Source organism: Enterobacter sp. BIDMC93, from assembly GCF_001037805.1.
Lineage (GTDB): Bacteria > Pseudomonadota > Gammaproteobacteria > Enterobacterales > Enterobacteriaceae > Enterobacter > Enterobacter hormaechei_C.
On record NZ_KQ089962.1, the window covers coordinates 4,387,827 to 4,445,187 of the forward strand.

The following is a 57,361-nucleotide window of genomic DNA, read 5'->3' on the forward strand; positions in this document are numbered from 1 at the left end:
ACAGACAAAATAAAAGGGCAATAAAATATTGCCCTATGCAATCAAGTAATTACGACTGCAATAACCACATCACGAAGGGTAATAATGCTTACAAATTGTTGAGTTCGAGGACATCTCGCATATCAAAAAGACCATTACGCTTATCTTTCATCCACAATGCCGAACGTACCGCCCCGTTTGCAAATGTCATGCGGCTGGATGCTTTATGAGTGATTTCGATCCTTTCGCCAATATCGGCGAACATAGCGGTATGTTCACCGACGATATCACCCGCGCGAACGGTGGCAAACCCAATGGTGCCAGGCACGCGCTCGCCAGTGTGGCCTTCGCGAGAATAGACCGCGATGTCTTTCAAATCTTTATCCATTGCACACGCAATCGCTTCGCCCATTGCCAGCGCCGTGCCTGACGGAGCATCGACTTTGTGGCGATGGTGCGCTTCGACGATTTCAATGTCGGTGTAGTCGCCCATCACCTTCGCCGCCTTCTCCAGCAGTTTCAGCATGACGTTTACCCCCACGCTAAAGTTTGCCGCAAAGACAATCGCAATCTCAGTGGACGCATCCTGAATGGCTTGCTTACCGGCCTCGTCAAAACCGGTGGTGCCAATCACCATCCCTTTACCGTGCTGACGGCAAAACGCCAGGTGAGCCAACGTGCCTTCAGGGCGGGTAAAATCGATAAACACGTCAAAGTCTTCTTTCACCGCCTCAAGGCTGCTCTGCACGGTAACGCCCGTCTGACCTGCGCCTGCCAGCTCGCCTGCATCGGCTCCCAAAAGCGATGAACCTTCACGCTCCAGCGCCGCGCCAAGCGCCACGCCATCCATCTGTAGTGCCGCCTGAATCAGCTGACGGCCCATACGTCCACCCGCGCCCGCAATGGCGACGCGGATCTGTGCATCATGCATAGTTATTCTCTTACGTTAAAATGATGTAAATCGTTTTCAGATTAACCAGCCTTTGCACAGGCTGCCACAGAAAACGCCGATAATTAGAATTTAATGATAAACAGGGTGAGATATCAGTGAAAGACATGATCGTCAGCGAAAACCACATGATTCCCGCACCACCAGCGCAGGCGGCAGAATGATTCGTTTGGCGGGTTCGTCGTTGCCCTGTATGCGGCTGTAAAGTAACTCCCCTGCCTTACGACCAATCTCTTTCGCCGCCACCGATACGGTGGTCAATGCGGGCTGCACCAGAGCCGCTTCGGTAATATCATCGAAACCGACCAGCGCAAAATCACGTCCCGGCTCACGGCCCATCTTGCGTAAGCTTTGCATCACCCCCAGCGCCACAACATCCTGATAGCAAATTGCCGCACTGATGTGTGGATGCTCGAGAAGTAAAGCCTCTGCCACGCGCGCGCCGTCGCTTTGGCTGGCGTGTGAGGTTCTGATCCAGGCAGGATTCGGCGTCACGCCGTATTCCAGCAGCTTGCTGGTAAAGCCCCCGATACGCTGCGCCCGAGAGCCCGAATTCTGACTCCCTCCAATGAACGCAATGTGCCGATGGCCCATTCTGAGCAGATGCTCCGTCGCCATCTGCGTGCCTAAGAAGTTATCCGTTCCGACAAAATCAAAATCCGGATCGTTCAGCGGGCGCACAACCATGATAGCCGGAATATTGCGCCGCTTCAGACCCTCAAAAAAGGCCTGGGGCGTTTCCCGAGCCGCACACAGCACCATACCGCCGACGTTATTACGCATCAGTGAATCAACAAATTTTTGCTGTCGCTCTGCAGATTCCTCGCTATTCGCCAGAAAAAGCATCAGCTCGTGGCGCTCCATTTCATGACTTAGCCCTGCCGTCATCTCGCTATAAAAAGGGTTGGTGATATCGTGCAAGAGCAGCCCGACCTGGTTACTGCTGCGGTTACGTAAATTGGCTGCCGTCTGGTTATAGACATAGCCGGATTCATCCAGCGCCTTAAGCACACGTTCGCGCGTGCTTTGCGAAATGCGGCCTTTGTTGCAGAGCACCATTGAGACCGTCGCCGTTGACACGCCGGCGCGTTTCGCGACATCGGCCAGTGTAATTCCCGTCATGTTGTCTCCTTCATCATCACTACAGGTTAATCGAATAACCTGTTTTTTGCATTTTTCCCTGTGAGACTCTTCACATTACCGCTGTTGTTCTGGATTCGATTCGCATTTATGGCGGGTTAATCGCGTTAACCACTCTTCTCAAATACGGTTAATCGAATAACCTTAAATAACGATTACGGAGGATACAATGACAACCTACGACAAATTCCCCACGGTGGCGATACAGGGTTTTGATGACAGCGCCTGGCAAGGCTGGGAAGCAATAACCCGCGTTCTTGAGTCAAAAACCCAACAGCGCAGCCGCACGGTGCTGGTGATTGACTGCTATCCGGGCGTGCGCATGACCGAGCTTGAAGAGAACGTGCTGCCGCGTCTACGCCCGACGCTGGCGATCAATGCTGAACAGGCGCGACGGGATGAGTGTGCCATTCATGAGATGCTGGCGCGCAACCTCACAGACGATCGCGTCTTTGGCGTTCTCTCCTGCCACCAGCTTGGAGAGTTTTTCGATCCCGCGCGTCTGGAGGCGTTGCAGGTTCAGGTGAACCAGTGTTCCGGGGGGCTGATTGTGATCTACGGACCCGGTGCGACGCTTGTCCATCCGGGTGATGTGCTGGTGTATGCCGATCTGCCGCGCTGGGAGATCCAGCAGCGTATGCGCCGGGGTGAGACTGGGAACTGGGGCGCAGATAATCAGCAGGAAGATATGCTTCGTCGCTACAAGCGCGCCTTTTTTGTCGAATGGCGCGTCTTCGATCGCCACAAAACACCGCTGCTCAGGCGCACCGATTTTTTACTGGATACAACCCAGACGAACCAGCCCGCGATGGTCAGCGGCGAGGCCCTGCGAGCCGGGCTGAAGCAAACTACCACCCAGCCTTTCCGCGTGGCGCCCTTTTTCGATCCTGGCGTCTGGGGCGGCCAGTGGATGAAACAGCAATTCGATCTCGATCCCTCTGCACCCAATTACGCGTGGTGTTTTGACTGCGTGCCCGAGGAGAACAGCCTGTTACTGCGTTTTGGCGCAGTGCGGATCGAGATCCCCTCTCAGGATCTGGTTTTGCTTGAGCCCCGTGCTCTGCTGGGCGAGAAAGTTCACGCACGTTTCGGCGCGGAATTCCCGATCCGTTTTGACTTCCTCGACACCATGGGTGGCCAGAATCTGAGCTTCCAGGTCCACCCCATTACCGAGTACATCCAGCAGCAGTTTGGGATGCACTATACCCAGGATGAGAGTTATTACATTCTGGAAGCGGAGCCGGGTGCCGTCGTCTATCTGGGGACCAAAACCGGCACAGACCCTGAGGCCATGATGGACGATCTCAGGCGCGCGGGTCGCGGTGAAAAACCGTTTGATGACGACCGCTTCGTTAATCAGATCCCGGCAAAAAAGCACGATCATTTCCTGATCCCGGCTGGGACGGTGCACTGCTCCGGCGCGGGAACCATGGTGCTGGAGATCAGCGCTACGCCGTATATTTTCACCTTCAAACTGTGGGACTGGGGCCGCCTGGGCCTGGACGGGCTGCCGCGCCCGGTACACCTGGAGCACGGTGAAAAGGTGATCGACTGGCAGCGCGACGCACAGTGGGTTCATCAGCATCTGGTGAATCAGTTCGAACCTGTCGCGGAAGGAAACGGCTGGCGTGAAGAGCGTACTGGCCTGCACGAGCGTGAATTTATCGAAACCCGCCGCCACTGGTTTAGCGAACCCGTTTTGCACCACACCGGCGGCGGCGTGAACGTGCTGAATCTGGTAGAGGGCGACGAAGCAATTGTCGACAGCCCAACCGGTGCATTTGAGCCGTTTACCGTCCATTACGCCGAAACCTTCATCATTCCGGCAAGCGTAGGTGACTATCGCATTTCACCTTCAGCCCGTGCTTCCGGACACCCCCTCGCGACTATCAAAGCCTGGGTAAGGAGCTAACGATGATTCATTTTATTGTCGCCACTCATGGGCCGTTAGCCGCCGCGCTGCTGGAGAGCGGCCGGATGGTATACGGCGAGCTCCCCGGCGTACACGCCATTTGTCTGACCGAACAGGCGGGAATAGAGGGCTTCCGGCAGGATTTCATCTCCACACTGGAAGCGGCAAGCGTCAACGCTGACGGCGTGCTGGTGCTGTGCGACATGCAAAGCGGCACGCCGTGGAACGTGGCCTGTGAGGCCGCGTTTAACCCACATACGCAGCCGCCGGTCGCCGTGGTGGCTGGAGTCAACTTCCCGATGCTGCTGCAAACCGATGAGGTGATGATGGCTCGCGATGTTCATCAGGCTGCCGGGCAGCTTATCGAACTTACTCTGCCGACGCTGGTACAGGCGAAACCGGCAGATACTGCACAGACAGACGATTTTTAAGGAGCCGCATATGAGTATTTCTTTTGTACGCATTGACGATCGCGTGATCCACGGGCAGCTCATTACACGCTGGGCCAGGGAGCTGCCCTGCGACGGCATCGTTGCCATTGACGATGCCGTTGCGGCCGATCCGCTGTTATCGTCGGTCATGAAAGGAGCCGTATCAGATACTAAAGTGTGGCTGTTCGATACGGCAACCGCGATCGAAAAACTGCCAAAAGTGATTGCCAGCGAAAAGCGCTATTTCGTGATTGGCAAATCTCCACTCACGCTACAGCGCATTGAGCAGGCGGGCATTAGCCTGAAAAACAGCAACGGAAAAATTAACGTGGGCCCGATGAGCGCCCGGGCTAACACGATCACCATCGGCCCGAATCAATCGGTAACCCAGGATGAAGCGGCGGCGTTCGAGTGGCTGACCGGGCAGGGACACGCGATTGAATTCCGCCTGGTTCCTGATGCCAGTTTTTATACCTGGCAGGATGCCAGACAAAAGCTGAAATAAGGAGCAGATCATGATTATCGAAGCGGCTTTAATTGGCCTGCTGTGTTATCTGGGCGCACTCAGTAGTCCGTGGCTTTTAGGGCTGACGGGCGGCTGGTATCTCATCTCCCGACCGCTCATTTCCGGGATGCTGGTTGGCCTGATCCTGGGCGATATCAAAACCGGGATTATGATTGGCGTAGCGGTGCAGGCGGTGTATATCGCAATGGTGACACCCGGCGGCTCGATGCCAGCAGATTTAAACTTTGTGGCTTATCCGGCCATTGCACTGGGAATACTTTCCGGCAAAGGACCTGAGGTTGCCGTCGCGCTGGCGGCGACTATTGGGATCGCCGGAACCATTCTCTTCAATGCGATGATGGTGCTGAACTCCTTCTGGAACCATCGTGCGGATGTGGCGCTGGAGAACGGCGACGAGCGCGGGATCTACCTCAACAGCGCCATCTGGCCGCAGGCGATGAATTTTGTGCTGCGCTTTGTGCCTACCTTTATCGCCGTCTTTTTTGGCGCACAGTACATTAGCGGGTTTATGGACAGCCTGCCGCACATCGTCCTCTCCACCATGAATGTGCTGGGCGGCATCTTGCCCGCCGTCGGTATTGCCATCCTGCTTAAGCAGATCATCAAAAGCTATACCATGCTCATCTACTTTCTGGTGGGCTTCGTTTGCATCGTTTTCCTGAAACTCAATATGGTCGCGCTGGTGATCGTGGGCGCCCTGCTGGCACTGATTCATTACAACTATAAACCCGAGGCACCGCAGGCCGTGGCTTCAGCACCTGTCCCTGACGACGAGGATGAATTCTGATGGAAGAACGTAAACTCACCCGCAAGGATCTGCGCCGCTGCTGGCGAGCGTGGATGATGCACAACCTCTCCTCAATGAGCTTTGAACGCCTTGAATCCTTCGGCTTTTGCCTGAGCATGCTGCCGGTCGCAAAAAAGCTCTATCCCGACCCGGTACAACGTACCGAGATGCTGCGCCGTCACGCGTCGTTCTACAACACGGAGCCACAGATTGGCGCGATCGTTAACGGTATGGCGCTGGGGCTGGAGGAGAAAAAAGCCAACGGCGAGCCGATTGACGGTGAAACCATAAATACCCTGAAGGTAGGCCTGATGGGGCCAATTGCCGGGATCGGCGATTCGATGATCCCCGGCATGCTGATCCCGATCCTGCTTAGCATTGGGATGGCGCTGGCGGCAGGCGGAAATATCCTCGGTCCACTGTTTTATACCGTTGCCTGGCTGGCCATCATTATCCCTGGCTCCTGGTTCCTGTTTCTCAAAGGCTACCAGATGGGATCAGGCTCCGTGGAGATGCTGGTCAGCAGCAAATCTACCCGGCTACGGGAAGCGCTCTCGCTACTGGGCGTATTTGTCATGGGCGGCGTGGCGGCCAGCTACGTGAAGCTCGGCACCGGGCTGGAGTTCATCACCCGGGACGGGGTAAACATTCACGTTCAGCAGATGCTGGACGGTATTTTCCCGCAGCTGCTTCCGCTGGCGGTGGTGCTGGGGACCTGGTATCTGATGGCAAAACGCGGCGTGTCGCCGGTAAAAGCCATGATATTGCTGCTTATACTGGCAGCGCTTGGCGTGGCGTCCGGTTTGTTTGCAGGATAAGAAAACCGGGGCAATGCCCCGGCTTCTTTATGGATGGAAGTTATTCCACAGTTCTGCGACTTTATCCGGACGCGAAATAAACTGGAACCGTGCGGGGTCATCAATAAACTGCTGATAAACAGGCGCATCAGTAATGCCAAATTCCGGATAACTTCTCGGCGTAATCATCTGCAAGCGCCCTGGTCTGTAGTGACTGTTATGCTGCCAGACAATATGATTACCCTGAACTAAGGGATACCAGGCCAGACCTTTTCGCGCACGAACGGCCTCATACTCAAAGCCATATTCCCGATCGCACCACGCACCAAACGTCAGCGGCTCATTGGGCGAGGCCGAAATCGTCGCATGGCCCCATCCGGGAGGGACCAGTACCTTTTCACCCGGCCCCGCGAGTACCGCAAAACAACGTCCCGGATCGTCGTCCACATACTCCTGCATGTAGATAATCGCTTTACCCTGCCAGATTTCGTACAGCTCAGGGGGCGACCATCCGCTGTGCTGGCTAATACGGTGAACATGTCCCTGGCTGCGGACCGGCTCATCGCCAAGCGTGCCTGCCGCGTAGGTGACCACACCAAAAAGCAGCATGCGTTTTTCGAGCTCCGGCCTGTCCGCCAGACGCGCCACGTCCATCGCGATGGCATATACCTGTTCAGGCCCTTCGCAGTCCGGATTGCGCAGCGACGGGCGGATCTGATCCAGCGTTCTGATCTCCGGCATCGGCCCGGTAACATCCTCTCCGTAGCAAAAACCGAGCGGCTGACGGGTGATGGTCATATCAAGGCCATAGTTAGCCATGGCGCACCTCGTAACCTTCCCCGGAGGCAAAGATCCGCAGGGTGAAGCCCTCTGCCAGCGCCGCATAGTCGTGTCCCGCAATGCTCGGCCAGACGGCAAGGGAGGATAGCGTCTCGTTGCCAGTGTTAATCAAACGATGCGCTGTAAAAGGAGGAATAATATGCACGGAGCCAGCCGTCACCTGCTCAAGCCGCGCGTCGCCCGCCTCCGTTTGCAGCAGCAACAAGCCACATCCGCGCAGGCCAAAATAGACCTCGCCCTGTTCGCGGCGCTGATGAAAATGACCGCGAGTCATAAAGAACTCATCGCCCACGTTACCCGCACGCAGGTGAGTTACCCCAACGAAGAGTGCCCCTTCCCCTACGGGCGAGCCCAGTACGTCTACGTCATACACACTTTTTTGAGGATTGCCGCACTTCCACGCCTCGCCGTCTGCGAAGATCCCAGGAAGATCCGCAAGACGAGTCGTTTTGCGGATAAGCGGCCCGCCGGCTAGCGCGCCGGTAGCCCACGTCAACTGAGGTGGCAAAAAGATGTCTGAATTCATATCGCTCTCCGGCCCGAGGAGAACAGCAATATCATGATGGCAGATTAAACGATTAACCTAGTGATAAAAGCGTCAATATTGATGGTGAATCACAGTTAACCAGAAACAAAAATGCCGGAGGCTTTCGCCACCGGCATTTTGAAGATTGAGAGGACATTATTCCACTTCGCGGGCGTCGATTCGCAGCTCTTTCGGCACTTCGAAGACAATGTTCTCTTCACGGCCTTCCAGCGGCACCGCTTCGCCACCGCCCAGCTCTTGCAGGCGGGCAATGACGTTTTGCACCAGGATATCCGGCGCTGAAGCGCCTGCGGTAACACCGACGCAGGCCGCGTTTTTCACCCACGCTTCCTGAATGTCCGTTGCGTCGTCGATCAGGAACGCCGCTTTCCCCATACGCTGCGCCAGTTCGGCCAGTCGGTTGGAGTTAGAGGAGTTTTTCGAGCCGACCACCAGCACCACATCCGCCTGTTCAGCCAGGGCGCGTACGGCTTCCTGACGGTTGGTGGTTGCATAGCAGATATCATCTTTGCGCGGCCCGACGATTTTCGGGAAGCGCTGGCGCAGGGCGTCAATCACGTCTGAGGTGTCGTCTACGGAAAGCGTCGTCTGGGTCATAAACGACAGACGGGCTTCGTTTTTCACGTCCAGCGTAAAGACATCTTCCGGTGACTCAACCAGATACATGCCCCCTTCCGGGTTGCTGTACTGGCCCATGGTGCCTTCAACTTCCGGGTGACCGGCGTGACCAATCAGAATTGACTCTTCACCACGACGGCTGGCGCGCGCCACTTCCATATGCACTTTTGTCACTAACGGACAGGTGGCATCGAATACGGTCAGATCGCGGCTTTTCGCCTCGTTGCGTACCGCCTGAGAGACGCCGTGCGCGGAGAAGATGAGGATTGCGCCGTCCGGCACTTCGCTGATCTGCTCGATAAAAATCGCACCGCGCTCGCGCAGGCTGTCGACCACGTAACGGTTGTGCACCACTTCGTGACGCACGTAAATCGGCGCGCCGTAAATCTCCAGCGCGTTTTCAACAATGCTGATAGCGCGGTCTACACCGGCGCAGAAGCCGCGCGGGTTAGCCAACAGGATCTGCATTTTACTCCTCCAGTGCCGGATCGATCTCCAGCACTTCGACATCAAAATGAACGGTACGCCCGGCAAGCGGATGGTTGAAATCGACGGTGATAGAATCGCCGTTGATTTCTCGGATCACGCCAGGCATTTCGCTGCCGTCCATAGCGGTAAAGAGCATAATCGCCCCGATTTCTGGTTCACCCGCATCCATAAACTCACGACGCGAGAAATACTGGATCAGGTCCGGGCTTGGCACGCCAAATGCCGCATCCGGCTCCAGCGAAAACGCTTTTTTCTCGCCCTCTTTCAGACCCAGAAGCTGCTGCTCAAGGCCTTCAGACAGGGAGGTGTCACCCAGACGAAACAGCGCCGGTTTGCCATTGTTGCGGGTGGATTCGGCCGTGGAGCCGTCATCCAGCTTCAGCGTGAAATGAACGAGAACCGCGCTGTTGCTCTGTACGGATTTAGACATGCAAATTGCTCGCTTGTTTTGGGTCACCTGTTGCCCGGTGGCGCTACGCTTACCGGGCCTACGGGGGCCACAAATTCTGTAGGCCGGGATCGCTACGCGTCACCCGGCTGGTTTTGTTACGCCTGCTCTTTCGCGGCCGGTTTAGGCAAGAAGCCTTCCAGCACGATTAACGCTGCACCAACGCATATTGCGCTATCGGCGAGGTTAAAGGTCGCGAAGTGCCAGTCGCCAACGTAGAAGTCGATCATATCGACCACAAAGCCGTGCCACAGGCGGTCAAACAGGTTACCCAGCGCGCCGCCAATGATCAGCGCGTAGGCGATGTTATTCAGCTTTTGCGTGGCCTTCGAGCGGTACATCAGCACCGCCAGCACGACGCAGATACCGATAGCGATACCCGCGAAGAACCAGCGCTGCCAGCCACCGCTGTCGGCAAGGAAACTAAACGCCGCACCATAGTTGCGGGCATAGTGCAGGTTAAGCGACGGAAACAGCGGGACCGTATCCCCCAGAGCGAAATTCTGGAGGATCAGGAACTTGCTGCCCAAATCAATAATCAGCACCACCACCACCAGCCACAGCCAGCGCAGTCCTGTTGAACAGAGAGTTTTACTCATCAGGCAAACTTACGTTTTTCGCCGTCACCGGCGACGTTGCTTACACAGCGTCCGCAGATGTCTGCGTGTTCCGCCACCTGACCGACATCAGTGGTGTAATGCCAGCAACGCGGGCATTTTTCACCGTCGGCTTTGCTCAGTGCGACCTTCAGTCCTTTGAGCAGTTCACTCTGCTGAGCATCAGCAGTAGCTTCGGCATAATCCGCAACTTTCGCACCGGAGGTCAACAGGACAAATCGTAATTCATCGCCCAGCGCGGTCAGCTTCGCGGCCAGCTCAGGCTCTGCGTACAGGGTCACCGTCGCTTCCAGAGAGCCACCGACTTTCTTGTCAGCGCGCGCCTGCTCGATAACCTTGTTCACTTCGCCACGCACTTTCAGCAGCTCGTCCCAGTAGGCATCGTTCATTGCTTCAGTGCTGGAGAGGTCGAACAGACCTTCGTACCACTCGCCGGTGAAGACATACTTCTCGCGTTCGCCCGGCAGGTAACCCCAGATTTCATCCGCGGTGAAGGACATGATCGGCGCCATCCAGCGTACCAGCGCCTCTGCGATGTGGAACAGCGCAGTCTGGCAGCTACGACGCGCCACGCTGTCCGCTTTCGCGGTGTACTGGCGGTCTTTGATGATGTCGAGGTAGAACGAGCCCATCTCGATGGAGCAGAAGCGCATCAGGCGCTGCACCACTTCGTGGAAGTCGTAAGACTCATAGGCTTTAAGAATATCTTCCTGCGCCGCTTTCGCGCAGCCTACCGCCCAGCGATCGAGCACAACCATCTCTTCCGGCTTCACCATGTCTTTCACCGGATCGAACCCGTTCAGGTTCGCCAGCAGGAAGCGCGCGGTGTTACGAATACGACGATAGCTGTCAGCAGCACGTTTCAGGATCTCATCAGAGACCGCCATTTCGCCGGTGTAGTCGGTAGAGGCCACCCACAGACGCAGAATGTCCGCGCCCAGTTTGTTCATCACGTCCTGCGGAGAAACGGTGTTACCGATAGATTTGGACATCTTACGGCCCTGACCATCCACGGTGAAGCCGTGGGTCAATACCTGGCGGTAAGGTGCTTTACCCTTCATGGCGGTGGAGATCATCAGCGATGACATGAACCAGCCGCGGTGTTGGTCAGACCCTTCCAGATACATATCGGCAGCGTGACCAGCAAACTCCGGACGCACGTCAACCACGGAGGAGTGGGTAGACCCGGAGTCGAACCACACGTCCAGGGTATCCGGCACTTTTTCGTAGTTGTCTGCATCAGCGCCCAGGATGTCGCGGGCGTCGAGATCCCACCACGCCTGAATGCCGTCAACTTCGACGCGCTTCGCCACTTCTTCCATCAGTTCCAGCGTGTTCGGGTGCAGCTCCTGCGTCTCTTTATGTACGAACAGAGACATCGGCACGCCCCAGGTGCGCTGACGGGAGATACACCAGTCAGGACGGTTAGCCACCATGGATTCGATTCGCGCCTGGCCCCAGTCAGGGATCCACTGCACGCCTTTGATCTCTTTCAGAGACTGCGCGCGCAGGCCTTTCTGGTCCATGCTGATAAACCACTGCGGGGTTGCACGGAAGATGATCGGGGTCTTGTGACGCCAGCAGCACGGATAGCTGTGCTGCATTTTCTCAACGTGCAGCAGCGCGCCGCTGGTGCGCAGCATGTCAACGATGATGTCGTTAGCTTTAAAGACGTTGATGCCGTCCAGCGCCGGGTACGTGCCTGGCAGGTAAGAGCCGTCCGGACCAACCGGGTTAGCGATTTCCAGACCATATTTCAGGCTGATGTTGTAGTCGTCAGGACCGTGGCCACCGGCGGTATGCACCGCACCGGTACCCGCGTCCAGCGTGACGTGGTCGCCCAGGATCGCCGGAACGTCGAAGTCCAGGAACGGGTGTTTGAAGCGCATCAGTTCCAGCGCGTCACCTTTTACGGTGCCCAGCACGGTGTAATCGGTGATGTTCGCGCGTTTCAGCACGCTTTCGACCAGGTCTTTCGCCAGGATAACCGCACGGCCATCAATCTGCACCAGCGCATACTCAAACTCGCCAGAGAGGGAGATCGCGCGGTTAGCAGGCAGCGTCCACGGGGTGGTGGTCCAGATCACCAGAGAGATCGGGCCGCTTACACCAGGCAGACCAAATTTAGCTTTGATCGCATCCTGATCGACCGCTTCGAAGGCCACGTCGATAGAAGGCGAGGTTTTGTCGTAATACTCCACTTCCGCTTCTGCCAGCGCAGAGCGGCAGTCGACGCACCAGTGCACCGGCTTCGCGCCTTTGTGCAGGTGACCGTTGCCGATGATTTTACCCAGCGCACGGATGATGTTGGCTTCGGTTTTGAAGTCCATGGTCAGGTACGGATGCGACCAGTCACCCAGCACGCCCAGACGGATGAAGTCAGCGCGCTGACCGTCAACCTGGGTGGCAGCGTATTCGCGGCATTTCGCGCGGAATTCTGCGGCGGTGAACTTCTCACCCGGCTTACCGTACTCTTGCTCAACTTTCAGCTCGATTGGCAGACCATGGCAGTCCCAGCCCGGAACGTAAGGCGAGTCATATCCCGCGAGTCCTTTGGACTTCACGATAATGTCTTTCAGAATCTTGTTTACAGAGTGACCAATATGAATGCTGCCATTCGCATATGGAGGGCCATCATGCAGAATGAAGGTTTTTTTGCCTTTTTTGGCTGCACGAATGATGCCGTACAGGTCATCATCGGTCCAACGCGCCAGCATTCCCGGTTCACGCTTGGCGAGATCGCCGCGCATCGGGAACCCTGTTTCCGGCAAATTCAGGGTTGATTTATAGTCACTCATCAGATTCTCGGTTCCGTATTTATCACGTAGGCAGTTAAGCCGGTTCTAAAGCCCAAAAAACTCGCGGGCCGTTAATTCATCTCGCGCGATTTGCGCTTTAAGTTCATCCAGCGAAGCGAATCGCTGTTCATTGCGTATTTTTTTACGCAGTATCACATCTATATGGCGACCATACAGGTCCATTACAACGTCCAGCAGGTGTACTTCTAACTGTTGACGCACACCGGCAACCGTTGGACGTGTGCCAATGTTGGCGACGCCGTAGAAAGGCTTCTCGCCCAGTCCTGCCACTTCCACCGCATAGACCCCTTTAACCGGGGAGACCTGACGACGCAGCGGTATATTCGCCGTCGGGAAACCTATCGTGCGGCCCAGCGCATCGCCATGGACCACGCGACCTGAAATTGTGAACGGGTGACCCAGCAGCGTTTCTGCCGTGTCCAGTTCATCGTTCGCCAGCGCCTGACGTACCGCCGTGCTGCTGACGCGCACGCCGCCCTCACAGAAGGTCATCGTGCTGGTGACGTCAAACCCGTACTCCAGGCCAGCCTTCTGTAATAACAAGAAATCGCCCTGACGACCAGCGCCAAAGCGGAAATCATCGCCCACGGCGAGAAACTGCACGCCAAGCTGCCTGACCAACAGGTCGCTGACAAAATTTTGTGCGGTCAGCGCGGCAAAACGACGGTCGAACCGTACGCACAGGACGTAGTCCACCCCTGACTCCGCCAGGTAGCGTAACTTCTCACGCAGACGCGTCAGCCGCGCGGGGGATTTCTCGCCTGCAAACAGCTCCAGCGGCTGAGGCTCGAAAATCATCACCACGACGGGCAGGCCTCGCGCCTCGCCTTCTTTACGCAATCCCTGCAACAGCGCCTGATGCCCACGATGCACGCCGTCGAAATTACCAATGGTCAGCACGCACCCGTGCGGGGCTTGACTGAGATTATGTATGCCGCGTATCAGCTTCATGACTGGCTCAAAACAGTGAAAATCGCCAAAGTATACCTTGTACAGCGGTTAAGGTTAACCGGCGATTGTTCACGCTAAACAGAAAGCCGTATGATTTCATCACGCTGACCTTTCACAGCAAAAAAATCTGTCCGCGAACTGCGATTTTTACGCCGAAAAGCTGTATTCACGAACGACAAGCTGGTAGAATCCTGCGCCATCACTACGTAACGTAGCGTCGCCACATTAACGGCGCTTATTTGCACAAATCCATTGACAAAAGAAGGTATAGAGGGCATATTCCTCGGCCTTTGAATTGTCCACATAGATCATATTTGGGAGTTGGACCTTGGCTAATATCAAATCAGCTAAGAAACGTGCCGTTCAGTCTGAAAAGGCTCGTAAGCACAATGCAAGCCGTCGCTCTATGATGCGTACTTTCATCAAGAAAGTATACGCAGCTATCGAAGCTGGCGACAAAGCTGCAGCGCAGAACGCATTTAACGAAATGCAACCAATCGTGGATCGTCAGGCTGCTAAAGGTCTGATCCACAAAAACAAAGCAGCGCGTCATAAAGCAAACCTGACCGCGCAGATCAACAAACTGGCTTAATCGCCACTTGTTGTTGCTTGTTTGAAAGAACCCGCTTAACGCGGGTTTTTTTATGTCTTCAGATTGCCGGCGGCGTAAAAAGCGCCGAATAGTCGCGATTGCAGATTCGCTGCACCGCCGGGTGCTGAATCATCCTTTCGGCGAATATGGCGTGATACTCTTCCATCACGTTATCCACCCTGCCGATCTCGGTTATTTTGTCGTCTGAATAGAGATCGTGCGCGTACAGCGTCGGAGCAACGAAGATAGCGTTATGCGCTTCGCCAAAGGCTTTCATCAGCGCCGCATCGTCGAACTCACCGAGAATTTCTACGTTCAGCCCCTGCGAGTTAAACCAGTTCAGCAGCTTCCGTCCGAGCATGGACCTCCGACCCGGCACCAGCAAGCGGCGCTCTTCCAGGCAGGCAGGAAACGGTTTTTCCGGTGGCGGATTGATGCACCAGAAACTGACGCCGCATTCGCCAATTTTCACCGAGAACAAGCCTTCCTGCTGCGTGGAATCGATAGGGCAATCCGAAATAATCATATCCAGCTTATGCTGGCTCAGCTGTTCCAGCAGCATCTCGTGAGTGGATTCAAAGCAGCGCAGGTGGATTTGCTCGTCTTCTACCACCGCCGCATCCAGTACGCCGCTCACCAGCCGTTTCGACAGCGCATCCGCCACACCCACGTCAAAAAGCAGGTTCGACTCTTTGCGGTAGTTGACGATGTCCAGCATCTCCTGACTCAGGGTGAACATTTTATCCGCATAGCGGAACACCAGCTCGCCCAACTCACTGGGCTCAATCCCACGGCCCTTGCGCTTGAACAACTTGCCCTGTAACCGCTCTTCCAGGGCTTTGATTTGCCCGGTAATGGTTTGTGGCGTCAGGTAAAGCGCTTCTGCCGCCCCCACGACCGAGCCCTGTTTATAAACGTGCCAGAAGTAATAAAGATGGTTGTAATTCAAATGAGACATCGCGTGTTCTCTCCCTGAGTGTGTATCGGGAGAAGGAGCCCCCTCCTCCCGGTTTTCCGTTATGCCTGGACAGCCTGTCCGGACAATTTCACCTTCAACAAGGTATAACCAATGACTGCGGCCAGTAATGACCCGATGAGAATGCCGAGTTTTGCCCAGACGATAAGCTCAGGCGCGTTTGCGCCAAACGCCAGCGTCGAGATAAAGATCGACATGGTGAATCCAATACCGCACAGCACGCCGACGGCCATAATCTGGCTAAAGGTGGTCCCGTTTGGCAATGACGCCAGCTTCAGCTTCAGCGCCAGCCAGCAGAACAGGCTGATACCCAGCGGCTTACCGATAAACAGACCGGCGATGATACCCAGCGGCAGCACGGAGGTGAGTCCGTCCAGGGTAACCCCGGCCAGGGAAACTCCCGCGTTGGCAAACGCAAACAGCGGCAGGATCATAAAGCCCACCCACGGATGAAGCACATGCTCCAGCTGTCTGGCTGGCGATTTGCCGTCCTGCTCCTTCAGCGGAATAAAGAAGCCAACGATGACGCCCGCCAGCGTGGCATGCACGCCAGACTTCAGCACCGCCGTCCACAGCACCATGCCCACCAGAATATAAATACCCGTACGTCGGACGTTGAAGACGTTCAGCAAGGCCAGCACCACAATAGCCACGGCCGCCACGCTCAGCGACAGAACCGACAGATCGCTGGTGTAGAACAGCGCGATAATCACGATAGCGCCCAGATCATCGATAATCGCCAGCGCCATCAGGAAAATTTTCAGTGCTACCGGGACGCGGCTACCGAGCAAGGCTAAGACCCCGAGCGCAAACGCGATATCCGTTGCGGCCGGGATCGCCCAGCCGTCACGCGCAACCGGATCCTGCCACGCAAACGCGAGAAAGAGCAACGCCGGAGCGATCATCCCGCCAATCGCCGCGATCACCGGAAACGCCGCGCGCTGACGGCTGGCAAGCGAACCGATCACCAGCTCACGTTTAACCTCCAGACCCACCAGCAGGAAGAACACCGCCATCAGCGCATCGTTGATCCACAGCAGCATGTTCTTGTTAATTTCCAGCGCCCCGACTTTCAGCTCGACGGGCGTTTCCAGAAATGCGTGATAGAGATCGCGCGTCATGCCCATATTGGCGAGCAGCATGGCGGCCGCAGCAGCAATAATCAGGATGACGCCGCCGGATACCTCACTGCTAAAGAAACGGTGTAGTAATTTCACGTTTAAACTCTCTTTTACAACAATACCTCGGTAAAACCATAATATCAGCGCAAACAGATCGGTAAAAACAGATTAATATTGGGTATATATTCAGTTTAACCGAGGAATAACGCTATAAACAAAAAGCCCGGAATCGCTTCCGGGCTTTAAAGGATAGTAACCAGCTGGCGGGTTAGCGGGTTAAATCGTCGAAGAATTTTTTGACGCCATCGAAGAAGCTTTTGGAGCGCGGGCTGTTTTTCTCACCCGTCGGGCCGCCAAAGCTTTCCTGAAGCTCTTTCAGCAGCTGTTTCTGCTTATCGTTCAGGCCGACCGGCGTTTCCACGACCACGCGGCATAACAGGTCACCCTGCGCGCCACCGCGAACGGATTTAACGCCTTTGCCGCGCATGCGGAACAGCTTCCCGGTCTGGGTTTCGCCAGGGATTTTCAGGTTAACGCGACCGTCCAGCGTCGGCACTTCGATTTCGCCACCCAGCGCCGCCATCGCAAAGTTGATCGGCACTTCACAGTACAGGTTGTTACCTTCACGCTCGAAGATGGCGTGCTGCTTCACCTGAACCTGAACGTACAGATCGCCTGCCGGTGCGCCGTGCTCGCCGGCTTCACCCTCACCTGCCAGACGGATGCGGTCGCCCGTATCCACGCCTGCCGGGATCTTAACGGACAGCGTTTTGGTTTTCTCCACGCGACCGTGACCGTGGCATTTGGTGCACGGATCTTTAATCAGCGTACCGCGACCATGACAGTGCGGACAGGCCTGCTGCACCGCGAAGAAGCCCTGGCGCATCTGCACCTGACCGGAACCGTGACAGGTTGGGCAGGTCTGTGGCTGAGTCCCCGCTTTCGCGCCGCTGCCGTGGCAAACGTCACACTCTTCCAGCGTCGGAATACGGATCTCTTTGGTGACGCCGCGAACCGCTTCTTCAAGCGTCAGCTCCATGTTGTAGCGCAGGTCTGCGCCGCGCGCCGCGCGCTGACGACCACGTCCGCCGCCGAAGATATCGCCAAATACATCACCAAAGATATCGCTGAAATCAGCGCCGCCGCCGAAGCCGCCGCCACCAAATCCACCGCCGCCCATGCCGCCCTGTTCAAAGGCCGCGTGACCGTACTGATCATAGGCCGCACGTTTTTGTGCATCGGTCAGGACTTCGTAGGCTTCTTTAATCTCTTTAAATTTGGCTTCAGCCTCTTTGTCACCCTGATTACGGTCAGGGTGGAATTTCATGGCCAGGCGCTTATACGCCTTTTTGATTTCACGCTCTTCCGCAGTTTTCGGAACGCCTAAAATCTCGTAATAGTCTTGCTTTGCCATTGGTTTTTTTAAGCCCCTTAACATGCGAGCACGGGCGTGGAGAATTCTCCTACGCCCGTGCCGATTACTTACCCTGCATCAGGGCGATTATTTTTTGTCTTTCACTTCTTCGAACTCAGCGTCGACAACATCGTCGTCTTTCGCGTTGTTCTGGGAAGCATCAGCGCCCGCCTGCTGCTGTGCGTGCTGCTGCTGAGCGATTTCCATCAGCTTCTGAGAAACCTGTGCCAGCTCCTGCATCTTCGCTTCGATGTCCGCTTTGTCTTCGCCTTTCAGAGACGTTTCCAGCGCGCTCAGTGCAGTTTCGATCGCAGTTTTGTCTTCCGCTGGCAGTTTATCGCCCGCTTCTTCAACCTGCTTACGGGTGCTGTGCAGCAGATGGTCACCCTGGTTACGGGTCTGAACCAGCTCTTCGAACTTACGGTCGGATTCCGCGTTAGCTTCGGCATCACGAACCATTTTTTCGATTTCCGCTTCGTTCAGGCCAGAAGATGCCTTGATGGTAATCTTCTGTTCTTTACCGCTATTTTTGTCTTTCGCAGACACATGCAGGATACCGTCAGCATCGATGTCGAAGGTGACTTCGATCTGTGGCATGCCGCGTGGTGCCGGGTTAATACCGTCCAGGTTGAACTGACCCAGAGATTTGTTATCCGCCGCGCGCTTACGCTCACCCTGAATCACATGAATGGTTACCGCAGACTGGTTGTCTTCAGCGGTAGAGAACACCTGGCTGTGTTTCGTCGGGATAGTGGTGTTTTTGTTGATGAGCGGAGTCATCACGCCACCCATGGTTTCGATACCCAGAGACAGCGGGGTAACGTCCAGCAGCAGTACGTCTTTTACTTCACCCGTCAGAACACCACCCTGAACCGCAGCACCGATAGCAACCGCTTCGTCCGGGTTCACGTCTTTACGTGGCTCTTTACCAAAGAACTCAGCCACTTTCTTCTGAACCATTGGCATACGAGTCTGACCACCTACCAGGATAACGTCCTGAATGTCAGACACGGACAGGCCAGCGTCCTGCAATGCAACTTTCAGTGGCTCGATAGAACGGTTCACCAGGTCTTCTACCAGGCTTTCCAGTTTCGCACGGGTCACTTTGATGTTCATGTGTTTTGGACCGGTCGCGTCTGCGGTGATGTACGGCAGGTTCACGTCGGTCTGCTGAGCGGAAGACAGCTCGATCTTCGCTTTCTCAGCGGCTTCTTTCAGTCGCTGCATGGCCAGCGGGTCGTTACGCAGGTCAATGCCCTGATCTTTCTTGAACTCGTCAACGAGGTAGTTGATCAGACGGGTATCGAAGTCTTCACCACCCAGGTGGGTATCACCATTGGTTGCCAGAACTTCGAAGGTTTTTTCGCCGTCAACGTCGTCGATTTCGATAATAGAGATATCGAAGGTACCACCACCCAGGTCGTAAACCGCGATAGTACGGTTGCCAACTTCTTTATCCAGACCGTAAGCCAGTGCTGCTGCGGTTGGTTCGTTGATGATACGTTTTACTTCCAGACCTGCGATACGGCCAGCATCTTTGGTTGCCTGACGCTGAGCATCGTTGAAGTAAGCAGGTACGGTGATAACAGCTTCAGTTACCGGCTCACCCAGGTAATCTTCCGCGGTTTTCTTCATTTTCTTCAGCACTTCAGCAGAGATCTGCGGAGGTGCCGTTTTGGTGCCTTTCACATCAAGCCATGCATCGCCGTTATCGGCTGCGATGATTTTGTAAGGCATGATGGAAACGTCACGCTGAACTTCTTCGTCCTGGAAGCGGCGGCCAATCAGGCGTTTGATCGCAAACAGGGTGTTTTGCGGGTTTGTCACTGCCTGACGTTTAGCCGGCTGACCAACCAGAGTTTCACCATCCTGGGTATAAGCAATGATAGAAGGCGTGGTGCGATCGCCCTCGGCGTTCTCCAGCACACGTGCAGTAGTGCCATCCATAATCGCTACACAAGAGTTGGTAGTACCCAGGTCGATACCAATAATTTTACCCATCTAAACGTCTCCACTAAAAATTCAGTCAACATGTGGTTGTGTACCTGTAATAAGGGCAGAACGTGCTTTTTCAACTGCCCAGATTTGATTTTTTTCAGGTCCACACACTGCGGTTGCTTACAAGATGGGGTCACAACAGCATCCATCAAGGGGGAAGGATAAAAAATTTTTTAATTTCACCCCGGTGAGATCATAGACGGCGTCGATGCCGCCCATTATGATGCCGCGCCCCGTCAGGTAGAACTGGCGCGGGTTTAACCATTTCACCATATTAATGATGATTTTTTTGAGGACTTATGGGCAACACTAAGTTGGCTAATCCGGCTCCGCTGGGCCTGATGGGTTTTGGCATGACCACCATTCTGCTGAACCTGCACAATATCGGGATGTTCCCGATGGACGGCATTATCCTGGCGATGGGCATTTTTTACGGCGGTATCGCACAGATCTTTGCGGGCCTGCTGGAATATAAGAAAGGCAACACCTTCGGCTTAACCGCATTTACCTCTTACGGTTCCTTCTGGCTGACTCTGGTCGCAATTCTGTTGATGCCTAAAATGGGCCTGGCAGAGGCGGCAAACGCCCATTTCCTGGGCGTGTACCTGGGACTGTGGGGCGTGTTCACCCTGTTCATGTTCTTCGGTACCCTTAAGGCGAACCGCGCACTGCAATTCGTCTTCCTGAGCCTGACCGTACTGTTCGCTCTGCTGGCCATCGGTCACCTGGCGGATAACGAAGGCATCGTTCACGTTGCCGGCTGGGTAGGTCTGGTTTGCGGCGCAAGCGCAATCTACCTGGCCATGGGTGAAGTGCTGAACGAGCAGTTCGACCGCACCATTCTACCTATTGGTGAAAAACACTGATCCCTCTGTCGTGCCCGCGTCGCGGGCACGACGTCCCTCTGACTGGCGAAGCCACACCCCCAAAACCAGTCCCATCAGCGATAACGCCAGCACGTACCACGCAGGTGCAAGGGGTGACACCCCCATCAACACCGTCACCACAATCGGGGTCAGCCCACCGAAAATGGCATACGAGACATTATAAGAGAAAGAGATCCCAGTGAAGCGTACCTCCGGCGGGAAGGCGCGGACCATTACGTACGGTACGGCGCCAACGACGCCCACGCACAGCCCGACGACACCGTACAGCAGGAACAGCTGTTCAGGATGGGTGCCCGCAAGATGATAAAATGCCCAGCTCGACGCGGCCAGAAGCAAACTGCCGACAATAAAGGTCGCGCTTGCGCCGAAACGATCCGCCGCCAGCCCGGCGGCCAGACAACCAAAGCAGAGCATAATTGTCGCGATACTGTTCGCCTGTAACGTCACGGCAGGCGCAAAACCGTACTGTTTTTGCAGCCAGACCGGCGACATCAAAATGACCACCACGATCCCCGCAGACAGCAGCCAGGTCAGAAGCATCGACACCATTACCGCTTTTTTATGCCGCACTACTACGGTTTTCACCGGCAGTTCTTGCGCCAGCGCCTTCCGCTGCTGCATTTCCAGAAATATTGGCGTCTCTTGCAACCAGCGTCGCAGGTACATTGCCACCAGCCCAAACGCCCCGCCCAGCAGGAACGGTATACGCCAGCCCCAGTCGTGAACGGCCTGTTGCGTCATGCTGGTATTGATGATGGTTGCAACCACGGAGCCAAGCAGGATCCCGATCGTCAGCCCTGCGGTCAGCGTTCCGCACGCAATGCCGATGCGGCGCACCGGGACGTGCTCAGCGACAAACACCCAGGCGCCCGGCACTTCCCCGCCGATGGCCGCGCCCTGGAGAATACGCATCAGCAGCAGCAATAACGGGGCGATAATGCCCATCGACTCATAGGTAGGCAAAAGCCCAATCGCCAGCGTCGGCACGGCCATAAGCAGGATGCTGAGGGTAAACATCTTCTTGCGCCCGACCAGATCGCCAAAGTGCGCCATGACAATGCCGCCCAGCGGACGCGCCAGATAGCCGGCAGCGAAAATGCCGAAGGTTTGTACCTGACGCAGCCATTCCGGAATATCCGCCGGGAAAAACAGCGCCCCCACAACGGCGGCGAAGAAGACAAAGATGATGAAGTCGTAAAACTCCAGCGCGCCGCCCAGAGCAGCGAGCGTGAGGGTTTTGTAGTCCTGTCGATTCAGAGGTCGGGTGTTATGTGACATAGCGAACCATTGTGCATGTGTTGTGGATTATTTTTTACAGTAATCGTAAAGAAAAAATTACTATATCGTAAATCCATTTACACGCTACAGCGGCTGGCGCTAATGTCACATTTTAAAGAATTTCAGGAGATTGTTTCGCGGCGAGCGCTTTTAGGGCGAAATGCTGCTACCACATTGCCGTCAGTTTCCACGTACGGACCGTCAAGCAGTTGTATACAATACGGTACACTAGCAAAGATACCGTGGACGATAACGCTGCCGTCCTCGGCTTTTACCCCTTCCAGCGTTTCTTTTATCGACTTCGGCTGCCCCGGCAGGTTCAGGATCAGCGCCTGTTTGCGGATCACCCCGACCTGACGGGAAAGAATGGCCGTCGGGACAAAGTGTAGACTGATCTGGCGCATCTGCTCACCGAAGCCCGGCATTTCACGATCGGCGATAGCCAGCGTCGCGTCCGGCGTTACATCGCGGCGCGCGGGGCCGGTTCCGCCCGTCGTCAGCACCAGGTGGCAGCTCATCTCATCCACCAGTTCACACAGGGTTTGCTCGATGATCGGTTGCTCGTCCGGGATCAGGCGAGTCTGGATCTCAAACGGGGTAGTGAGCGCGCTGCCCAGCCACTCTTCCAGAGCAGGGATGCCTTTATCCTGATAAACACCGCTGGAGGCGCGGTCAGAAATCGACACTAAGCCGATGCGTAAGGTATTCATATCCATTCCATTCAAAAAGTACTGATTAAAGGGAATGATACACGCAGAGAGAAAATTCAGACAGAGGCGGGGGAAAGACGCGTGACCGGGAACCCGGTCACGCAGAATGATTACAGCAGGTCGCCGATCATTTTTTCCAGTTTTTCCTGGTCGATAGCAAACTTACGGATACCGTCCGCCAGTTTATCTACGGCCATTGGATCCTGGTTGTGCTGCCACAGGAACTCGGACTCGGTGATGCGCTCAGGGCGTGCTTTCACTTCGCCGGTGTAGGACAGTTTACGCTCGATAGCACCTTCGCTTTCTGCCAGCTCTTTCAGCAGCGCAGGAGCGATGGTCAGGCGGTCACAGCCAGCCAGCTCGATGATTTCGCCGACGTTACGGAAGCTTGCGCCCATCACTACGGTCTCATAGCCGTGCTGTTTGTAGTATTCGTAGATTTCAGTCACTGAAATCACGCCTGGATCTTCAGACGCCGCGTACTCTTTCTTGTCGGTGTTGGCTTTGTACCAGTCCAGAATACGGCCCACGAACGGAGAAATCAGGTATACGCCAGCTTCGGCACATGCACGCGCCTGCGCGAAGGAGAACAGCAGAGTCAGGTTACAGTTGATGCCTTCTTTTTCCAGCTGCTCAGCAGCGCGGATGCCCTGCCAGGTAGACGCCAGTTTGATCAGGATACGGTCATTGCTGATGCCCGCATCGTTGTACAGTTTGATCAGGCGTTTTGCTTTTGCGATAGACGCTTCGGTGTCGTAGGACAGGCGAGCATCAACTTCGGTAGAGATACGGCCAGGAACGAGCTTCAGGATTTCCAGACCGATGTTCACTGCCAGTTTGTCAGTGGCATCCACAACCTGCTGCGCGCGGTCATTGCTCTGTGCTTTCGCCCAGGTCACTGCGTCGTCAATCAGTTTGCGATACTCAGGGATCTGCGCGGCGTTAAGGATCAGAGAAGGGTTGGTTGTGGCATCCTGCGGCTGGTACAGCTTCATTGCCGCGATATCTCCGGTGTCAGCGACGACAGTGGTGAACTGACGAAGGGAGGTCAATTTATCCGTCATGATAGTGTTTCTCTTTTAACGTGCCCTGGATAATTCACACTACCGACAGCTTGCCAGCAGCGGAAAAATGACAGGTTTACTTGTTAGGGGGATGTAACCGGTCTGCCCTGATGATAACACGAGTGAGAGGCAGCGCAACCGCAGACAGTGCGCTTAGGCAGAGTATGATAAACTCAGAATATTAACAGGCTGCTAAGTAACAGCATGCACAATCAGTGGTAGCGCTTACATATTCACTTTGGCATCAACAAGAGGGACGTTAGTGCCTGATTTCTTTTTCTTTATCAACGAAGTCCTCTGGGGTTCGATCATGATATACCTGCTTTCAGGAGCAGGTATCTGGTTTACGTGGCGCAGCGGTCTGATTCAGTTTCGCTATATCCGCAAATTTGGCAGAAGTCTGAAAAACAGCGTCACCCCACAGCCGGGCGGCCTGACCTCGTTTCAGGCGCTCTGTACCAGCCTGGCCGCGCGCGTCGGCAGCGGTAACCTGGCCGGTGTCGCGCTGGCGATCGGCGCGGGCGGTCCGGGCGCGGTATTCTGGATGTGGGTGACGGCGATTATCGGTATGGCCACCTCCTTTGCTGAATGCTCGCTTGCGCAACTCTACAAAGAAAAAGACGGCAAAGGTCAGTTTCGCGGCGGTCCCGCCTGGTATATGGCTCGCGGGCTGGGAATGCGCTGGATGGGCGTTCTGTTCTCGATCTTTTTGCTGATTGCCTATGGCCTTATTTTCAATACCGTTCAGGCAAATTCCGTCGCCCACGCGCTGCGCTTTGCCTTCAATTGTCCGGAGTGGCTGACAGGCGGCGCGCTTGCCCTTCTCACCCTGCTGACCATTGTGACCGGGCTCAAAGGGGTTGCCCGCCTGATGCAGTGGCTGGTTCCGCTGATGGCGCTGCTGTGGGTGTCCACCAGCCTGATGGTATGCGCGATACATATCGATGAGGTGCCGAACGTCATCGTCACCATTTTCCAAAGCGCGTTCGGCTGGCGCGAAGCGGCTTCCGGCGCGCTGGGTTACACCCTTAGCCAGGCACTCACTGCGGGTTTTCAGCGGGGTATGTTCTCCAACGAAGCGGGAATGGGCTCCACGCCGAATGCCGCCGCAGCGGCCGCATCCTGGCCCCCACATCCCGCCGCGCAGGGCATTGTACAGATGATTGGCGTCTTCACAGACACCATTGTTATCTGCTCCGCCAGCGCGATGATAATGCTGCTGGCCGGTGCCGCTGAACAACCGTCCGGTAGTACGGCAGGCATTCATTGGGTACAACAGGCGCTGGTCTCCCTCGTCGGCAGCTGGGGCGCGGGCCTTGTCGCACTTGTCGTGGGACTTTTTGCCTTTAGTTCCATTGCGGTGAACTATATCTATGCCGAAAACAACCTTATCTTCCTGAAAGTTGACTCGCGTCTGGCCCGCAACATCCTTCGCGCGGGCGTGCTGGCGATGTTGTTTGTAGGTTGCCTGCTCAGCATGCCGATGATCTGGCAAATAGCGGACGTCATTATGGCGCTGATGGCCATCACGAACCTGACGGCCATTTTGCTGCTTTCACCGGTTGTGGCGCTGATCGCGCGCGATTATCTGCGTCAGCGCAAGCTCGGCGTACAGCCCGTCTTTGACGCCTCACGCTATCCCGAAATCGAGTCACAAATTGCCCCTGGCACCTGGGATGATTTGCCGCGGCAATAACAGCTATCGATCAATTCAGGGCGATTTTTTGTTAAAGTCGCTCTAAATTTCCTGCAAGGACTGGATATGCTGATTCTGATTTCACCTGCCAAAACGCTCGACTACCAGAGCCCGCTCGCCACTGAGCGTTATACCCAGCCGGAATTGCTGGACTACTCGCAACAGCTGATCCACGAGGCGCGTAAGCTTTCGGCTCCGCAAATCGCTTCGCTGATGAGCATCAGCGATAAACTCGCCGACCTGAATGCCACCCGTTTTCATGAGTGGCAGCCTGACTTCACGCCCGCCAACGCCCGCCAGGCGCTGTTGGCCTTCAAAGGTGACGTCTACACTGGCCTGCAAGCAGAAACGTTTAGCGAAACCGATTTCGATTTTGCCCAGCTGCATCTGCGCATGTTATCCGGCCTGTACGGGGTGCTGCGACCGCTGGATCTGATGCAGCCGTATCGTCTGGAGATGGGTATCCGCCTGGAAAACGCTAAAGGTAAAGATCTGTACCAGTTCTGGGGCGATGTCATTACCGACAAGCTTAACGCGGCGCTGCAAGCCCAGGGGGACAACGTGGTGATCAACCTGGCCTCCGATGAGTACTTCAAATCGGTGAAGCCGAAGAAGCTGGATGCGGACATTATCAAGCCGGTATTCCTCGACGAGAAAAACGGCAAATTTAAAGTGATCAGCTTCTACGCCAAAAAAGCGCGCGGTCTGATGAGCCGCTTCATCATTCAAAACCGTCTGACGAAGCCAGAGCAGCTCACTGGCTTTAACAGTGAAGGGTATTTTTTCGACGAGGCATCGTCAGGAAAAAACGAGCTGGTGTTTAAGCGTCACGAGCAATAAAAAGACAACCCCGCCAGCTGGCGGGGTTTGTGTTAATGGTGCTTCCGGTCCGGGCCCGGGCGACGATCGTCATGACGGTGGTGATCGTCACGATCGCGATGTTCATCGTGCGGACGCCAGTGGTTATCGCGCCAGTCATAGTGCGCTTTCCACCAGTCATGGTCGCGCCAGCGGCCGCCATCCCAGTAGTGCCCGTTATTATCCCGATCGCCAATTTGCAGTTTTACCGCTGGCACGAGGGTGATCTCAGCTGCCTGCACCGCCATGGGAGCGACCAGCATCAGTGAAAGCGCGATAAGTGCAGGTTTCAGTGTAGACATAGGTGACTCCTTATTCTTCTTGCCCAACGTGGGCCGATGTAAGGAGAGTACGTGATGGGGACGGGGGATGTTATTCTCTGCAATCCTAAACGCTAAGTGACCGCATTTATTGGGAATTTCTGCTTTTTTCCTGCTGTTTTTCTCCTTAATTTCTTCACAAAAAAGCCGGGTGGCGCTGCGCTTACCCGGCCTACGATGAGTTCGCCGTTGTAGGCCCGGTAAGGCGAAGCCGCCACCGGGCAGCACAATCACGCTCGGGTCATCATCAGCTTACGCAGCGCGGCAAAGTCTGCGGGCAGCTCATGAGACAGCAGCGGCAGGTCGGCGCGATCGGCCAGCTCTTTTGGCAGCGGCAGCGTTTCCCCCAGGATCGCTTCCACGCTCTCTTTGAACTTGGCCGGATGTGCGGTGCCGAGGAACAGGCCATACTCACCCGGTTGAAGCTGATCGCGCAGGGCACGATAGGCAATCGCCGCGTGCGGCTCAGAGGTATAGCCCACCGCTTTCAGCTCGCGCATGGTGGCTTTAGTGGTTTCGTCCGTCACCGCTGCGTAACCCAGATCGCCCAGACGCCAGACCTTACGGCGGAACAGCTCTTCCACACGCGGCCAGTTGTTAGGCTGTGACACATCCATCGCATTGGAGAGCGTGGCCTGAGTCGCGTTCGGCGCCCATTTTCCGTCCTTCAGGAAACGCGGCACGGTGTCGTTGGCGTTGGTGGCGGCGATAAAGCGCTTCACCGGCAGGCCGAGTGATTTCGCCAGCAGGCCTGCCGTCAGGTCGCCGAAGTTCCCACTTGGCACGGAAACCACCAGCTGATTGCGCGCGTCCTGCGGCAGCTGCGCCACCGCTTCGAAGTAGTAGCAGATCTGCGCCAGCAGACGGCTGATGTTGATGGAGTTGGCAGAGTTCAGCCCCAGCGCCGCCTTCAGCTCTTCGTCATCGAAGGCCTGCTTCACCAGCGCCTGACAGGCATCGAAATCGCCGTCGATCGCCACGGTTTCAATGTTGCCCCCAAGGGTGCAGAACAGTTTTTCCTGAAGCGGGCTGATTTTGCCTTTCGGATAGAGGATCACCACGCGGACGTTTTTCAGGCCGTAGAACGCATGGGCCACCGCCGCTCCGGTATCGCCTGAAGTCGCGGTAAGAATGGTCACCGGTTTGTCGCCGCTGATGTGGGTCAGCATCTGCGCCATAAAGCGACCGCCGAAATCTTTGAACGCCAGCGTCGGGCCGTGGAACAGCTCCAGACATCCAACGTCAGGCTCCACCTGCTTCACCGGCGCCGGGAAAGCAAACGCCGCACGCACGCGTTCTTCGAGCAGCTCCTGCGGGATTTCGTCGCCGATAAAGGCAGACAGAATTTTGGTGCTGCGGGTGACAAAGTCCTGCTTCAGCAGCTCATCGATTTCGGTCAGCTGAAATTCCGGCAGGTCGTGGGGGAAGAAAAGCCCCTGATTTTTGCCAAGCCCCTGCGTTACCGCCTGCGCGAAGCTGACCTGCTCGTTATGATCTTTAAGGTTGTAGAGTTTCATTCGTTATCCCAGTACTCGTGCGCCAGCCGTGTCCAGACGGCAAATATGAACAAAGCCTTCCTGATTTTGCAGGTAGTGTTTAGAGAGCCAGTCCGCCACGCGCTGCGCGGTGTCTGGCTTGTCGCATAAGGCGAACAGCGTCGGGCCGGAGCCGGAGATGCCGCACGCCTGTGCGCCGATATCCATGGATGCCTGTCGCGCTTCGTTAAAGCCCGGCAGCAGCTTCGTGCGATACGGCTCGGCAATGACGTCTTTCATCAGTTTCGCCGCCAGCTGCGGCTGACGGGTGTAGCAGGCGTGAATAAAGCCCGCCAGATGACGCCCGTGGGCGATACAGTCCTGACGACGATACTGCGCTGGCAGGATCGCACGCGCTTCGGCGGTAGACACTTTAATGCCCGGATAGGCCAGCACCCACAGCCACTCATCAAACCCTGGCACCTGCTGGCTGATGATGCCATTTTCTTCAATCATCAGCTGCATGCCGCCAAGGAAGCACGGCGCCACGTTATCATAATGAATGCTACCGGAGATGCGCCCTTCCAGCTCGCCCATCAGCGCCAGCAGACGGCTGTTGTTCAGCGGCTTGCCGCAGTGCTCATTCATCGCCACCAGCGCGGCGACCACCGAGCAGGCGCTCGAGCCCAGCCCCGAACCAATCGGCATGCTCTTTTCCAGCGTCATGGCGACCGGCACGTTTTTGCCGATCTCCTGACAGAAGCGTTCCCAGCACTGATAAACAATATTCTCGCGCGGTTCAGACGGCAGCTTACTGGCGAAGCGGCCGATGTTATTCAGGCTGAAGCGCTCTGCCGCCTCAACCGTAACCGTATCGCCCAGCAGCGAACCGTCCACCGGCGTGACCGCCGCGCCCAGCACGTCAAATCCGACGCTCATATTGGCGCTGGAAGCCGGGGCATATACTTTAACCATCTTAAACTCCTAACTTCCATGACAGGGTACGCAGCAGATCGGCAAACACGCCCGCCGCCGTCACATCATTCCCTGCGCCATAGCCGCGAAGCACCAGCGGCAGTGGCTGATAATAATGGCTGTAGAACGCCAGGGCGTTCTCGCCGTTTTTCACCTTGTACAGCGGATCGTTGCCATCCACTTCGGCAATCTTCACCCGGCAGACGCCGTCTTCTTCAATGTTGCCAACATAGCGCAATACCTTACCTTCATCACGGGCTTTCGCAACGCGTGCGGCAAAGGCATCGTCAAGCTGCGGCAACCTGGCCATAAAGGCGCTGACGTCACCGCTGTCATCAAATTCTGCTGGCAGCACCGGCTCAATCACGATATCCGAAAGCTCCAGCTCGCGGCCAGTTTCGCGCGCCAGGATCAGCAGCTTACGCGCCACGTCCATGCCGGAGAGGTCGTCGCGCGGATCCGGCTCGGTGTAGCCCAGCTCGCGCGCGGCGCGGGTGGCTTCCGACAAGCTCATCCCTTCGTCCAGCTTGCCGAAGATAAACGACAGGGAGCCGGAGAGGATGCCGGAGAAACGCTGTAGTTCGTCGCCCGCGTTGAGCAGGTTTTGCAGGTTCTCGATGACCGGCAGGCCCGCGCCCACGTTGGTGTCATACAGAAACTTACGGCGCGACTTACTCGCCGCCAGCCGCAGCTGGTGATAGTAATCCATCGACGAGGTGTTGGCCTTTTTGTTTGGCGTCACCACGTGGAAACCTTCGCGCAGGAAGTCGGCGTACTGATCGGCCACCGCCTGGCTGGAGGTACAGTCAACAATCACCGGGTTAAGCAGGTGATATTCTTTCACCAGGCGGATCAGGCGGCCCAGGTTAAATGGCTCTTTCGCCTCTTCCAGCTCCGCCTGCCAGTTTTCCAGATTCAGACCGTGGACGTTAGTCAGCAACGCTTTCGAGTTCGCAATGCCGCAAACGCGCAAATCGATATGTTTCTTCTTAAGCCACTCCTGCTGGCGCTTCACCTGCTCCAGCAGCGCGCCACCGACACCACCGACGCCCACCAGGAACAGCTCAATCACCTGGTCGGTGTTGAACAGCATCTGATGCACCACGCGCACGCCGGTAGTGGCGTCATCGTTATCCACGACAACGGAAATGGAACGCTCTGATGAGCCCTGGGCAATCGCCACGATATTGATATTGGCCCGCGCCAGCGCGGCAAAGAATTTGGCGGAGATACCGCGCAGGGTGCGCATGCCGTCGCCGACCACAGAGATAATCGCCAGACGTTCCTGAATCGAGAGCGGCTCCAGCAGCTCTTCTTTCAGCTCCAGATAGAACTCTTCTTCCAGCGCGCGGCGGGCACGCAGGCAATCACCCTGCGGAACGCAGAAGCTGATGCTGTATTCGGAAGAAGACTGCGTGATCAGCACCACAGAGATCCCGTTGCGGGACATAGCGGCAAAGACGCGTGCCGCCATGCCGACCATGCCCTTCATCCCCGGGCCGGAGACGCTGAACATCGCCATGTTATTGAGGTTAGAAATGCCTTTCACCGGCAGGTCATCTTCATCCGCGCTGGCGCCAATCAGCGTGCCCGGCGCCTGAGGGTTACCGGTATTCTTAATCAGGCAAGGGATTTGGAACTGGGCAATCGGGGAGATGGTACGCGGGTGAAGAACTTTAGCGCCGAAGTAGGAAAGCTCCATCGCTTCCTGGTACGACATCGACTTCAGCAGCCTGGCGTCCGGCACCTGGCGCGGATCGCAGGTATAAACGCCGTCGACGTCAGTCCAGATCTCACAACAGTCTGCGCGTAAACAGGCCGCCAGCACGGCAGCGGAGTAGTCAGAGCCGTTACGCCCCAGCACCACCAGTTCGCCCTTCTCGTTACCGGCGGTAAAGCCTGCCATCAGGATCATATGGTCAGACGGGATTTTGCTCGCCGCAATACGGCGTGTCGACTCGGCAATGTCGACGGTGGATTCAAGGTAGTGGCCCACAGCCAGCAGTTTTTCAACCGGATCGATGACCGTCACGTGGTGACCACGCGCTTCCAGCACGCCAGCCATGATGGCGATAGAGAGTTTTTCACCCCGGCAAATCAGCGCCGCGTTGATGCTGTCCGGGCACTGACCAAGCAGGCTGATACCGTGAAGAACGTGTTTAATCTGGGCAAATTCAAGTTCAACGGTGCTTTTCAGCTGCGCCAGCGGGAAACCAGGCTGGGCGTCGGCCAGCCCCTGAAGCAGATCGGCAAAGATACGCTCGGCGTCGCTGATGTTCGGTAGTGCATCCTGACCACCGATGGTTTTTTCAATCATCGCCACCAGGTGGTTCGTGATTTTGGCCGGGGCAGAGAGCACGGTGGCAACCTGCCCCTGCCTGGCGTTGCTTTCCAGGATATCGGCAACACGCAGAAAACGTTCTGCATTTGCCACTGACGTACCGCCGAACTTCAACACTCGCATGGTTCTACCTCATTTCCTTTAGCCGAAAAAAAAGCCCGCACTGTTCAGGTGCGGGCTTTTTTCTGTTTTTCCTGTACGCGTCAGCCCGCATCGTTACCTGTGGTAATGATGATGGTTGTAGTAATGGTGGTGATGCTGATGCGTTTCATGGATGTTGTGTACTCTGTCATTATTATCTGTCTGTGCTCTATTCTTTTAGGGTTAAAGGATCGAGCCCCTTAAGTCAATGAATTTTTAATTCGATCACAATTCGAGATATTCTCACGTCCCGCTGCGGGCAGATTTATTTTCATCGGAATACCCCAGATGCAACCCCAGACATCAGCAGGATCGGCCATAATAAAAACCTATGACACTATTTTACTCGGCTAATTTTTTTTCAATATCATGAAGCAATCGGTGCAGCATTGCCGTGTCGCGCTGCTCAAGACGCCCCAGGCGCTGCTGTAACCAGTCCACCATTTTTTGATCGTCAGCGACGCCCAACTGCTCAAGAAGCTTATCTGCACGAACACGCAGTGCCGCCAGCTGGTTTTCATCCGAAACTGTCACCGGTGGCTGAGAAATTTGTATTAAGGATGCTAATTGATAGCAATAGACCATCACCGCCTGCCCCAGATTGAGTGACGGATAATCCGCCACCATCGGCGCGCCCGTCAGCACGTCAGCCAGCTCCAGCTCTTCGTTAGTCAGCCCGGAATCCTCTCGCCCAAACACCAGCGCGGCTTTCTCCAGCCACAGGCTTTTCTCTTCCAGCATCGGCACCAGTTCAGCAGGCGTGGCGTAATAGTGAAACTTCGCCCGGCTGCGCGCGGTCGTCGCGACGGTAAACGAAATATCGTGGAGTGCGTCGGCGAGCGTAGCGTAAGTGGTTATATTATCGAGAATATCACCCGAACCGTGCGCCACCCAGCGCGCAGCAGGCTCCAGATGCGCCGTGCTGTCCACAATACGCAAATCGGTAAACCCCATAGTCTTCATGGCACGCGCCGCAGCGCCAATATTTTCAGCTCTTGCTGGTGCCACCAGCACAATCGACAGATGCATTTACGCTCTCTTTTTAATCAGTTAGCAGGTAAAAATGTGATTCAGTTCAACATATTACGCAGCACGAATTTACAATTTTGCAACACAAATCACCGAAATAGCGTTTCATAACAATTAAAAAAAGCTAAACTATTTTGTGGCTGAACAATCAGTTAGAATGTTAACAGAAGTCCATTATCCTTATGTTTTGTAATGATAATGACCATATGAATACTCTTTTCTGATTGGATTCGTACCGTTTATCAATCAATGTCCGCAACTAGTTGGTTTATTGAAAAATTGTGACAAAGGCTAGCATTCAGCTACGATGATTTCATCAAACTGTTAACGTGCTACAATTGAACTTGATATATGTCAACGAAGCGTAGTTTTATTGGGTGTCCGGTGTCACTTAGCCTGTTATGTTGCTGTTAAAATGGTTAGGATGACAGCCGTTTTTGACACTGTCGGGTCCAAAGGGAAAGTACCCACGACCAAGCTAATGATGTTGTTGACGTTGATGGAAAGTGCATCAAGAACGCAATTACGTACTTTAGTCACGTTAAGCCGATCATGTTAATTTGCGACATGCATCAGGCAGGTCAGGGACTTTTGTACTTCCTGTTTCGATTTAGTTGGCAATTTAGGTAGCAAACATGCAGACCCCGCACATTCTTATCGTTGAAGACGAGTTGGTAACACGCAACACGTTAAAGAGCATTTTCGAAGCAGAAGGCTACGATGTCTTTGAAGCGACCGATGGCGCAGAGATGCATCAGATCCTTTCTGAAAATGATATCAACCTGGTGATTATGGATATCAACCTGCCGGGCAAAAACGGGCTTCTTCTGGCGCGCGAACTGCGTGAACAGGCGAACGTCGCGTTGATGTTCCTGACGGGCCGTGACAACGAGGTTGATAAAATTCTTGGTCTGGAAATCGGCGCGGATGACTACATCACCAAGCCGTTCAACCCTCGCGAGTTAACCATTCGTGCACGCAACCTGCTGTCCCGCACCATGAATCTGGGTACGGTAAGTGAAGAGCGTCGTAGCGTCGACAGCTACAAATTCAACGGCTGGGAACTTGATATCAATAGCCGTTCGCTGATTAGCCCGAACGGTGAGCAGTACAAACTGCCGCGCAGTGAATTCCGCGCGATGCTGCACTTCTGCGAGAACCCGGGCAAGATTCAGTCCCGTGCAGAACTGCTGAAGAAAATGACCGGTCGTGAGTTGAAGCCACACGATCGTACCGTTGACGTAACCATCCGTCGTATTCGTAAGCACTTCGAATCTACGCCGGATACGCCGGAAATCATCGCCACGATCCATGGTGAAGGCTATCGTTTCTGCGGTGACCTCCAGGAGTAATTCTCCCGTCACGCAGTAAAAAACGGCGCATTTGCGCCGTTTTTTTTATCAATGCCACGGCATAATCGGTACCGCGCTTATCGCGTTTTTCGGTGAGCCGTCCACGACTTTGTCGGAATAAGCCAGATAAGCCAAGGTGTTACGCTTCGCGTCATAAAAACGGACCACCTGTAGCTTTTTGAACACCAGCGAGGTCCGTTTCTGGAATACGACGTCGCCCTGCGCTTTGCCGTTTTTGATTTTGTCACTCAATTCCACCGGGCCAACCTGCTGGCAGGAGATGGCCGCGTCAGACGTGTCTTCAGCCAGCCCCAGGCCGCCTTTAATCCCGCCGGTCTTTGCCCGGCTGACATAGCAGGTGACGTTTTTAACGTCCGGATCGTCAAAGGCTTCCACCACAATTTTGTGGTCCGGCCCAAACATTTTAAACACAGTATCCACGGAGCCAATTTGCTCCGCCTGTGCCACGCGCCCTGCCATCAGCGCCAGTGCTGTAAAGACTAAAACCTTGTATTTCATATTGTTACCATTCATAAAAATTACGCTGAGCGATTATTCAACAGGTTAGATAAAAATGTAGCAAGATCACAGTATTAGAATATATCCGCACATAAATCACTACAAAAAGCATTTATGCGCAAAAAAAACACTGAATGCTAAAACGTCAAAAAATGCTATTATCCGCTAACCTGTAAACAGGCACCTGCGGCAGTTTTAAGGATGAGGATAGTATATGGATCAGGCTGGAATTATTCGCGACCTGCTCACCTGGCTGGAAGGTCATCTCGACCAGCCTTTGTCACTGGATAATGTGGCGGCAAAAGCAGGCTATTCCAAGTGGCATCTGCAAAGGATGTTCAAGGATGTCACCGGTCATGCTATCGGTGCCTATATTCGCGCACGTCGTTTATCAAAGTCTGCTGTCGCGTTGCGCCTGACCGCGCGACCAATCCTGGATATTGCCCTGCAATATCGCTTCGATTCACAGCAAACCTTCACCCGCGCCTTTAAAAAACAGTTCTCGTTAACGCCAGCGCTTTATCGCCGCTCGCCGGACTGGAGCTCCTTTGGTATGCGTCCGCCGCTGCGTCTGGGCGAGTTTGCGATGCCAAAATATGAAATCATCACCCTGCCGGAAACGCACCTGGTCGGCACCACGCAGAGCTACTCCTGTTCCCTGGAGCAGATCTCCGAGTTCCGCCATCAGATGCGCGTTCAGTTCTGGCGCGAATTTTTAAGCCATGCTCCGGCGCTCCCGCCGATTCTGTATGGCCTGAACGAAACGCATCCCAGCCAGGAAAAAGACGACGAGCAGGAGGTGTTCTATACCACGGCGCTGACGCCTGACATGGCGAACGGTTACATTCATGGCTCGAAGCCTGTCGTGCTGGAAGGCGGCGAGTATGTGATGTTCTCATACGAAGGTTTAGGAACGGGCGTTCAGGAGTTCATCCTGACCGTTTACGGGACCTGCATGCCGATGCTGAATCTGAATCGCCGTAAAGGTCAGGACATTGAGCGCTACTATCCGGCGCAAGATGCTAAACCGGAAGAAGGCCCTATCAATCTGCGTATGGAATTCCTGATTCCGGTACGTCGTTAACGCTGCAATTCGTCCAGAGCAGGGGCATCAAGATGCGAAATGTCCCCTGCCATCTCAACTACCCACCCCGATGCCAGCCAGGCACTTTCCTGATAGTCGATACGGGAAATGGAACAGTTGCGCAGCCGCAAACGGCGTTCGGCGTAAGCCGGCAGTCCCAGAATGGTGCTCACCAGGCAACCCAGCGCGATACCGTGGCTCACCAGCAGCGGTCGGCTACCTGCCGGGAGTTTCAGGCACTCGGCCAGCGCGGCATGCATGCGCACGCTCAGCTCCTGCATGGATTCCCCTTCAGGGATGCGACCATCTTCAGTGCCGTTCACCAGCGTGCGGCGCCAGCCTTCTTCGGTTTCCGTCAGCGTATCGATAGGACGTTTTTCCAGCACGCCCATATCCAGCTCGCGCAGACGCGGTTCGAGGGTCACGTCGCAGCCACAGGCATCGGCGATGATGCGTGCCGTCTGCTGCGTGCGGCCTAAATCACTGGAGATGACGTGAGTGATACCCAGCGTTCTGGCGCGCTCCGCCACCTGCCACGCTTGCTGCACGCCTTTGTCGGTGAGAGGACTGTCTGACTGGCCTTGAATACGTCGCTCGGCGTTCCACTGCGTTTCACCGTGGCGAACAAGGTATACCTGTAACATGCTTTTTTTCCGTTATACTGCGATGAATTTTTTAAATCGAGCTTAATTATGCACCATGTTGTCTCTGCTACCACCAATCCTGCCAAAATTCAGGCAATTCTAAGGGCATTTGAAGAGATCTTCGGCGAAGGATCCTGCCATATTGACGCCGTCGGCGTCGAGAGCGGTGTGCCGGAACAGCCGTTTGGCAGCGAGGAAACACGCGCTGGCGCACGAAATCGCGTGGCGAATGCAAAAGCCGCCGCGCCAGACGCTGACTTCTGGGTCGCGATTGAAGCAGGCATCGACGAAGGGGCGACCTTCAGCTGGGTTGTCATCGAAAGCCGTGAGCAGCGCGGCGAAGCGCGTTCTGCCACGCTGCCGCTGCCGGAAGTCATACTGGAGAAAGTCCGCGCGGGTGAGGCGCTGGGGCCGGTAATGTCGCACTACACCGGCATTGATGAAATTGGTCGTAAAGAGGGGGCGATTGGCGTCTTTACGGGTGGCAAGCTTACGCGTTCAGGCGTTTACCACCAGGCCGTTATTCTGGCGTTAAGTCCGTTTCATAACGCGATTTATCGTTAAGTTTGCAGGCCGGATAAGCCGAAGCCGTCATCCGGCGTTTTTCAGCAATACGGCTTCCAGCCACTGACGCAGTTCAACCGGCGCCGACTTCAGGCTGTTTGAACCCCGGGTGATGGTCGCGATACCCGCGCCCAGCTCGTTTTTCAGCTCGCGCTGGCTCATTTCGCCGCGCAGCAGTTCCTCAATAATGCGTACCCGCGTGCCCAGCGCTTCGCGTTCATCGGGCGTCAGCATCAGCTGTAGCAACGGTAAATGCAGATCTTTGTCGTAAGACTGGCGGAGCAACTCCACAAAACGAAGCCACTCCTGATGACGCTGTTCGGCCATGGCCGAGGAATACGGGGAATGCTGGGTCATGTTATGCTGCCTCTTGTACTCATTAGCGAGTACAGCATAACACAACCCGCGCCGATCAGTAACGTCTCTGCCACTCGGCATCGCTCATCAGGGTATCTTTCTGCCCCATGAAGTAGCGATAGTAGGCGTCATAAGCCAGCACATTCTTCACATAGCCGCGCGTTTCCGAGAACGGAATGCTCTCGACAAACGCCACGGCGTCGATGCGCCCTGCGCTGTTGCCAAGCCATGTCCGCACGCGGCCAGGCCCGGCGTTGTACGCCGCTGACGCGAAGATACGGTTATTACCGAACTGCTGATAGACGTACTGCAAGTAGCTGGTACCGATGTTGATGTTAGTCTCCGGATCCAGCAGCTGGGACGGGCTGCTGTAGCCTGGAATATTAAACATCTTCACCGTGTGCGTCGCGGTACCCGGCATAATCTGCATCAGGCCGCTGGCACCCACCGGAGAACGCACTTTCGGGTTCCAGGCGCTCTCCTGACGGGCAATGGCCATCGCGTAGCTTTGCGGAATATCTTTGCCGCTGGTGTAGCGATCGAACAGATCCTTATAAGCCAGCGGGAAACGCTCTTCGAGATGATCCCACAGTTTGCCGGCGATCGTCGCCTGCACGCTCAGATCCCACCAGCGATTATCAAATGCATAGCGGGCAAGCTGCGCTTTCTCATCGGTGGTACGGCTGGTGACCAGATTCGCCCATTCGCTGCGCGCGGTATTATCCAGATTCCAGTACATCAGCTCGCGCACGCGCGCCATTTCCGGCCCCTGCGTCAGCGCCGGGTTCGCGTTGGCTGGCGCTTTGTCGATCTTCAGGGTGTACTCCTCGCCCAGACGCTGCGCCGCCGCCATCGGGTAGAATCCGCGCTGCTGCATCAGGGAGTGGAGGATCTCTTTGGCTTCATCTTCACGACCACGTTCCAGCAGCATGTCCGCCTGCCAGTAACGCCATTCATCTTTCTCTTTGGCATCCATCGGCAGACGCGCCAGCCAGGTATTGAGGCCACGACGATCGCCCGTTCCCAGCGCCATGCGCACGCGACGCTCCACCAGCGAGACAGAGTTCGAACGCATCACCGCATCGTCACGCCAGCGCGCCTGTTCGTCGGTGACATCTGTCCCCATCAGTCGCCATGCCACGATATCGCGCAGCTCCTGAGTTTGATCGTCATTAAGCTGCTGGGCCTGCACCAGCTGCGGGATCATCAGCCGGGCGTTTTCCACATCATCACGCGCCACGCTGGCAAAGGCCACCGCCGCCATCTGGCGGGTAAAATCGGTCGCGCCGGTGGTACGCGCAAACGTCAGCACGGTATTGGGATCGTTTGCCAGACTGATAACGGCAGACGCAATGGTCTGATAATCTGCGGGCATCTGGCCCGCCAGCACGGTGACCAGCCGGGTGTTTCCGGCCTTCATCGCCAGGCGAATACGTTCCAGGTAAGAGAGCGGATCCTGCTTGCCCGAGGCGCGCCAGGCGCTGAACAGCGGGTCACAGGCGTTTGGCTGGCTTTTGCCCGTCAACCACAGCTCTTTCGCGCCGGTCCAGGCTTCCTCCTGCTGACCGGTCGCCCATTTCGCATAATAATAATTACACTGCGCTTCCGTCGCGCCCGGTTTATCCGGGCTGAAAGCCAGCAGGCCGCGCCAGTCTTCGCGACGGGCCAGCTCGTTCACAAACCGGGACTTCAGGGTGCGCGCAGGCGGCAGGGTCGGGTTCGCCTGAATGAAGTTATTCACGGTGACGGTCGGTTGATTCATGAGATCGTCCGTGATCTGACGATACTCAAGATACGGATACAGCGGATAATCCTTCAGCGTCGGCATCAGCGCCTGCACGGTATCCATCTGCTTGTTGTCCCATGCCTGTTTAATCTGGGCATAGCGGTTACGTTGTTCATCCAGTGAATCGGCATGCACCGCCTGGCTTACCGCCATTACGCATACGCTGGCAGCCAGCAGACGCCAGATCACCCGTTTGGCTTTTTCCACAAGCTCTTCCTCATTGTTTTTCGTCAGTTGCAGCGTCTTGCCACGTCAAAGTTACATCAACTTATGCTAACCAGGCATCCCACAACGCGCCACGTCATGGACACTTTTTTACCTTTCTTGCGCGTTTTAACACTCCCGACGTTCCTGGCTGGGATTAGGGCGTGAAAAAGGCTACACTTCGAGGCTGAAATTCATTCTCATCACGATAAAAGAGGCGAAGTCCAACGTGGCTCAATTCGTTTATACCATGCATCGTGTCGGCAAAGTTGTCCCGCCGAAACGTCATATTCTTAAAAATATCTCGCTGAGCTTCTTCCCGGGCGCAAAAATCGGTGTTCTGGGTCTCAACGGTGCCGGTAAGTCCACCCTGCTGCGCATCATGGCCGGCATCGATACAGACATCGAAGGTGAAGCCCGTCCGCAGCCTGGCATTAAGATCGGCTACCTGCCGCAGGAACCCCAGCTGAACCCGGAACACACCGTGCGTGAATCCGTTGAAGAAGCGGTATCCGAGGTGGTTAACGCCCTGAAGGGTCTGGATGAAGTGTATGCCAAATACGCCGAGCCGGATGCGGACTTCGACAAACTGGCCGCTCAGCAGGGCAAATATGAAGAGATTATCCAGGCGCACGACGGTCACAACCTGAACGTGCAGCTGGAGCGCGCGGCCGATGCCCTGCGTCTGCCAGACTGGGATGCGAAAATCGCTAACCTGTCCGGTGGTGAACGCCGCCGCGTGGCGCTGTGCCGCCTGCTGCTGGAAAAACCAGACATGCTGCTGCTCGACGAACCTACCAACCACCTGGATGCGGAATCCGTGGCGTGGCTGGAGCGCTTCCTGCACGACTTCGAAGGCACCGTGGTGGCGATTACCCACGACCGTTACTTCCTCGACAACGTTGCGGGCTGGATCCTGGAGCTGGACCGCGGCGAAGGTATTCCGTGGGAAGGCAACTACTCCTCCTGGCTGGAGCAGAAAGATCAGCGTCTGGCGCAGGAAGCATCTCAGGAAGCGGCGCGTCGTAAGTCTATCGAGAAAGAGCTGGAGTGGGTGCGTCAGGGCGCGAAAGGCCGTCAGTCCAAGGGCAAAGCCCGTCTGGCACGCTTCGAAGAGCTGAACAACACTGAATACCAGAAACGTAACGAAACCAACGAACTGTTTATTCCACCTGGAGCTCGTCTGGGGGATAAAGTGGTTGAAGTGACCAACCTGCGTAAGTCCTACGGCGACCGTCTGCTGATCGACGACCTGACCTTCTCCGTGCCGAAAGGCGCTATCGTTGGCATCATCGGTCCGAACGGCGCAGGTAAATCAACCCTGTTCCGCATGATGTCCGGTCAGGAACAGCCTGACAGCGGCTCTATCACCCTGGGTGAAACCGTGAAGCTGGCTTCCGTGGACCAGTTCCGCGACGCAATGGATAACAGCAAAACCGTGTGGGAAGAGGTTTCCGGCGGTCTGGATATCATGCGTATCGGCAACACCGAGATGCCAAGCCGCGCTTACGTTGGCCGCTTTAACTTTAAGGGCACTGACCAGGGCAAACGCGTGGGCGAGCTGTCCGGCGGTGAGCGCGGTCGTCTGCACCTGGCGAAGCTGCTCCAGGTTGGCGGCAACGTTCTGCTGCTTGATGAACCTACCAACGACCTGGACATCGAAACCCTGCGCGCGCTGGAAAACGCCCTGCTGGAGTTCCCGGGCTGCGCGATGGTTATCTCGCACGACCGCTGGTTCCTGGACCGCATCGCAACCCACATCCTGGACTACCAGGACGAAGGTAAGGTGGAGTTCTTCGAAGGTAACTTCACCGAATACGAAGAGTACAAGAAACGCACGCTGGGCGCAGACGCGCTGGAGCCGAAGCGTATTAAGTACAAGCGTATTGCGAAATAAAAGCAAAACGGCAACTTCGGTTGCCGTTTTTTATGTTTGTACCCTCTCCCCGTGGGAGAGGGCCAGGGTGAGGGCATCAGGCCGCACAGTGTGTAGGCCGGGTAAGGCGAAGCCGCCACCCGGCTTTTTTATTTGCCCACGTAATACCGCTTCACCTCATCAAACTGCATCGCAAAGTCGATATAGCTCATCAGCGCAGGCGAATTGAGCTTACGGCTCGGGTAGGCCAGCCAGAGATCGTTTCCCTCAACGCTCCACGCCGGCAGCACCTTCACCAGCGCGCCCTTTTCGATCTTATCTTCCAGCAGGAATGCGGGTAACAGCGTGATCCCCGCCCCGGCAATGGCGCATTCCCGGGCGTACACCAGGTTATCGGTCATATGGGCGTTATCCGGCAGATACCGATAATCCTCACTCTCGCTTCGCAGAAGCCACTCCGACCATGCCCGGTGCGTAATGCAGCGGTGCTCCACCAGCTGTCGGGGATGGATTAACGGCGCCCGACGCGCCAGGTAGTGGGGCGAGGCCAGCATGTAGCGCGGACAGTGCCCAATCATGCGGCCAATCAGGGAAGAATCCTGCGGTTTGCCGGTGCGCAGCGCCACGTCAAAGCCAGACTCGACCAGATCCACCACGTCGTCTGAGATCGACACATCCAGCGACACGTCCGGATAGCGAAGCTGGAACTCGGCATTCATATGCGCCAGCAGCGTCGCGCCAATTCCCGCCGGACAGGTGATCCGCAGCCGCCCGCTGGGGTTTTCGCGCAGCCGCTGAATGGCATACTCCGCGCGCTCGCTGGCCGCCAGCATCTCGCGACAGTGCACCAGATAGTGCTCGCCTGCAAACGTCAGGCTGATCCTGCGCGTGGTGCGATTCAACAGACGGATCCCCACCTGCTGCTCCAGCTGGCTAATCCGCTGGCTGACGCTGGATTTCGGCAGTTCCGCCTTCTGCGCCGCCGCGGTAAAGCTGCCCATCTCGGCCACCAGCGCAAACAGCGCCATATCCTGAAGCTGTTTAAACATGATTGTTCACCTGTACGAACGCTGAGTTCTGGATTGTCCATCTTATCATGCAGCTGACCACTTAATAGACTAGCCTCAACAAAACGCATGCCATTGAGGAGCACACCATGTCAGTGAAAGCCATTGCCGTTAACCCGGAAAATCCGTCCACCTTCGTTGAAATCACTCCGCCGATGCCGCAGCCCGGTGAACACGATCTGCTGGTGGAGGTAAAAGCCGTCTCCGTAAACCCGGTGGACACCAAGGTACATGCAGGCATTGCCAAAAGCGGACTGAAGGAGCCGCGCATTCTCGGGTGGGATGCCAGCGGTATCGTACAAGCCGTTGGGGCTGGCGTCACCGGATTCAAACCGGGTGACGAAGTGTGGTACGCGGGGGATATCACCCGTCCGGGCAGTAATACCACGCACCAGCTGATCGATGCGCGCATTGTCGGGCACAAGCCTGCAAGCCTTGACTGGGCCGCCGCGGCTGCATTGCCGCTGACGGCGCTCACCGCGTGGGAAGGACTGTTTGAACGGCTGAAGATTCAGGATGCCGACGCAGATAAAACGCTGCTGATAATTGGCGGCGCGGGTGGAGTCGGATCGCTGGCGATCCCGTTTGCGAAGCACAACAGCAAGGTGAAGATCGTCGCAACCGCTTCACGAGAAGATTCCGCCCGGTGGTGTCGCGATCGCGGGGCTGACATTGTTGTAAATTACCGCGACCTGAAGGGAGAACTGGCGAAACAGGGGCTCACCTTTGTGGATTACATTTTTATCCTCAACGATACCGACGGGCACTGGGATGCGGTCAGCGATCTGATTGCCCCTCAGGGAGACATTTGTTCCATCGTTGAAAACGCGCATCCGCTGAACCAGGACAAGCTGAAGTCCAAATCTGCCGCCCTGCACTGGGAGTTTATGTACACCCGCAGCATGTACCAGACTGCGGATATGGCGCGTCAGGGTGAGATTTTAGATGAGGTGGCGAAGCTGGTGGATAACGGCGTGGTGGAAAGCTCGCTCAGCGAAACGCTGCACGGGCTAAGCGTGGAAAGCATTACCGAAGCGCACCGCAGGGTACTGGAGGGGCATATGCGTGGGAAGGTGGTGGTTGAGTATTGAGTGGACTGATTCCCTCACCCCGGCCCTCTCCCTTTGGGAGAGGGAGATTAAAGTCCCCTCTCCTGGTGGGAGAGGGGAAGTTATTAACCCTGCTCCCCCATCATCTCCTTCACCAGCTCGACGCAGCGCAGGAAGCGGGAATCGTAGTCCGACTCTTCCACATGCACAAACTCAACGTTGTTCTCGTTAAGCATCTCTACCAGCATGGTCTGGAACTCCCGCCTGTCCACCGAGCTGCCCAGGCTGCGCATGCCGTCGGCAACCCATGGGGTGTTGTTTTCCAGCAGGATCACCAGATCAAAGCGGTATTCGTCAATCAGCGCCTGCACAAACGGGTGCTCGCGCCCTTCGTACTTTTTGCAGAACGCCTGCGTGGTGACGAAATCGGTATCAATAAAGGCGACTTTATTGGCGTATTTCACCGCAAAATCAATGTACTGGGCATGACCGAGCGCGATTTTATCGTAGTCGGAATACTGCAACGCCATCTCGTCGCCGCCAAGGTGTGAGAAGACGTAATCGCGGCCATACTCCCACGCACTGGTGGTATTGAAGATGTTAGCCAGCTTATTTACCAGCGTCGATTTCCCGCTCGACTCGCCGCCGAGGATCGCCACCGTACGCACGAAGAACGGCTTCACCTCGGTCGGGATGTAGTCCCAGTAACGGAACGGGTTCTCGCGGATCTGCGCCCCGCTGATGTTCATGAAGGTGCGTTTAGGATCGATCAGCACCGTCTCAATGCCCAGATGCTCACGGAACTGCGGCGCGTCGGACTCTTCAGAGGTGTAGATCCAGTTAGGCGCAATGCCCTTCTCTTCCATAAACGCTTTGATGCCGTTGCTCCACACGTCCCAGCCGTGCGGGTACGGTTCCATGCCCTCTTCGTTAAAAGCATGAATGCGTATATTTTTCTGGTACTTAAAGGTCTGAAGCAGCCAGCGCAGGCGGTCCGGCACGGTGGGCTGCTGCGACATGGCGCTGTCTTCAAACAGCTGGCGATCGCGGGTTTCATCATAACCCATGATGATATGCAGTTCGTCGACCTGGCTACAGGCGCGCTGGATCAGATAGATATGCCCGGTATGCAGCGGGTAGAACTTACCGAACACCACGCCAATGTTCTTTTGCATCCGCGGAAATTCAAGCCCCAGAAAACGGTGCAGCGCTTCCAGCTTCTGCGCGCTGGGGCTTTTGATTTTGGCGTTCAGCAGTTGGCTCAGATAGCCCTTGGTCATGCCGCTGGCGTCCGCCACCTGCTGCAACGTGCAGCCCTTCTGGCGGATAGCGGTCTTGATGTAGTCAAATGATGACATAAATTACGGTGCCTCCTGCAAAATCGAATACGTAATTATAAGTCGTCAAAGACATTTAACGCATCTGCGAGTTTTTTAACGCCAAAAACCTGCATCCCTTCCGGGATTTTTTTCGGCACGTTGGCGGCCGGAACAATCGCGCGGCGGAAGCCATGTTTTGCCGCTTCGGAGATACGCTCCTGACCGCTCGGCACCGGGCGGATCTCGCCGGCCAGCCCCACCTCGCCAAACACCACCAGATCCTGCGGCAACGGCCTGTCGCGCAGGCTGGAGACCATCGCCAGCAGCAGCGCCAGGTCCGCGCTGGTTTCCGTAACCTTCACCCCACCAACCACGTTGACGAACACATCCTGATCCGCCATTTGCAGACCGCCGTGACGGTGCAGCACCGCCAGCAGGATCGCCAGGCGGTTCTGTTCCAGACCGACCGCCACGCGCCGCGGGTTGCCCATCATCGATTGATCCACCAGCGCCTGAATTTCAACCAGCAGCGGACGCGTCCCCTCCCACAGCACCATCACCGAACTACCGGACGTGATCTCGTCGCCACGGCTCAGGAAGATGGCCGACGGGTTGCTGACTTCGCGAAGCCCCTGCTCGGTCATGGCAAACACGCCCAGCTCATTCACCGCGCCAAAGCGGTTTTTATGGCTGCGCAGGGTACGAAAACGGGAATCCGCATCGCCATCGAGCATCACCGAGCAGTCGATACAGTGTTCAAGCACTTTCGGTCCCGCCAGCGAGCCGTCTTTGGTCACATGACCAACCATCACAATCGCCACGCCGCGCGTTTTGGCAAAGCGCGTCAGGTAGGCCGCGGTTTCACGCACCTGCGCCACGCTTCCCGGTGACGACTGAATGTCAGCCATATGCATCACCTGAATGGAGTCAATCACCATCAGCTTCGGCTGCTCTGCTTCGGCGATCATGCAGATCTGCTCGATGCTGGTTTCCGAAAGCATATTCAGATTGCCGGTCGGCAGGCCGAGGCGGTGCGCGCGCATCGCCACCTGCTGAAGTGATTCTTCCCCCGTGACGTACAGGGTTTTCATCTGTTCGGCTAGCTTGCAGAGCGTTTGCAGCAGCAGGGTCGATTTACCCGCGCCCGGGTTACCGCCGATCAGAATGGCGCTGCCCGGCACTACGCCACCGCCGAGCACGCGGTCAAATTCTTTGAATCCGGTGGAAAAGCGCGGCAGCGCTTCCAGGCTGATATCCGAAAGTTTTTGTACCTTCGACACGCCTGCATTGCCCGCATAGCCGCTCAGCCGTTCATTGCGGGCCACGCTCGGCGAAGCCGCCACACCACGCACTTCGGTGATGGTGTTCCAGGCATGGCAGGCGCTGCATTGCCCCTGCCAGCGCGGATAATCCGCACCACATTCATTACAGACAAATGCGCGTTTTGGAGCTTTCGCCACGGTTTACCTCGTTATTTCTGTGCGGTCTGCGCGCCGGGTGGCGCTGACGCTTACCCGGCCTACAAAAGCAGGCCGCTATTTTTGATTAATGCTGCCGGAGAGAATGCAGAACACCCCCATCAGATCAGCATGACGGATAGTGACTTCCGTCTTTTCATTCACTTTCGGCTTGGCATGGTAGGCAATACCCAGCCCGGCAACTTTGATCATCGGCAGATCGTTCGCGCCATCGCCGATGGCGACGGTCTGCTCGACCGGAATGGCATATTTCTCCGCCAGACGCGTCAGCGTATTGGCTTTGTACTGCGCATCCACGATGTCGCCGATGACCTGTCCGGTGAGTTTGCCGTCCATGATCTCCAGCTCGTTTGCCACCACGGTGGTCAGACGCAGCTTGTCACGCAGGTAGTCGGCAAAGAAGGTGAACCCGCCGGAGGCAATCGCCACTTTCCAGCCGAGCGTCTCCAGCTTGAGCACCAGCTGCGTCAGCCCAGGCATCAGGGGCAGTTCATCGCGCACCTGACGCAAAATGTTAGCATCGGCCCCCTTCAGGGTCGCCACGCGCTGTCTCAGGCTGGCGGTGAAATCCAGCTCGCCGCGCATCGCGCGCTCGGTGACTTCCGCCACCAGCTCGCCGCTGCCCGCCAGTTTAGCAATCTCGTCAATACATTCGATCTGAATGGCGGTGGAGTCCATGTCCATTACCAGCAGGCCGGGCGTTTTCAGGTGCGGAATTTTGCCGAGGGGGGCAACGTCCAGCCCGGCGTCGTGCGCCAGACGCGTGGCGCGCTGCGTCAGGGAACCCGCCAGGCGAATAACCTGATAATCTTCCACGCACCAGGCCGCAACGATGACCATCGCTGCGCCCAGTTTGGTTTGATACTGGGTGAGGCGTTGCTTATCCAGGCCGCGTCCGTACAGCAGCCAGCCGCTACGGCCAGCGTGGTAATCGAGAGGCATCACCTCATCGCCACTTAAAGAGAGCGGCAATCCTGGCCATAAAGAGACATCCGTTGGCAGGTCGCACCAGGTAATGTTCGGCATTGAAGCTCCTGTAATTTCGTTCGCGCCGGAAGGTTCCAGAGGGAAAATAACGCATGAGGCTACCCTGTAACCATCACTTCTGGCAACATTAAGCCGTAAATTTTAAGCAGGTGGAATATGGCTCGCGCAAAACTGAAATTCCGGCTTCATCGCGCCGTGATTGTCCTGATCTGTCTCGCACTATTAGTGGCGCTGATGCAGGGGGCATCCTGGTTTAGCCAGAATCACCAACGACAGCGTAACCCGCAGTTTGAGGAACTGGCCCGGACGCTGGCGCGCCAGGTGACGCTCAACGTTGCGCCGTCTATGCGCACCGAAACGCCGGATGATAAGCGAATAGCCCAGGTATTGCGCCAGCTTACGGAAAACAGCCGCATTCTGGATGCGGGCGTGTACGATGAACAGGGCGACCTGATTGCCCGCGCGGGTGAGCATGTCGACGTGCGCGACAGGCTGGCGCTGGATGGCAAAAAAGCCGGGGGTTATTTCAACCAACAAATCGTCGAACCCATTCAGGGCAAGAATGGTCCGCTCGGCTATTTACGTCTGACACTCGACACCCACACCCTGCCAACCGAAGCCAAACAGGTGGATAACACCACCAATATTTTGCGCCTGATGCTGCTGCTCTCGCTGGCGATTGGCGTGGTACTGGCGCGCACGCTGCTCCAGGGCAAACGCACCCGCTGGCAGCAGTCGCCGTTCCTGTTAACCGCCAGCAAGTCGGTTCCCGAAGAGGAAGAGAGCGAGAAGAAAGAATAATGATAAAGTAGGCGGATGATTCGGAAAAGGAAATCTGCCATGTCGACGTTACGCCTGCTAATCTCTGACTCTTACGATCCCTGGTTTAACCTGGCGGTGGAAGAGTGCATCTTCCGCCAGATGCCTGCCACCCAGCGCGTCCTGTTTCTCTGGCGCAACGCCGATACGGTCGTTATTGGTCGCGCGCAAAATCCGTGGAAAGAGTGTAACACCCGCCGTATGGAAGAGGACAACGTCCGCCTGGCGCGCCGCAGCAGCGGCGGCGGTGCGGTGTTTCACGATCTGGGCAACACCTGCTTTACCTTTATGGCGGGCAAGCCGGAATACGACAAAACCATCTCGACCTCCATTGTGCTTAACGCGCTCAATTCACTCGGCGTGACGGCTGAAGCCTCGGGACGTAACGATCTGGTCGTGAAAACGCCTGAAGGCGACCGGAAAGTGTCAGGCTCAGCCTACCGCGAAACGATGGATCGCGGATTCCACCACGGCACATTATTGCTGAATGCCGATCTGAGCCGTCTGGCAAACTATCTGAATCCGGACAAGAAAAAGCTCCAGGCTAAGGGAATTACCTCCGTGCGCGGTCGCGTGGCGAATCTGGTGGAGCTCCTGCCGGGGATTACCCATGAACGCATTTGCGATGCGATCCGCGAGGCCTTTTTCAGGCATTACGGTGAACGCGTAGAAGCCGAGGTGATTTCTCCGGATAAAACCCCGGATCTGCCAAACTTCGCGGAAACCTTCGCCCGCCAGAGCAGCTGGGAGTGGAATTTCGGTCAGGCACCGGCGTTTTCACACCTGCTGGATGAGCGATTTACCTGGGGCGGCGTTGAGCTGCACTTTGACGTCGAGAAAGGCCATATCTCTCGTACTCAGGTATTTACGGATAGTCTTAATCCGGCACCGTTAGAAGCGCTGGCTGCACGTTTGCAGGGCTGTCTCTATCGGGCAGATATGCTGCAACAGGAGTGTGACGCGTTACGTGTTGATTTTCCGGAACAGGAACAAGAGTTGCGGGAGTTATCGGCGTGGATTGCGCAGGCAGTACGCTAATAAAAAAGCCCGCTGGCGCTCTGCTTAGCGGGCCTGGAAAACCGCTGGCCGGGTCAGGCGAAGCCGCCACCCGGCACAACAGGTATTACTCTTTATCGCCGAGCAGAACGGATTCCAGCGCGATTTTGATCATGTCGTTGAAGGTGGTCTGACGCTCGGCAGCGGTAGTCTGCTCGTGGGTACGGATGTGGTCAGACACGGTGCAGATGGTCAGCGCTTTCGCACCGAATTCAGCCGCCACGCCGTAGATACCGGCCGCTTCCATTTCCACGCCCAGAATGCCGTATTTTTCCATCACGTCGAACATGTCGCCTTCTGGCGAGTAGAACAGATCGGCAGAGAACAGGTTGCCCACGCGCGCGTCAACGCCCAGCGCTTTTGCCGCGTCAACCGCGTTACGCACCATGTCAAAGTCAGCGATGGCTGCAAAATCATGATCTTTAAAGCGAATGCGGTTGACTTTAGAGTCGGTGCACGCGCCCATGCCGATCACCACGTCACGCAGCTTAACGTCCATGCGCACTGCGCCGCAGGAGCCGACACGGATGATTTTCTTCACGCCGAAATCGGTGATCAGCTCTTTGGTGTAGATGGAGCAGGATGGGATACCCATGCCGTGACCCATCACGGAGATTTTGCGGCCTTTATAGGTGCCGGTGAAGCCCAGCATGCCGCGCACGTTGTTCACTTCACGCACGTCTTCGAGGAAGGTTTCTGCAATGTGCTTCGCGCGCAGCGGGTCGCCCGGCATCAATACGACGTCAGCGAAATCACCCATTTCTGCATTAATGTGAGGAGTTGCCATCTTCAGTTCCTTTTACATTGTTGTTTTTGCCGGGTGGCGGCTACGCCTTACCCGGCCTACATTCTGTTTCTCCCTCTCCCGGTGGGAGAGGGCCGGGGTGAGGGCATCAGGCCGCACCCAATCCGTTTAGAACATAGCCTTGCCATATTCCATGTCAGACGTACCAAAGTATTTCGCAATCGTCTGGCCGATGTCCGCGAAGGTCTCACGGTGACCCAGCGAGCCCGGTTTGACTTTCGGGCCGTACACCAGCACCGGAATGTGCTCACGGGTGTGGTCGGTACCGGTCCAGGTCGGGTCACAGCCATGGTCAGCGGTCAGGATCAGAATGTCATCTTCCCCCACCAGCTCCATCAGCTCTGGCAGACGGCGGTCAAACAGCTCCAGACCCGCAGCATACCCGGCGACGTCGCGACGGTGGCCCCAGGAGGAGTCGAAGTCCACGAAGTTGGTGAAGACAATGGTCTTATCGCCCGCTTCTTTCATCTCTTTGATGGTGGCGTCGAACAGCGCATCCAGACCGGTCGCTTTGACCTTTTTGGTAATGCCGCAGTTGGCGTAAATGTCCGCGATTTTACCCACGGAAACCACGTGGCCGTCTTTCTCGTCGACGAGTTTTTGCAGCACGGTCGGCGCCGGTGGCTCCACGGCCAGATCGTGACGGTTGCCGGTACGCTGGAAGTTACCCGCTTTGTCGCCGATAAACGGACGCGCGATAACGCGGCCAATGTTGTAGCCGCCTTCGGTCAGCTCTTCACGGGCGATCTCGCACAGCTCGTACAGTTTATCCAGGCCAAACGTCTCTTCATGGCAGGCGATCTGGAACACGGAGTCAGCAGAGGTATAGAAAATCGGCTTGCCGGTTTTCATATGCTCTTCGCCGAGCTGATCCAGAATCACGGTACCGGAAGAGTGGCAGTTGCCGAGGTAGCCCGGCAGGTTGGCGCGCTTCACCAGCTTATCGAGCAGCTCCTGCGGGAAGCTGTTCTCGTGATCGGAAAAGTAACCCCAGTCAAACAGCACCGGCACGCCGGCAATTTCCCAGTGACCGGACGGAGTATCTTTCCCGGAAGAGAGCTCGTGCGCCCACGCGTAGGCGCCCACCACTTCCGCGTTACCGTCCATACCGGCTGCGATCTTACCGGTAGAGCCTTCATGCGCTTTTACCAGCCCCAGACGGGTCAGGTTTGGCAGGTTCAGAGGGCCTTTACGACCGTTGTCCGCTTCGCCTTTTGCACAGGCTTCCGCGATGTGACCCAGGGTATCGGAACCCACGTCACCAAATCGTTCTGCATCTTCGGTTGCGCCGATGCCGAATGAGTCCAGCACCATAATAAATGCACGTTTCATAATTGTTCTCCGTACTTAGTGCTTCATAAAAATGCGATCAGATCAGTATACCGCTATTCAGTGATACGACGATAGACCGTCGGTGTGGTTTCCGGTGCTTTATCGTCAAGAGATATTGCCGCCTTCACCGCTTTCGCCGCGTCCTGCCAGCTGGCTTCATCTTTAGCGTGGATCACCGCCAGCGGACGTTGGCCGTCAACGCTGTCGCCCAGACGGGCCATATCGGTAAAGCCGACGCTGTAATCAATGGTGTCCGATGCCTGACGACGACCGCCGCCCATAGACACAACAGCCATGCCGAGCGCGCGGGTATCCATAGCCGAGACAAAGCCTTCGCTGTCCGCATAGACCGCTTTGCTGAGCATCGCGGTGGGCAGGTATTTCGCGTAGTTTTCCACGAAGTCGGTCGGGCCTTTCTGCGCCGCCACCATCCGACCAAAGATCTCCGCCGCTTTGCCGTTGTCCAGCACCGCCTGAAGCTTCGCGCGGGCTTCCGCGTCGTCTTTGGCCAGCTTGCCGGAGATTAACATCTCAACGCACAGCGCCATGGTGACATCGAACAGGCGCGGGTTACGGTATTCGCCTGTGAGGAACTGCACGGCCTCACGGACTTCAACCGCGTTACCGGCGCTGGAGGCCAGCACCTGGTTCATGTCCGTCAGCAGTGCAGTGGTGCGCACGCCCGCGCCGTTGGAGACGCCAACGATCGCTTCGGCCAGCGCCTCAGAGAGTTCATAGGTTGGCATAAACGCGCCGCTGCCCACTTTCACATCCATCACCAGCGCATCCAGACCTTCCGCCAGTTTTTTGGCAAGGATAGAGGCGGTGATCAGCGGGATGGAGTCTACGGTCGCGGTAATGTCACGCGTCGCGTAGAAACGCTTGTCAGCCGGAGCAAGAGAGCTGGTCTGGCCGATAATCGCCACGCCAACGTCTTTAATAATGTCGCGGAAGCGGTTGTCATCCGGGAAGATATCGAAGCCCGGAATGGCTTCCAGTTTGTCGAGCGTACCGCCGGTATGACCCAGGCCGCGCCCGGAAATCATCGGGATGTAACCGCCACAGGCCGCCACCATTGGGCCGAGCATCAGAGACGTCACGTCGCCCACGCCGCCGGTGGAGTGTTTGTCCACAATTGGGCCGTTAAGGTTGAGGCTTTTCCAGTCCAGAACGGTTCCTGAATCTCGCATCGCCATGGTCAGCGACACGCGCTCAGGCATCGACATATCGTGGAAGAAAATGGTCATCGCCAGAGCCGCAATCTGCCCTTCAGAGATGGTGTTATCACGAATGCCATTGATAAAAAAGCGGATTTCTTCGTCGCTTAATGCATGACCATCACGTTTTTTACGAATAATTTCTTGTGCGAGAAACACGGTAACCTCCATGCGGAATCGGGTGAATGGCGGCGGATATGTTGACCCGCCCTACGATCCTGTAGGCCGGGTTAGCGTAGCGCCACCCGGCAATTCAACTTAGTAGCTGCTTGCGCTCTTACCGTCACCGTGACCCAGCGCTTTCAGCAGGCTGGCCAGCAGGCTGGACGCGCCGAAGCGGTAGTGGCGGGAATCAGCCCAGTCGGCGCCGAACAGCTCGTCGGCAATCGCCAGGAACTGCTGCGCGTCTTCCGCGGTACGCACGCCGCCCGCCGGTTTGAAGCCAACGGTTTTGGACACGCCCATATCACGGATGACTTCCATCATGATGCGTGCGCTTTCCGGAGTAGCGTTGACCGGCACTTTACCGGTAGAGGTTTTAATGAAATCCGCGCCCGCTTTGATGGAGATTTCAGACGCCTTACGAATCAGCGCCTCTTCTTTCAGCTCGCCGGTTTCGATGATCACTTTAAGCAGCACGTTTGCCGCCGCGCACGCGTCTTTACAGGCTTTCACCAGGTCAAAACCGACCTGCTCGTTGCCAGCGATCAGCGCGCGGTACGGGAATACCACGTCAACTTCGTCTGCGCCGTACGCAATCGCCGCGCGGGTTTCTGCCAGCGCGATCTCGATATCGTCATTGCCGTGCGGGAAGTTAGTTACGGTGGCAATGCGCACGTCCGGCGTGCCCTGCTCTTTCAGCGTTTTGCGGGCAATCGGGATGAAGCGCGGGTAGATACAGACGGCGGCGGTGTTACCCACTGGCGTTTTCGCCTGATGGCACAGGGCGATGACTTTTTCATTGGTGTCGTCATCGTTCAGGGTGGTCAGGTCCATCAGTTTCAACGCGCGCAGGCTGCTTGCAGTTAAATCGGTCATAACATTCTCCAACGGCAGTGCCGTATAAATTTTACCTTGCGGGTCTGTGAGTATTCTAACATTCACCCGCATCCACACTTCGACATTCATCACAGTTAATGAAAACTGTGTGCAAATTTGCATTACTGTAATGAGATCTTCTTCAAATTTTAGTGCGTTAATTGCTGACTAAATCGGCGATATCCCCGTTCTGATCAAAAGCGCCACCAGGCTGGCTTCCTACAATTCTTCACCATCCGCAGAACAACCAAGGAAGTGAACATGCCCGACGCCCTGCAACAACGTTGCCAGCACATTGTGACCAGCCCGGTGTTAACCCCGGAACAAAAACGTCATTTACTGGCGCTGGAAGCGGAGAACAATCAGCCCTATCCCGCTCTGCCAGAGGCGGCCCGCGCCGCGCTGGACGAGGGATTCATCTGCGACATGTTCGAAGGCCATGCGCCTTACAAACCGCGCTACGTGCTGCCGGACTACGCTAAATTTCTGGCTAACGGCTCAGAATGGCTGGAGCTGGAAGGGGCGAAAGATCTGGATGATGCCCTCTCGCTGCTCACTATCCTTTATCACCATGTTCCGTCCGTCACATCGATGCCGGTCTATCTGGGCCAGCTCGATGAGATACTCAGCCCCTATGTTAAAATTCTAACACAGGATGAAATCGATAGCCGAATAAAACGTTTCTGGCGTTACCTGGACAGAACCCTGCCCGATGCGTTTATGCATGCCAATATCGGCCCGGCGGATACGCCTGTCACCCGAGCCATCCTTCGCGCGGATGCCGAACTGAAGCAGGTTGCGCCGAACCTGACCTTTATCTACGACCCGGATGTAACCCCCGGCGATCTGCTGCTGAGCGTGGCGAAAAACATTTGTGAATGTAGTAAGCCGCATATTTCTAATGGCCCGGTGAATGATAAAATTTTCACAAAAGGTCGCTATGGCGTGGTGAGCTGTTACAACTCCCTGCCGCTGGCGGGCGGCGGCAGCACGCTGGTGCGCCTTAACCTGAAGGCGATTGCGGAACACAGCCGCTCACCGGAAGACTTTTTCACCCGTACTCTTCCCCACTACTGCCAGCAACAAATCGCGATCATCAATGCGCGCTGCGATTTTTTATATGAACAATCCGGCTTCTTTGAGAATAGCTTCCTGGTGAAAGAGGGGCTGATTGATGCCGATCGCTTTGTGCCGATGTTTGGCATGTACGGTCTGGCCGAAGCGGTGAATGTGCTGTGCGAGAAAGCAGGCATTACGGGACGTTACGGTAAGAACGAACAGGCCAATGCGCTGGGCTACCGCATCAGTGAACAGCTTGCGGCGTTTGTTGAAAACACGCCGGTGAAACACGGCTGGCAGCACCGCGCGATGCTGCATGCCCAGTCTGGGATCAGTTCCGATTCTGGCACCACGCCGGGCGCGCGTCTGCCGTACGGCGACGAACCGGACCCAGTCAGCCACCTGCTGGCCGTGGCGCCGCACCATAAACACTATCATTCGGGGATCAGCGATATTCTCACCCTGGAGGAAACGGTTAAACGCAATCCTCAGGCTGTGGTGCAGCTGTGCCTGGGGGCGTTCAACGCCGGTATGCGTGAGTTCACCGCGAATGTAGCCGGAAACGACCTGGTGCGCGTCACCGGGTATATGGTGCGGCTCTCCGATCTGGAGAAATACCGGGAGGCCGGCTCGCGCACCAACACCACCTGGCTCGGCGAGGAGGCCGCGCGCAATACCCGTATTCTGGAACGTCAGCCGCGCGTGATAAGCCATGAACAGCAGATGCGCTTTAGTTAGTCAGGTCATACCCTTCTCCTGCGTGGACGGGCCGGGCAGCCGCCTGGCGTTGTTCCTCCAGGGCTGTAACCTGCGCTGCAAAACCTGCCACAACCCGTGGACGATAGGGCGCTGCAACGACTGCGGCGACTGTGTTCCCCACTGTCCTCATGATGCGCTGGCAATTCAGGCCGGGCGCGTCTGGTGGCAGGAGAGTCACTGTCAGCAGTGCGACACCTGTCTGCACCTGTGTCAGCAGCAGGCGACGCCGATGGCGCAGCGCTATAGCGTTGAGGAGATCCTCTCCCGGGTTCGCACGTCCGCGCCGTTTATTGAGGGCGTGACCGTCAGCGGGGGTGAGGCCACCACGCAGCTGCCGTTTTTGGTTGCGCTGTTCACCGCGATCAAAGCCGATCCGTCCCTGCGCCATCTGACGTGCCTGGTGGACAGCAACGGCCTGTTAAGCGAAACCGGCTGGCAAAAGCTGTTACCGGTGTTTGACGGCGCGATGGTGGATCTGAAAGCCTGGGGCAATGAACATCACCGTTTTCTGACCGGGCGCGAAAACACGCAGATCAAGCAGAGCATCCGCTGGCTGGCCGATCGTCATCGCCTGACGGAGCTGCGCCTGCTGGTGATCCCCGCTCGGTGTGATTATCTGCACCATCTGCCATCGCTGACCGCTTTTATCCACGCGTTGGGGAACGTTCCTGTGCGGATCAACGCGTTTCATGCTCATGGGGTTTACGGGGAGGCGGCGCGATGGCGGAGCGCCACGCCGGAGGACATCGAGCCGCTGGCGCAGGCCCTGGAACGGCAGCAGATCACGGTGATCCGCCCGGCCCTTTATTTATAGCGTGATGCCGAAGACCGCGCGGGTGTTTTCCAGCAGCGCGCTGGCAATCACATCTTCAGGCTCCTGACGCAGCTCACACAGCACATCAAAAACGCGCGCCGCCTGCTCCGGGCGGTTGGGCTGGCCCTGAAAACCATTCAGCGGCATGTCAGGCGCATCCGTTTCCAGCAGGAGCGAGGTCAGCGGGAGCTGCGCCATCACATCACGGGTTTTGCTGGCACGCGGATAGGTAATGGTGCCACCGACGCCAATCTTATAGCCCAGCTCAATAAAACGCTGCGCCTGCTGAAGGCTTCCAGCGAAACCATGGACCACGCCCCTGCGCGGCACGTCGATACGCTTCAGGTGCATCGCCAGTTTGTCATGGGTACGTCTGGAGTGGAGGATCACCGGCAGATCGTGGCGCTTTGCCAGCCGGAGCTGCGCATCCAGGATCGTCTGCTGGCGCTCAAACTGCGGATCTTCACGATAGAGATCGAGGCCGATCTCACCGATGGCAACCAGCTTTGTATCCGCATTTTGCAGCGTGGCATCCAGCCTGTCGAGATGGTCATCAAGATGGTGCTCAATAACGATCGGATGCAGACCCAGCGCGGCATACAGCGCATCGTGCTCCCGGGCAAGCGCCAGAACTTTGTCGAATCTCGCCGCTTCAATAGCGGGCACAATAATGGCTCTCACACCGGCCTCAGCCGCGCGCGCAATACTTGATGTTTCCTCCCCGCTAAACGGCGGGAAATCAAAGTGGCAATGGGTATCGATAAAGCAGTGCGTCACGCCAGATCCTCGTTATCGAGTAAGCCATCGTTGGCCTGCGGCGCGTCCACCAGCGGCATCGCCACCGCGTCATTGGCCACAACGGCAGGCGGCAAAATGATGCTTTTATGCCGATGAAGAGGCGGTTGCTCCGCCAGCATTTTCCCGACGGTCGCCAGGAAGTAACGCCCGCACAGCCGCCCCGTTTTGTAATCCATACGCAACGCAGGCAGCCGACTGCCCAGCGCCATGCTCAACAGCGGCTTAGGCGGATAAATTTCAAAGATGCGCAGCTTGCCCGGTGGTTTTTCAATAAAACGCTGCATCGCGCCGTAGGTGGTTTCATGCTGCTTCGCGATATTCACCAGCGGTTGCAGGCTGCTGTCGCCCAGCCAGCGTTCCATCCGCTTAAACCACTGTGGGGTGTAATACATCTGCGAAGGCACCGTGCGGATCACCACAATGGTTTTTGCCCCGCGCCGCGCCGCCTCCTGTACCGGCACCGCGTCGCTGATACCGCCGTCAAGATAGCTTATCCCCTCCAGCAGGGCGCCGGTGCGGTAGAATCCCGGGATCGCGCTGGACGCGCGGATGATATCCAGCCAGTTCTCTTTCTGCGGCGAAAAGTAACCCGGCGAATAGTCATCGCCACGGCTGGCGCACATCCAGAACTCTTTGCCGGTATCGAACAGACG

55 protein-coding genes, 1 pseudogene and 1 other annotated feature (1 of these 57 running past the window's edge) are annotated in these 57,361 nt (G+C 56.3%); of the genes and pseudogenes, 18 read left to right on the plus strand and 38 right to left on the minus strand.

Annotation, left to right across the window (positions count from 1 at the left end):
* Positions 1-88: 88 nt before the first annotated feature.
* The gene (dapB, locus tag SK58_RS20475) at positions 89-910 is read right to left on the minus strand and encodes a 4-hydroxy-tetrahydrodipicolinate reductase (RefSeq protein WP_048220377.1); all 822 of its coding nucleotides are present in this window, start codon (positions 908-910) and stop codon (positions 89-91) included.
* A gap of 132 nt (positions 911-1,042) precedes the next feature.
* The gene (locus SK58_RS20480) at positions 1,043-2,050 is read right to left on the minus strand and encodes a LacI family DNA-binding transcriptional regulator (protein WP_015572642.1); all 1,008 of its coding nucleotides are present in this window, start codon (positions 2,048-2,050) and stop codon (positions 1,043-1,045) included.
* Positions 2,051-2,237: 187 nt separating this feature from the next.
* Between SK58_RS20480 and SK58_RS20485 the strand changes: the two genes are divergently transcribed.
* The 5 genes from SK58_RS20485 to SK58_RS20505 are packed head-to-tail and all read left to right on the plus strand — an operon-like array spanning position 2,238 to position 6,542.
* The gene (locus tag SK58_RS20485) at positions 2,238-3,980 is read left to right on the plus strand and encodes a class I mannose-6-phosphate isomerase (RefSeq protein WP_017383811.1); all 1,743 of its coding nucleotides are present in this window, start codon (positions 2,238-2,240) and stop codon (positions 3,978-3,980) included.
* Between the two features lie 2 nt (positions 3,981-3,982).
* Complete coding sequence (locus SK58_RS20490) at positions 3,983-4,411, plus strand: PTS sugar transporter subunit IIA (RefSeq protein ID WP_017383812.1); 429 nt, start codon at positions 3,983-3,985, stop codon at positions 4,409-4,411.
* 10 nt (positions 4,412-4,421) lie between these two features.
* A complete protein-coding gene (locus SK58_RS20495; protein ID WP_015572639.1) occupies positions 4,422-4,916 on the plus strand; it encodes a PTS sugar transporter subunit IIB in 495 nt (164 codons plus the stop codon).
* Positions 4,917-4,926: 10 nt separating this feature from the next.
* The gene (locus tag SK58_RS20500) at positions 4,927-5,724 is read left to right on the plus strand and encodes a PTS mannose/fructose/sorbose/N-acetylgalactosamine transporter subunit IIC (RefSeq protein WP_015572638.1); all 798 of its coding nucleotides are present in this window, start codon (positions 4,927-4,929) and stop codon (positions 5,722-5,724) included.
* The gene (locus tag SK58_RS20505; RefSeq protein WP_015572637.1) at positions 5,724-6,542 is read left to right on the plus strand and encodes a PTS system mannose/fructose/sorbose family transporter subunit IID; all 819 of its coding nucleotides are present in this window, start codon (positions 5,724-5,726) and stop codon (positions 6,540-6,542) included. The genes SK58_RS20500 and SK58_RS20505 overlap by 1 nt, the downstream gene beginning before the upstream one ends.
* Positions 6,543-6,569: 27 nt before the next feature.
* Here the strand turns inward: SK58_RS20505 and SK58_RS20510 are convergent, their stop codons facing one another.
* From SK58_RS20510 to SK58_RS23240, 8 genes and pseudogenes are all read right to left on the minus strand, one after another.
* A complete protein-coding gene (locus SK58_RS20510; RefSeq protein WP_015572636.1) occupies positions 6,570-7,340 on the minus strand; it encodes a glucose-6-phosphate isomerase family protein in 771 nt (256 codons plus the stop codon).
* Positions 7,333-7,887 carry a glucose-6-phosphate isomerase family protein gene (locus SK58_RS20515; protein ID WP_017383813.1) on the minus strand — a complete coding sequence of 185 codons (555 nt, stop codon included), beginning with the start codon at positions 7,885-7,887 and terminating at the stop codon, positions 7,333-7,335. The genes SK58_RS20510 and SK58_RS20515 overlap by 8 nt, the downstream gene beginning before the upstream one ends.
* A gap of 156 nt (positions 7,888-8,043) precedes the next feature.
* Positions 8,044-8,994 (minus strand): 4-hydroxy-3-methylbut-2-enyl diphosphate reductase, encoded by a 951-nt coding sequence (gene ispH, locus SK58_RS20520; protein WP_017383814.1) that lies wholly within the window; start codon positions 8,992-8,994, stop codon positions 8,044-8,046.
* A 1-nt stretch (position 8,995) separates the two neighbouring features.
* The gene (gene fkpB / locus SK58_RS20525) at positions 8,996-9,445 is read right to left on the minus strand and encodes an FKBP-type peptidyl-prolyl cis-trans isomerase (RefSeq protein WP_015572634.1); all 450 of its coding nucleotides are present in this window, start codon (positions 9,443-9,445) and stop codon (positions 8,996-8,998) included.
* 116 nt (positions 9,446-9,561) lie between these two features.
* Complete coding sequence (gene lspA, locus SK58_RS20530) at positions 9,562-10,062, minus strand: signal peptidase II (RefSeq protein WP_003856452.1); 501 nt, start codon at positions 10,060-10,062, stop codon at positions 9,562-9,564.
* Positions 10,062-12,878 carry an isoleucine--tRNA ligase gene (gene ileS / locus SK58_RS20535; protein ID WP_048220378.1) on the minus strand — a complete coding sequence of 939 codons (2,817 nt, stop codon included), beginning with the start codon at positions 12,876-12,878 and terminating at the stop codon, positions 10,062-10,064. Before ileS ends, lspA begins: the two co-directional genes overlap by 1 nt.
* A 45-nt stretch (positions 12,879-12,923) precedes the next feature.
* Positions 12,924-13,850 carry a bifunctional riboflavin kinase/FAD synthetase gene (gene ribF / locus SK58_RS20540; RefSeq protein WP_003856456.1) on the minus strand — a complete coding sequence of 309 codons (927 nt, stop codon included), beginning with the start codon at positions 13,848-13,850 and terminating at the stop codon, positions 12,924-12,926.
* Between the two features lie 7 nt (positions 13,851-13,857).
* A pseudogene (locus SK58_RS23240) lies at positions 13,858-14,063 on the minus strand (DUF2575 domain-containing protein); the annotation flags it as partial.
* A 115-nt stretch (positions 14,064-14,178) separates the two neighbouring features.
* Between SK58_RS23240 and rpsT the strand changes: the two are divergent.
* Positions 14,179-14,442 (plus strand): 30S ribosomal protein S20, encoded by a 264-nt coding sequence (gene rpsT / locus SK58_RS20545; protein ID WP_003856458.1) that lies wholly within the window; start codon positions 14,179-14,181, stop codon positions 14,440-14,442.
* 58 nt (positions 14,443-14,500) lie between these two features.
* Here the strand turns inward: rpsT and nhaR are convergent, their stop codons facing one another.
* The 4 genes from nhaR to dnaK form a co-directional block, all read right to left on the minus strand.
* On the minus strand, positions 14,501-15,400 hold the full coding sequence (nhaR, locus tag SK58_RS20550; RefSeq protein ID WP_003856462.1) for a transcriptional activator NhaR: 900 nt from the start codon (positions 15,398-15,400) through the stop codon (positions 14,501-14,503).
* Positions 15,401-15,459: 59 nt separating this feature from the next.
* Positions 15,460-16,635 carry a Na+/H+ antiporter NhaA gene (gene nhaA / locus SK58_RS20555; protein WP_048220379.1) on the minus strand — a complete coding sequence of 392 codons (1,176 nt, stop codon included), beginning with the start codon at positions 16,633-16,635 and terminating at the stop codon, positions 15,460-15,462.
* A gap of 172 nt (positions 16,636-16,807) precedes the next feature.
* The gene (dnaJ, locus tag SK58_RS20560; protein WP_014830600.1) at positions 16,808-17,953 is read right to left on the minus strand and encodes a molecular chaperone DnaJ; all 1,146 of its coding nucleotides are present in this window, start codon (positions 17,951-17,953) and stop codon (positions 16,808-16,810) included.
* Between the two features lie 87 nt (positions 17,954-18,040).
* Positions 18,041-19,954: a molecular chaperone DnaK gene (dnaK, locus tag SK58_RS20565; RefSeq protein WP_006810169.1), complete on the minus strand. Its 1,914-nt coding sequence runs from the start codon at positions 19,952-19,954 to the stop codon at positions 18,041-18,043.
* A gap of 296 nt (positions 19,955-20,250) precedes the next feature.
* Here dnaK and satP point away from each other — a divergent pair, with 296 nt between their 5' ends.
* Positions 20,251-20,817, plus strand: coding sequence for an acetate uptake transporter (gene satP / locus SK58_RS20575; protein WP_003856474.1), 567 nt, complete (start codon positions 20,251-20,253; stop codon positions 20,815-20,817).
* Here satP and SK58_RS20580 read toward each other — a convergent pair.
* The 3 genes from SK58_RS20580 to tal form a co-directional block, all read right to left on the minus strand.
* A complete protein-coding gene (locus SK58_RS20580; RefSeq protein ID WP_017383819.1) occupies positions 20,794-22,116 on the minus strand; it encodes an MFS transporter in 1,323 nt (440 codons plus the stop codon). The genes satP and SK58_RS20580 overlap by 24 nt on opposite strands.
* Positions 22,117-22,238: 122 nt before the next feature.
* A complete protein-coding gene (gene mog / locus SK58_RS20585; RefSeq protein ID WP_017383820.1) occupies positions 22,239-22,826 on the minus strand; it encodes a molybdopterin adenylyltransferase in 588 nt (195 codons plus the stop codon).
* A 110-nt stretch (positions 22,827-22,936) separates the two neighbouring features.
* Complete coding sequence (tal, locus tag SK58_RS20590) at positions 22,937-23,890, minus strand: transaldolase (protein WP_047737176.1); 954 nt, start codon at positions 23,888-23,890, stop codon at positions 22,937-22,939.
* 262 nt (positions 23,891-24,152) lie between these two features.
* Here tal and SK58_RS20595 point away from each other — a divergent pair, with 262 nt between their 5' ends.
* Positions 24,153-25,586 carry an alanine/glycine:cation symporter family protein gene (locus SK58_RS20595; protein WP_048220380.1) on the plus strand — a complete coding sequence of 478 codons (1,434 nt, stop codon included), beginning with the start codon at positions 24,153-24,155 and terminating at the stop codon, positions 25,584-25,586.
* Between the two features lie 66 nt (positions 25,587-25,652).
* The gene (yaaA, locus tag SK58_RS20600) at positions 25,653-26,426 is read left to right on the plus strand and encodes a peroxide stress protein YaaA (RefSeq protein WP_048220381.1); all 774 of its coding nucleotides are present in this window, start codon (positions 25,653-25,655) and stop codon (positions 26,424-26,426) included.
* Between the two features lie 32 nt (positions 26,427-26,458).
* Here yaaA and SK58_RS20605 read toward each other — a convergent pair whose 3' ends face one another.
* The 7 genes from SK58_RS20605 to yjjY form a co-directional block, all read right to left on the minus strand.
* Positions 26,459-26,746: a DUF2502 domain-containing protein gene (locus tag SK58_RS20605; protein ID WP_015572627.1), complete on the minus strand. Its 288-nt coding sequence runs from the start codon at positions 26,744-26,746 to the stop codon at positions 26,459-26,461.
* Positions 26,747-26,994: 248 nt separating this feature from the next.
* Positions 26,995-28,281 (minus strand): threonine synthase, encoded by a 1,287-nt coding sequence (thrC, locus tag SK58_RS20610; protein ID WP_015572626.1) that lies wholly within the window; start codon positions 28,279-28,281, stop codon positions 26,995-26,997.
* A gap of 3 nt (positions 28,282-28,284) precedes the next feature.
* Positions 28,285-29,214 (minus strand): homoserine kinase, encoded by a 930-nt coding sequence (thrB, locus tag SK58_RS20615; RefSeq protein WP_022650380.1) that lies wholly within the window; start codon positions 29,212-29,214, stop codon positions 28,285-28,287.
* Between the two features lies 1 nt (position 29,215).
* On the minus strand, positions 29,216-31,678 hold the full coding sequence (thrA, locus tag SK58_RS20620) for a bifunctional aspartate kinase/homoserine dehydrogenase I (RefSeq protein ID WP_023295899.1): 2,463 nt from the start codon (positions 31,676-31,678) through the stop codon (positions 29,216-29,218).
* 24 nt (positions 31,679-31,702) lie between these two features.
* Positions 31,703-31,820 (minus strand) — a sequence feature (Thr leader region).
* Positions 31,759-31,827, minus strand: coding sequence for a thr operon leader peptide (gene thrL / locus SK58_RS22620; protein WP_015572623.1), 69 nt, complete (start codon positions 31,825-31,827; stop codon positions 31,759-31,761). It overlaps the preceding feature by 62 nt.
* A 211-nt stretch (positions 31,828-32,038) precedes the next feature.
* Positions 32,039-32,725 (minus strand): tRNA/rRNA methyltransferase, encoded by a 687-nt coding sequence (locus SK58_RS20625; protein ID WP_015572622.1) that lies wholly within the window; start codon positions 32,723-32,725, stop codon positions 32,039-32,041.
* Between the two features lie 399 nt (positions 32,726-33,124).
* Positions 33,125-33,265 (minus strand): YjjY family protein, encoded by a 141-nt coding sequence (gene yjjY / locus SK58_RS23020; protein ID WP_001541509.1) that lies wholly within the window; start codon positions 33,263-33,265, stop codon positions 33,125-33,127.
* A gap of 95 nt (positions 33,266-33,360) precedes the next feature.
* On the opposite strand from yjjY, the gene arcA reads away from it, so the two are divergent.
* The gene (gene arcA / locus SK58_RS20630; protein ID WP_003856501.1) at positions 33,361-34,077 is read left to right on the plus strand and encodes a two-component system response regulator ArcA; all 717 of its coding nucleotides are present in this window, start codon (positions 33,361-33,363) and stop codon (positions 34,075-34,077) included.
* A gap of 48 nt (positions 34,078-34,125) precedes the next feature.
* Here arcA and creA read toward each other — a convergent pair whose 3' ends face one another.
* Positions 34,126-34,596: a protein CreA gene (gene creA / locus SK58_RS20635; RefSeq protein ID WP_032103047.1), complete on the minus strand. Its 471-nt coding sequence runs from the start codon at positions 34,594-34,596 to the stop codon at positions 34,126-34,128.
* 214 nt (positions 34,597-34,810) lie between these two features.
* Between creA and robA the strand changes: the two genes are divergently transcribed.
* Positions 34,811-35,680, plus strand: a complete 870-nt coding sequence (robA, locus tag SK58_RS20640) for an MDR efflux pump AcrAB transcriptional activator RobA (protein WP_015572620.1) — start codon at positions 34,811-34,813, stop codon at positions 35,678-35,680.
* Here robA and gpmB read toward each other — a convergent pair.
* Positions 35,677-36,324, minus strand: a complete 648-nt coding sequence (gene gpmB / locus SK58_RS20645) for a 2,3-diphosphoglycerate-dependent phosphoglycerate mutase GpmB (RefSeq protein ID WP_006810187.1) — start codon at positions 36,322-36,324, stop codon at positions 35,677-35,679. The genes robA and gpmB overlap by 4 nt on opposite strands.
* A 48-nt stretch (positions 36,325-36,372) precedes the next feature.
* Here gpmB and yjjX point away from each other — a divergent pair, with 48 nt between their 5' ends.
* Positions 36,373-36,888, plus strand: a complete 516-nt coding sequence (gene yjjX, locus SK58_RS20650; RefSeq protein WP_015572619.1) for an inosine/xanthosine triphosphatase — start codon at positions 36,373-36,375, stop codon at positions 36,886-36,888.
* A 27-nt stretch (positions 36,889-36,915) separates the two neighbouring features.
* On the opposite strand, the gene trpR is transcribed toward yjjX, so the two are convergent.
* Together trpR and sltY are read right to left on the minus strand one after the other, a co-directional pair.
* Complete coding sequence (gene trpR, locus SK58_RS20655) at positions 36,916-37,245, minus strand: trp operon repressor (protein WP_003856511.1); 330 nt, start codon at positions 37,243-37,245, stop codon at positions 36,916-36,918.
* A 55-nt stretch (positions 37,246-37,300) separates the two neighbouring features.
* The gene (gene sltY / locus SK58_RS20660; RefSeq protein ID WP_045330207.1) at positions 37,301-39,238 is read right to left on the minus strand and encodes a murein transglycosylase; all 1,938 of its coding nucleotides are present in this window, start codon (positions 39,236-39,238) and stop codon (positions 37,301-37,303) included.
* Between the two features lie 226 nt (positions 39,239-39,464).
* Between sltY and ettA the strand changes: the two genes are divergently transcribed.
* On the plus strand, positions 39,465-41,132 hold the full coding sequence (gene ettA / locus SK58_RS20665) for an energy-dependent translational throttle protein EttA (protein ID WP_006810191.1): 1,668 nt from the start codon (positions 39,465-39,467) through the stop codon (positions 41,130-41,132).
* 128 nt (positions 41,133-41,260) lie between these two features.
* Here the strand turns inward: ettA and SK58_RS20670 are convergent, their stop codons facing one another.
* Complete coding sequence (locus tag SK58_RS20670) at positions 41,261-42,160, minus strand: LysR family transcriptional regulator (protein WP_015572618.1); 900 nt, start codon at positions 42,158-42,160, stop codon at positions 41,261-41,263.
* A 107-nt stretch (positions 42,161-42,267) separates the two neighbouring features.
* On the opposite strand from SK58_RS20670, the gene SK58_RS20675 reads away from it, so the two are divergent.
* Positions 42,268-43,269, plus strand: a complete 1,002-nt coding sequence (locus SK58_RS20675) for a zinc-binding alcohol dehydrogenase family protein (protein WP_017383828.1) — start codon at positions 42,268-42,270, stop codon at positions 43,267-43,269.
* 83 nt (positions 43,270-43,352) lie between these two features.
* Here SK58_RS20675 and nadR read toward each other — a convergent pair whose 3' ends face one another.
* The 3 genes from nadR to serB all read right to left on the minus strand — a co-directional run bounded on the left by nadR (position 43,353) and on the right by serB (position 47,050).
* The gene (gene nadR / locus SK58_RS20680; RefSeq protein WP_015572616.1) at positions 43,353-44,585 is read right to left on the minus strand and encodes a multifunctional transcriptional regulator/nicotinamide-nucleotide adenylyltransferase/ribosylnicotinamide kinase NadR; all 1,233 of its coding nucleotides are present in this window, start codon (positions 44,583-44,585) and stop codon (positions 43,353-43,355) included.
* A 35-nt stretch (positions 44,586-44,620) separates the two neighbouring features.
* Positions 44,621-46,006, minus strand: a complete 1,386-nt coding sequence (radA, locus tag SK58_RS20685) for a DNA repair protein RadA (RefSeq protein ID WP_045338416.1) — start codon at positions 46,004-46,006, stop codon at positions 44,621-44,623.
* A 75-nt stretch (positions 46,007-46,081) separates the two neighbouring features.
* Positions 46,082-47,050, minus strand: a complete 969-nt coding sequence (gene serB / locus SK58_RS20690) for a phosphoserine phosphatase (protein ID WP_003856524.1) — start codon at positions 47,048-47,050, stop codon at positions 46,082-46,084.
* Positions 47,051-47,167: 117 nt separating this feature from the next.
* Here serB and SK58_RS20695 point away from each other — a divergent pair, with 117 nt between their 5' ends.
* Together SK58_RS20695 and lplA are read left to right on the plus strand one after the other, a co-directional pair.
* Positions 47,168-47,812 carry a YtjB family periplasmic protein gene (locus SK58_RS20695; RefSeq protein ID WP_015572615.1) on the plus strand — a complete coding sequence of 215 codons (645 nt, stop codon included), beginning with the start codon at positions 47,168-47,170 and terminating at the stop codon, positions 47,810-47,812.
* A 39-nt stretch (positions 47,813-47,851) separates the two neighbouring features.
* Positions 47,852-48,868 (plus strand): lipoate--protein ligase LplA, encoded by a 1,017-nt coding sequence (gene lplA / locus SK58_RS20700; RefSeq protein WP_015572614.1) that lies wholly within the window; start codon positions 47,852-47,854, stop codon positions 48,866-48,868.
* 85 nt (positions 48,869-48,953) lie between these two features.
* Here lplA and deoD read toward each other — a convergent pair whose 3' ends face one another.
* From deoD to deoC, 4 genes are all read right to left on the minus strand, one after another.
* A complete protein-coding gene (gene deoD / locus SK58_RS20705; RefSeq protein WP_003856538.1) occupies positions 48,954-49,673 on the minus strand; it encodes a purine-nucleoside phosphorylase in 720 nt (239 codons plus the stop codon).
* 126 nt (positions 49,674-49,799) lie between these two features.
* Positions 49,800-51,023: a phosphopentomutase gene (deoB, locus tag SK58_RS20710; protein WP_003856540.1), complete on the minus strand. Its 1,224-nt coding sequence runs from the start codon at positions 51,021-51,023 to the stop codon at positions 49,800-49,802.
* A 53-nt stretch (positions 51,024-51,076) separates the two neighbouring features.
* Positions 51,077-52,399, minus strand: coding sequence for a thymidine phosphorylase (deoA, locus tag SK58_RS20715; RefSeq protein WP_017383831.1), 1,323 nt, complete (start codon positions 52,397-52,399; stop codon positions 51,077-51,079).
* 99 nt (positions 52,400-52,498) lie between these two features.
* Positions 52,499-53,278 (minus strand): deoxyribose-phosphate aldolase, encoded by a 780-nt coding sequence (gene deoC, locus SK58_RS20720; protein ID WP_003856543.1) that lies wholly within the window; start codon positions 53,276-53,278, stop codon positions 52,499-52,501.
* 261 nt (positions 53,279-53,539) lie between these two features.
* On the opposite strand from deoC, the gene SK58_RS20725 reads away from it, so the two are divergent.
* Both SK58_RS20725 and SK58_RS20730 read left to right on the plus strand, forming a co-directional pair.
* A complete protein-coding gene (locus SK58_RS20725; protein WP_048220382.1) occupies positions 53,540-55,075 on the plus strand; it encodes a YjjI family glycine radical enzyme in 1,536 nt (511 codons plus the stop codon).
* A complete protein-coding gene (locus SK58_RS20730; RefSeq protein ID WP_017694551.1) occupies positions 55,050-55,910 on the plus strand; it encodes a YjjW family glycine radical enzyme activase in 861 nt (286 codons plus the stop codon). Before SK58_RS20725 ends, SK58_RS20730 begins: the two co-directional genes overlap by 26 nt.
* Here SK58_RS20730 and SK58_RS20735 read toward each other — a convergent pair.
* Complete coding sequence (locus SK58_RS20735) at positions 55,905-56,687, minus strand: TatD family hydrolase (protein ID WP_032652508.1); 783 nt, start codon at positions 56,685-56,687, stop codon at positions 55,905-55,907. The two genes, SK58_RS20730 and SK58_RS20735, sit on opposite strands and share 6 nt — an antisense overlap.
* Positions 56,684-57,361, minus strand: the 3' portion of a protein-coding gene (locus SK58_RS20740) for a patatin-like phospholipase family protein (protein ID WP_003856550.1). It continues 375 nt past the right edge of the window; the window shows 678 of its 1,053 coding nt (coding positions 376-1,053); its start codon lies beyond the right edge, outside the window — the gene reads right to left on this strand; it ends in the stop codon at positions 56,684-56,686. The genes SK58_RS20735 and SK58_RS20740 overlap by 4 nt, the downstream gene beginning before the upstream one ends.

Excerpts from the sequence above, each read along its gene's own strand:
- nhaR (WP_003856462.1), bottom strand. The coding sequence starts at position 15,400 with ATGTCTCATTTGAATTACAACCATCTTTATTACTTCTGGCACGTTTAT.
- satP (WP_003856474.1), top strand. The coding sequence starts at position 20,251 with ATGGGCAACACTAAGTTGGCTAATCCGGCTCCGCTGGGCCTGATGGGT.
- SK58_RS20510 (WP_015572636.1), bottom strand. The coding sequence starts at position 7,340 with ATGGCTAACTATGGCCTTGATATGACCATCACCCGTCAGCCGCTCGGT.
- SK58_RS20515 (WP_017383813.1), bottom strand. The coding sequence starts at position 7,887 with ATGAATTCAGACATCTTTTTGCCACCTCAGTTGACGTGGGCTACCGGC.
- dapB (WP_048220377.1), bottom strand. The coding sequence starts at position 910 with ATGCATGATGCACAGATCCGCGTCGCCATTGCGGGCGCGGGTGGACGT.
- robA (WP_015572620.1), top strand. The coding sequence starts at position 34,811 with ATGGATCAGGCTGGAATTATTCGCGACCTGCTCACCTGGCTGGAAGGT.
- trpR (WP_003856511.1), bottom strand. The coding sequence starts at position 37,245 with ATGACCCAGCATTCCCCGTATTCCTCGGCCATGGCCGAACAGCGTCAT.
- SK58_RS20500 (WP_015572638.1), top strand. The coding sequence starts at position 4,927 with ATGATTATCGAAGCGGCTTTAATTGGCCTGCTGTGTTATCTGGGCGCA.
- deoD (WP_003856538.1), bottom strand. The coding sequence starts at position 49,673 with ATGGCAACTCCTCACATTAATGCAGAAATGGGTGATTTCGCTGACGTC.
- deoC (WP_003856543.1), bottom strand. The coding sequence starts at position 53,278 with ATGACCGATTTAACTGCAAGCAGCCTGCGCGCGTTGAAACTGATGGAC.
- deoB (WP_003856540.1), bottom strand. The coding sequence starts at position 51,023 with ATGAAACGTGCATTTATTATGGTGCTGGACTCATTCGGCATCGGCGCA.
- tal (WP_047737176.1), bottom strand. The coding sequence starts at position 23,890 with ATGACGGATAAATTGACCTCCCTTCGTCAGTTCACCACTGTCGTCGCT.
- thrA (WP_023295899.1), bottom strand. The coding sequence starts at position 31,678 with ATGCGAGTGTTGAAGTTCGGCGGTACGTCAGTGGCAAATGCAGAACGT.
- SK58_RS20485 (WP_017383811.1), top strand. The coding sequence starts at position 2,238 with ATGACAACCTACGACAAATTCCCCACGGTGGCGATACAGGGTTTTGAT.
- thrB (WP_022650380.1), bottom strand. The coding sequence starts at position 29,214 with ATGGTTAAAGTATATGCCCCGGCTTCCAGCGCCAATATGAGCGTCGGA.
- yjjX (WP_015572619.1), top strand. The coding sequence starts at position 36,373 with ATGCACCATGTTGTCTCTGCTACCACCAATCCTGCCAAAATTCAGGCA.
- SK58_RS20725 (WP_048220382.1), top strand. The coding sequence starts at position 53,540 with ATGCCCGACGCCCTGCAACAACGTTGCCAGCACATTGTGACCAGCCCG.
- lplA (WP_015572614.1), top strand. The coding sequence starts at position 47,852 with ATGTCGACGTTACGCCTGCTAATCTCTGACTCTTACGATCCCTGGTTT.
- mog (WP_017383820.1), bottom strand. The coding sequence starts at position 22,826 with ATGAATACCTTACGCATCGGCTTAGTGTCGATTTCTGACCGCGCCTCC.
- dnaK (WP_006810169.1), bottom strand. The coding sequence starts at position 19,954 with ATGGGTAAAATTATTGGTATCGACCTGGGTACTACCAACTCTTGTGTA.
- ispH (WP_017383814.1), bottom strand. The coding sequence starts at position 8,994 with ATGCAGATCCTGTTGGCTAACCCGCGCGGCTTCTGCGCCGGTGTAGAC.
- SK58_RS20580 (WP_017383819.1), bottom strand. The coding sequence starts at position 22,116 with ATGTCACATAACACCCGACCTCTGAATCGACAGGACTACAAAACCCTC.
- creA (WP_032103047.1), bottom strand. The coding sequence starts at position 34,596 with ATGAAATACAAGGTTTTAGTCTTTACAGCACTGGCGCTGATGGCAGGG.
- SK58_RS20730 (WP_017694551.1), top strand. The coding sequence starts at position 55,050 with ATGAACAGCAGATGCGCTTTAGTTAGTCAGGTCATACCCTTCTCCTGC.
- SK58_RS20695 (WP_015572615.1), top strand. The coding sequence starts at position 47,168 with ATGGCTCGCGCAAAACTGAAATTCCGGCTTCATCGCGCCGTGATTGTC.
- serB (WP_003856524.1), bottom strand. The coding sequence starts at position 47,050 with ATGCCGAACATTACCTGGTGCGACCTGCCAACGGATGTCTCTTTATGG.
- ileS (WP_048220378.1), bottom strand. The coding sequence starts at position 12,878 with ATGAGTGACTATAAATCAACCCTGAATTTGCCGGAAACAGGGTTCCCG.
- yaaA (WP_048220381.1), top strand. The coding sequence starts at position 25,653 with ATGCTGATTCTGATTTCACCTGCCAAAACGCTCGACTACCAGAGCCCG.
- SK58_RS20490 (WP_017383812.1), top strand. The coding sequence starts at position 3,983 with ATGATTCATTTTATTGTCGCCACTCATGGGCCGTTAGCCGCCGCGCTG.
- SK58_RS20675 (WP_017383828.1), top strand. The coding sequence starts at position 42,268 with ATGTCAGTGAAAGCCATTGCCGTTAACCCGGAAAATCCGTCCACCTTC.
- arcA (WP_003856501.1), top strand. The coding sequence starts at position 33,361 with ATGCAGACCCCGCACATTCTTATCGTTGAAGACGAGTTGGTAACACGC.
- nadR (WP_015572616.1), bottom strand. The coding sequence starts at position 44,585 with ATGTCATCATTTGACTACATCAAGACCGCTATCCGCCAGAAGGGCTGC.
- gpmB (WP_006810187.1), bottom strand. The coding sequence starts at position 36,324 with ATGTTACAGGTATACCTTGTTCGCCACGGTGAAACGCAGTGGAACGCC.
- ribF (WP_003856456.1), bottom strand. The coding sequence starts at position 13,850 with ATGAAGCTGATACGCGGCATACATAATCTCAGTCAAGCCCCGCACGGG.
- thrC (WP_015572626.1), bottom strand. The coding sequence starts at position 28,281 with ATGAAACTCTACAACCTTAAAGATCATAACGAGCAGGTCAGCTTCGCG.
- SK58_RS20625 (WP_015572622.1), bottom strand. The coding sequence starts at position 32,725 with ATGCATCTGTCGATTGTGCTGGTGGCACCAGCAAGAGCTGAAAATATT.
- SK58_RS20495 (WP_015572639.1), top strand. The coding sequence starts at position 4,422 with ATGAGTATTTCTTTTGTACGCATTGACGATCGCGTGATCCACGGGCAG.
- fkpB (WP_015572634.1), bottom strand. The coding sequence starts at position 9,445 with ATGTCTAAATCCGTACAGAGCAACAGCGCGGTTCTCGTTCATTTCACG.
- lspA (WP_003856452.1), bottom strand. The coding sequence starts at position 10,062 with ATGAGTAAAACTCTCTGTTCAACAGGACTGCGCTGGCTGTGGCTGGTG.
- SK58_RS20505 (WP_015572637.1), top strand. The coding sequence starts at position 5,724 with ATGGAAGAACGTAAACTCACCCGCAAGGATCTGCGCCGCTGCTGGCGA.
- SK58_RS20480 (WP_015572642.1), bottom strand. The coding sequence starts at position 2,050 with ATGACGGGAATTACACTGGCCGATGTCGCGAAACGCGCCGGCGTGTCA.
- SK58_RS20605 (WP_015572627.1), bottom strand. The coding sequence starts at position 26,746 with ATGTCTACACTGAAACCTGCACTTATCGCGCTTTCACTGATGCTGGTC.
- dnaJ (WP_014830600.1), bottom strand. The coding sequence starts at position 17,953 with ATGGCAAAGCAAGACTATTACGAGATTTTAGGCGTTCCGAAAACTGCG.
- SK58_RS20670 (WP_015572618.1), bottom strand. The coding sequence starts at position 42,160 with ATGTTTAAACAGCTTCAGGATATGGCGCTGTTTGCGCTGGTGGCCGAG.